52 protein-coding genes (1 of these 52 only partly in view) are annotated in these 57446 nt (G+C 67.2%); 39 read left to right on the top strand and 13 right to left on the bottom strand.

The window, feature by feature from the left end:
* Positions 1–460, top strand: partial view of a pyridoxal 5'-phosphate synthase lyase subunit PdxS gene (gene pdxS, locus ACIQCN_RS05370; protein WP_377216101.1) — the end only. It extends 467 nt beyond the left edge of the window; 460 of the gene's 927 nt are visible here — the last part of the coding sequence; its start codon lies off the left edge, out of view; it ends in the stop codon at positions 458–460.
* Positions 461–736: 276 nt separating this feature from the next.
* Here the strand turns inward: pdxS and ACIQCN_RS05365 are convergent, their stop codons facing one another.
* From ACIQCN_RS05365 to ACIQCN_RS05355, 3 genes are all read right to left on the bottom strand, one after another.
* A complete protein-coding gene (locus tag ACIQCN_RS05365; protein WP_400609754.1) occupies positions 737–2749 on the bottom strand; it encodes a M3 family metallopeptidase in 2013 nt (670 codons plus the stop codon).
* 63 nt (positions 2750–2812) lie between these two features.
* Positions 2813–3565, bottom strand: coding sequence for a type 1 glutamine amidotransferase (locus ACIQCN_RS05360; protein ID WP_400603581.1), 753 nt, complete (start codon positions 3563–3565; stop codon positions 2813–2815).
* Positions 3562–4854, bottom strand: a complete 1293-nt coding sequence (locus ACIQCN_RS05355) for a MurT ligase domain-containing protein (protein ID WP_400609752.1) — start codon at positions 4852–4854, stop codon at positions 3562–3564. The genes ACIQCN_RS05360 and ACIQCN_RS05355 overlap by 4 nt, the downstream gene beginning before the upstream one ends.
* Before the next feature lie 91 nt (positions 4855–4945).
* Between ACIQCN_RS05355 and pdxT the strand changes: the two genes are divergently transcribed.
* The 9 genes from pdxT to ACIQCN_RS05310 all read left to right on the top strand — a co-directional run bounded on the left by pdxT (position 4946) and on the right by ACIQCN_RS05310 (position 14793).
* Positions 4946–5656 (top strand): pyridoxal 5'-phosphate synthase glutaminase subunit PdxT, encoded by a 711-nt coding sequence (gene pdxT, locus ACIQCN_RS05350; protein WP_400603585.1) that lies wholly within the window; start codon positions 4946–4948, stop codon positions 5654–5656.
* A 3-nt stretch (positions 5657–5659) separates the two neighbouring features.
* Positions 5660–6415 (top strand): YebC/PmpR family DNA-binding transcriptional regulator, encoded by a 756-nt coding sequence (locus ACIQCN_RS05345; protein WP_400603586.1) that lies wholly within the window; start codon positions 5660–5662, stop codon positions 6413–6415.
* A 10-nt stretch (positions 6416–6425) separates the two neighbouring features.
* On the top strand, positions 6426–7004 hold the full coding sequence (gene ruvC / locus ACIQCN_RS05340; RefSeq protein ID WP_400609750.1) for a crossover junction endodeoxyribonuclease RuvC: 579 nt from the start codon (positions 6426–6428) through the stop codon (positions 7002–7004).
* 88 nt (positions 7005–7092) lie between these two features.
* Positions 7093–7737, top strand: a complete 645-nt coding sequence (ruvA, locus tag ACIQCN_RS05335) for a Holliday junction branch migration protein RuvA (protein ID WP_400609748.1) — start codon at positions 7093–7095, stop codon at positions 7735–7737.
* Positions 7730–8815, top strand: coding sequence for a Holliday junction branch migration DNA helicase RuvB (ruvB, locus tag ACIQCN_RS05330; protein WP_400603592.1), 1086 nt, complete (start codon positions 7730–7732; stop codon positions 8813–8815). The genes ruvA and ruvB overlap by 8 nt, the downstream gene beginning before the upstream one ends.
* A gap of 138 nt (positions 8816–8953) precedes the next feature.
* Positions 8954–9403 (top strand): preprotein translocase subunit YajC, encoded by a 450-nt coding sequence (gene yajC, locus ACIQCN_RS05325; protein WP_400603594.1) that lies wholly within the window; start codon positions 8954–8956, stop codon positions 9401–9403.
* Positions 9404–9500: 97 nt separating this feature from the next.
* Complete coding sequence (gene secD / locus ACIQCN_RS05320; RefSeq protein WP_400603596.1) at positions 9501–11258, top strand: protein translocase subunit SecD; 1758 nt, start codon at positions 9501–9503, stop codon at positions 11256–11258.
* Positions 11258–12274, top strand: coding sequence for a protein translocase subunit SecF (gene secF / locus ACIQCN_RS05315; RefSeq protein WP_400603598.1), 1017 nt, complete (start codon positions 11258–11260; stop codon positions 12272–12274). The genes secD and secF overlap by 1 nt, the downstream gene beginning before the upstream one ends.
* Positions 12275–12402: 128 nt before the next feature.
* Positions 12403–14793 carry a RelA/SpoT family protein gene (locus tag ACIQCN_RS05310; RefSeq protein ID WP_400609746.1) on the top strand — a complete coding sequence of 797 codons (2391 nt, stop codon included), beginning with the start codon at positions 12403–12405 and terminating at the stop codon, positions 14791–14793.
* Here ACIQCN_RS05310 and ACIQCN_RS05305 read toward each other — a convergent pair.
* From ACIQCN_RS05305 to ACIQCN_RS05295, 3 genes are all read right to left on the bottom strand, one after another.
* Positions 14674–15414, bottom strand: a complete 741-nt coding sequence (locus tag ACIQCN_RS05305) for a type IV toxin-antitoxin system AbiEi family antitoxin (RefSeq protein ID WP_400609744.1) — start codon at positions 15412–15414, stop codon at positions 14674–14676. The two genes, ACIQCN_RS05310 and ACIQCN_RS05305, sit on opposite strands and share 120 nt — an antisense overlap.
* 102 nt (positions 15415–15516) lie before the next feature.
* Positions 15517–16959 carry a DUF349 domain-containing protein gene (locus tag ACIQCN_RS05300; RefSeq protein WP_400609742.1) on the bottom strand — a complete coding sequence of 481 codons (1443 nt, stop codon included), beginning with the start codon at positions 16957–16959 and terminating at the stop codon, positions 15517–15519.
* A gap of 66 nt (positions 16960–17025) precedes the next feature.
* On the bottom strand, positions 17026–17832 hold the full coding sequence (locus ACIQCN_RS05295) for a peptidylprolyl isomerase (protein WP_400604282.1): 807 nt from the start codon (positions 17830–17832) through the stop codon (positions 17026–17028).
* Between the two features lie 220 nt (positions 17833–18052).
* On the opposite strand from ACIQCN_RS05295, the gene hisS reads away from it, so the two are divergent.
* On the top strand, positions 18053–19411 hold the full coding sequence (hisS, locus tag ACIQCN_RS05290) for a histidine--tRNA ligase (RefSeq protein WP_400603605.1): 1359 nt from the start codon (positions 18053–18055) through the stop codon (positions 19409–19411).
* A 1-nt stretch (position 19412) separates the two neighbouring features.
* Here hisS and ACIQCN_RS05285 read toward each other — a convergent pair whose 3' ends face one another.
* Complete coding sequence (locus ACIQCN_RS05285) at positions 19413–20672, bottom strand: APC family permease (RefSeq protein ID WP_400609741.1); 1260 nt, start codon at positions 20670–20672, stop codon at positions 19413–19415.
* A 105-nt stretch (positions 20673–20777) separates the two neighbouring features.
* Between ACIQCN_RS05285 and aspS the strand changes: the two genes are divergently transcribed.
* Positions 20778–22568, top strand: coding sequence for an aspartate--tRNA ligase (aspS, locus tag ACIQCN_RS05280; protein WP_400603608.1), 1791 nt, complete (start codon positions 20778–20780; stop codon positions 22566–22568).
* A gap of 132 nt (positions 22569–22700) precedes the next feature.
* Here aspS and ACIQCN_RS05275 read toward each other — a convergent pair whose 3' ends face one another.
* Complete coding sequence (locus tag ACIQCN_RS05275) at positions 22701–23378, bottom strand: acVLRF1 family peptidyl-tRNA hydrolase (RefSeq protein WP_400603610.1); 678 nt, start codon at positions 23376–23378, stop codon at positions 22701–22703.
* 138 nt (positions 23379–23516) lie between these two features.
* Between ACIQCN_RS05275 and ACIQCN_RS05270 the strand changes: the two genes are divergently transcribed.
* The 14 genes from ACIQCN_RS05270 (at position 23517) to nusB (ending at position 37069) form a co-directional block, all read left to right on the top strand.
* On the top strand, positions 23517–24929 hold the full coding sequence (locus tag ACIQCN_RS05270; protein ID WP_400603612.1) for a replication-associated recombination protein A: 1413 nt from the start codon (positions 23517–23519) through the stop codon (positions 24927–24929).
* 170 nt (positions 24930–25099) lie between these two features.
* Entirely contained in the window at positions 25100–25726 is a 627-nt protein-coding gene (gene rpsD, locus ACIQCN_RS05265) for a 30S ribosomal protein S4 (protein WP_009357431.1), read from the top strand.
* Positions 25727–25871: 145 nt separating this feature from the next.
* Complete coding sequence (locus ACIQCN_RS05260; RefSeq protein WP_400609739.1) at positions 25872–26246, top strand: DUF948 domain-containing protein; 375 nt, start codon at positions 25872–25874, stop codon at positions 26244–26246.
* Positions 26247–26265: 19 nt separating this feature from the next.
* Complete coding sequence (locus ACIQCN_RS05255; protein ID WP_400603616.1) at positions 26266–26517, top strand: DUF6167 family protein; 252 nt, start codon at positions 26266–26268, stop codon at positions 26515–26517.
* 130 nt (positions 26518–26647) lie between these two features.
* Positions 26648–29326: an alanine--tRNA ligase gene (gene alaS, locus ACIQCN_RS05250; protein ID WP_400603618.1), complete on the top strand. Its 2679-nt coding sequence runs from the start codon at positions 26648–26650 to the stop codon at positions 29324–29326.
* 8 nt (positions 29327–29334) lie between these two features.
* A complete protein-coding gene (gene ruvX, locus ACIQCN_RS05245; RefSeq protein WP_400609737.1) occupies positions 29335–29934 on the top strand; it encodes a Holliday junction resolvase RuvX in 600 nt (199 codons plus the stop codon).
* Entirely contained in the window at positions 29931–31634 is a 1704-nt protein-coding gene (gene mltG, locus ACIQCN_RS05240) for an endolytic transglycosylase MltG (RefSeq protein ID WP_400609735.1), read from the top strand. The genes ruvX and mltG overlap by 4 nt, the downstream gene beginning before the upstream one ends.
* Entirely contained in the window at positions 31631–32491 is an 861-nt protein-coding gene (locus ACIQCN_RS05235; RefSeq protein ID WP_400609734.1) for a shikimate dehydrogenase, read from the top strand. Before mltG ends, ACIQCN_RS05235 begins: the two co-directional genes overlap by 4 nt.
* 26 nt (positions 32492–32517) lie before the next feature.
* Positions 32518–33717 carry a chorismate synthase gene (gene aroC, locus ACIQCN_RS05230; RefSeq protein WP_400603627.1) on the top strand — a complete coding sequence of 400 codons (1200 nt, stop codon included), beginning with the start codon at positions 32518–32520 and terminating at the stop codon, positions 33715–33717.
* Between the two features lie 68 nt (positions 33718–33785).
* Complete coding sequence (locus tag ACIQCN_RS05225; protein ID WP_400609853.1) at positions 33786–34295, top strand: shikimate kinase; 510 nt, start codon at positions 33786–33788, stop codon at positions 34293–34295.
* Positions 34292–35383, top strand: coding sequence for a 3-dehydroquinate synthase (gene aroB / locus ACIQCN_RS05220; protein WP_400609733.1), 1092 nt, complete (start codon positions 34292–34294; stop codon positions 35381–35383). Before ACIQCN_RS05225 ends, aroB begins: the two co-directional genes overlap by 4 nt.
* On the top strand, positions 35383–35901 hold the full coding sequence (locus ACIQCN_RS05215; protein WP_400609732.1) for a tetratricopeptide repeat protein: 519 nt from the start codon (positions 35383–35385) through the stop codon (positions 35899–35901). The genes aroB and ACIQCN_RS05215 overlap by 1 nt, the downstream gene beginning before the upstream one ends.
* A 194-nt stretch (positions 35902–36095) precedes the next feature.
* A complete protein-coding gene (efp, locus tag ACIQCN_RS05210) occupies positions 36096–36659 on the top strand; it encodes an elongation factor P (RefSeq protein WP_377216132.1) in 564 nt (187 codons plus the stop codon).
* Entirely contained in the window at positions 36659–37069 is a 411-nt protein-coding gene (nusB, locus tag ACIQCN_RS05205; RefSeq protein ID WP_400603633.1) for a transcription antitermination factor NusB, read from the top strand. Before efp ends, nusB begins: the two co-directional genes overlap by 1 nt.
* 79 nt (positions 37070–37148) lie before the next feature.
* Here the strand turns inward: nusB and ACIQCN_RS05200 are convergent, their stop codons facing one another.
* The gene (locus ACIQCN_RS05200) at positions 37149–38387 is read right to left on the bottom strand and encodes a PrsW family intramembrane metalloprotease (RefSeq protein ID WP_400603635.1); all 1239 of its coding nucleotides are present in this window, start codon (positions 38385–38387) and stop codon (positions 37149–37151) included.
* 160 nt (positions 38388–38547) lie between these two features.
* Here ACIQCN_RS05200 and pyrR point away from each other — a divergent pair, with 160 nt between their 5' ends.
* The 13 genes from pyrR (at position 38548) to ACIQCN_RS05135 (ending at position 53574) form a co-directional block, all read left to right on the top strand.
* Positions 38548–39135 carry a bifunctional pyr operon transcriptional regulator/uracil phosphoribosyltransferase PyrR gene (pyrR, locus tag ACIQCN_RS05195; RefSeq protein WP_400603637.1) on the top strand — a complete coding sequence of 196 codons (588 nt, stop codon included), beginning with the start codon at positions 38548–38550 and terminating at the stop codon, positions 39133–39135.
* Positions 39132–40154: an aspartate carbamoyltransferase catalytic subunit gene (locus ACIQCN_RS05190; RefSeq protein WP_400603639.1), complete on the top strand. Its 1023-nt coding sequence runs from the start codon at positions 39132–39134 to the stop codon at positions 40152–40154. The genes pyrR and ACIQCN_RS05190 overlap by 4 nt, the downstream gene beginning before the upstream one ends.
* Positions 40154–41494 (top strand): dihydroorotase, encoded by a 1341-nt coding sequence (locus ACIQCN_RS05185; protein ID WP_400609730.1) that lies wholly within the window; start codon positions 40154–40156, stop codon positions 41492–41494. The genes ACIQCN_RS05190 and ACIQCN_RS05185 overlap by 1 nt, the downstream gene beginning before the upstream one ends.
* Positions 41494–42015 carry a hypothetical protein gene (locus ACIQCN_RS05180; protein ID WP_400609729.1) on the top strand — a complete coding sequence of 174 codons (522 nt, stop codon included), beginning with the start codon at positions 41494–41496 and terminating at the stop codon, positions 42013–42015. The genes ACIQCN_RS05185 and ACIQCN_RS05180 overlap by 1 nt, the downstream gene beginning before the upstream one ends.
* A gap of 4 nt (positions 42016–42019) precedes the next feature.
* The gene (gene carA / locus ACIQCN_RS05175) at positions 42020–43297 is read left to right on the top strand and encodes a glutamine-hydrolyzing carbamoyl-phosphate synthase small subunit (protein WP_400609728.1); all 1278 of its coding nucleotides are present in this window, start codon (positions 42020–42022) and stop codon (positions 43295–43297) included.
* The gene (carB, locus tag ACIQCN_RS05170; protein ID WP_400603646.1) at positions 43297–46611 is read left to right on the top strand and encodes a carbamoyl-phosphate synthase large subunit; all 3315 of its coding nucleotides are present in this window, start codon (positions 43297–43299) and stop codon (positions 46609–46611) included. The genes carA and carB overlap by 1 nt, the downstream gene beginning before the upstream one ends.
* Positions 46604–47473 carry an orotidine-5'-phosphate decarboxylase gene (gene pyrF / locus ACIQCN_RS05165; protein ID WP_400609726.1) on the top strand — a complete coding sequence of 290 codons (870 nt, stop codon included), beginning with the start codon at positions 46604–46606 and terminating at the stop codon, positions 47471–47473. The genes carB and pyrF overlap by 8 nt, the downstream gene beginning before the upstream one ends.
* A gap of 113 nt (positions 47474–47586) precedes the next feature.
* Positions 47587–47904 carry an integration host factor, actinobacterial type gene (gene mihF, locus ACIQCN_RS05160; protein ID WP_400603650.1) on the top strand — a complete coding sequence of 106 codons (318 nt, stop codon included), beginning with the start codon at positions 47587–47589 and terminating at the stop codon, positions 47902–47904.
* 61 nt (positions 47905–47965) lie between these two features.
* Positions 47966–48538: a guanylate kinase gene (gene gmk / locus ACIQCN_RS05155; RefSeq protein WP_400603652.1), complete on the top strand. Its 573-nt coding sequence runs from the start codon at positions 47966–47968 to the stop codon at positions 48536–48538.
* 40 nt (positions 48539–48578) lie between these two features.
* Positions 48579–48839 (top strand): DNA-directed RNA polymerase subunit omega, encoded by a 261-nt coding sequence (gene rpoZ / locus ACIQCN_RS05150; RefSeq protein ID WP_003800778.1) that lies wholly within the window; start codon positions 48579–48581, stop codon positions 48837–48839.
* A gap of 35 nt (positions 48840–48874) precedes the next feature.
* Complete coding sequence (coaBC, locus tag ACIQCN_RS05145) at positions 48875–50113, top strand: bifunctional phosphopantothenoylcysteine decarboxylase/phosphopantothenate--cysteine ligase CoaBC (RefSeq protein WP_400609725.1); 1239 nt, start codon at positions 48875–48877, stop codon at positions 50111–50113.
* 86 nt (positions 50114–50199) lie between these two features.
* On the top strand, positions 50200–51435 hold the full coding sequence (metK, locus tag ACIQCN_RS05140) for a methionine adenosyltransferase (RefSeq protein WP_400609724.1): 1236 nt from the start codon (positions 50200–50202) through the stop codon (positions 51433–51435).
* Between the two features lie 114 nt (positions 51436–51549).
* Positions 51550–53574 carry a primosomal protein N' gene (locus tag ACIQCN_RS05135; RefSeq protein ID WP_400609851.1) on the top strand — a complete coding sequence of 675 codons (2025 nt, stop codon included), beginning with the start codon at positions 51550–51552 and terminating at the stop codon, positions 53572–53574.
* On the opposite strand, the gene ACIQCN_RS05130 is transcribed toward ACIQCN_RS05135, so the two are convergent.
* From ACIQCN_RS05130 to ACIQCN_RS05115, 4 genes are read right to left on the bottom strand one after another with little or no spacing between them, the layout of a single operon-like run.
* Positions 53571–54647, bottom strand: coding sequence for a glycosyltransferase family 4 protein (locus ACIQCN_RS05130; RefSeq protein WP_400603658.1), 1077 nt, complete (start codon positions 54645–54647; stop codon positions 53571–53573). The genes ACIQCN_RS05135 and ACIQCN_RS05130 overlap by 4 nt on opposite strands.
* The gene (locus tag ACIQCN_RS05125; RefSeq protein WP_400609722.1) at positions 54644–55573 is read right to left on the bottom strand and encodes an alpha/beta fold hydrolase; all 930 of its coding nucleotides are present in this window, start codon (positions 55571–55573) and stop codon (positions 54644–54646) included. Before ACIQCN_RS05125 ends, ACIQCN_RS05130 begins: the two co-directional genes overlap by 4 nt.
* A 9-nt stretch (positions 55574–55582) precedes the next feature.
* Positions 55583–56452: an aldo/keto reductase gene (locus tag ACIQCN_RS05120; RefSeq protein ID WP_400609720.1), complete on the bottom strand. Its 870-nt coding sequence runs from the start codon at positions 56450–56452 to the stop codon at positions 55583–55585.
* A 19-nt stretch (positions 56453–56471) separates the two neighbouring features.
* On the bottom strand, positions 56472–57437 hold the full coding sequence (locus ACIQCN_RS05115; protein ID WP_400603664.1) for a sugar-binding transcriptional regulator: 966 nt from the start codon (positions 57435–57437) through the stop codon (positions 56472–56474).
* Positions 57438–57446: the final 9 nt, after the last annotated feature.

Genomic DNA, 57446 nt, shown 5'->3' with positions numbered 1-57446 from the left:
CGCGGCCATGATCCGTTCCAAGGGCGAGGCCGGCACCGGCGACGTCTCCAACGCCACGGGCCACATGCGCCAGATCCGTGCAGAGATCGCCAAACTGTCCGCGCTGCCCGAGGACGAGCTCTACGTCGCGGCCAAGGAACTCCAGGCTCCGTACGAACTGGTCAAGGAAGTTGCCGCCGCAGGCAAGCTCCCCGTGGTTCTCTTCACCGCAGGCGGCATCGCCACCCCGGCGGACGCCGCAATGATGATGCAGCTCGGGGCTGACGGCGTGTTCGTCGGTTCCGGCATCTTCAAGTCCGGCAACCCGGCACAGCGGGCCGCCGCCGTCGTCAAGGCCACCACCTTCTACGACGACCCCGATGTCATCGCCAAGGCCTCACGCGGCCTGGGCGAAGCCATGGTGGGCATCAACGTCGACGAGATCCCCCAGCCCCACCGCCTCGCCGAGCGCGGCTGGTAATTCTCTCTTAGCGCCTTGGGGGCGCCGGACGGCGCGATCCTCTGCGTGCTATTCCCCGCCTCCCGCTGCCGCCAGACAGGCGATGGCTGGGGGCGGGGCCCCTTTTACGCACGCTGCCGGATCAGCCCCGCCGGTCGCTGGTCGCTTCGCCTAAGTCATGACGACGCCGGTTCCTCACCCTTTGCGGTGGGGGACCGGCGTCGTACTTCTTTAAGTGGTGTGGTGTGGTGTGGTGTGGTGTGGTGTGGTGTGGTGTGGGGCGGGTGGGGTGCCTGGCTATTCCAGGCCGCGGCGCTTGAGCAGCGGTTCCAGCCTTGCTTCGCGGCCCCGGAGGATCCGGAATGATTCCAGCGGGTCGCGGCTGTTGCCCCGCGACAGGAGTTCCCGGCGGAAGCGTTCGCCGTTGGCACGGGTCAGGCCACCCTGTTCCGTGAACCAATCCACCGTCTCCGCGTCCAGGACCTCGCTCCAGATGTAGGAGTAGTAGCCGGCCGCGTAGCCCGCGCCCGCGAAAATGTGCTGGAAGTAGCCGGTGCGGTAACGGGGCGGAATCAGCGGGTGCGCAAGTCCGGCCGCGGCGAGGGCCTTCGCTTCGAAGGCTATGGCATCCTGCGGAACATCGTCCGGTCCGAGGACATGCCAGGCCAGGTCCAGCAGCGCCGCGCCAAGGTACTCCGTGGTGGCGAAGCCTTCGCCCCAGAGCCGGGAGGATTCCAACCCGTCCACGATCCCGGCCGGAAGCGGTTCCCCGGTTTCGTGGTGGCGGGCGTAGTTGGCCAGGACCTCGGGCCACATGATCCACATCTCGTTGACCTGGGACGGGTACTCCACGAAGTCGCGGGGCACTGCCGTGCCGGAGAGCTTCGGGTAGGTGACGTCGGAGAACAGGCCGTGCAGCGCGTGGCCGAACTCATGGAACACTGTCCGCACCTCGTCGAGCGTCAGCAGAGCGGGTTCACCGGCCGGCGGCTTGGAGATGTTCAGCGTGTTGATGACCACGGGCCGGGCGTCCAGCAGCGCCGACTGGTCCACGAGGCTGTTCATCCAGGCGCCGCCGCGCTTGGATTCGCGCTGATAGTAGTCACCCAGGAACAGGCCCAGGCCGCTCCCATCCGCGTTCCGCACCTCCCAGACGCGGACATCCGGATGGTAGCCGGCGAGGTCGGTGCGCTCATGGAACGTGATTCCGTAGAGGGAAGTGGCGGCGAAGAAGACGCCGTCCGCCAGGACCCGTTCCAGCTCGAAGTACGGGCGGATCGCGTGCTCATCCACCTGGTGCCGTTCCCGGCGGACCTTTGCGGAGTAGTAGGCCCAGTCCCAAGGTTCCAGAGGGTGCCCGGCCGCTTCTGCCAGGACGCGCGCCTCGGCATCCGCGTTCCGCACCGCCGCAGGCGCGAGCCGGTCCAGCATGGCCTGCACGGAGTCGAAGGAGGGTGCCGTCTGCAGATCCACCACCAGTTCGGCGTAATTGGCGAAACCGAGCAGGGCCGCTTTTTCCGCGCGCAGGCCGGCCATGGTCCGGGCAAGTCCGGTGACGTCCAGTGCGCCGCCGCCGCTGCCGCGCCCCACGGACGCTTCGAACAGCCGACGGCGGACGTCCCGGTTCCCCAGCGCGGCGAGGGCCGGCTGGTTTCCCGGCTGGAGGAGGGTGAGCAGGAACTTGCCATCGTGCCCTGCGGCGCGCGCGGCTTCGGCAGCGGCTGCCACCTCGTCATCCGGCAGGCCGGCCAGTTCCGCCCGGTCTTCAATGAGCAGGGCGCCCGACTTCATTCCTTCCTTGACCCTCTGGCCAAAGTCGGTTCCCAGCCGTGCCAGTTCGGCGTTGATGGCGCGGAGACGCTCCTGCCCCGCCGCGTCCAACTGGATACCGGCCTGGCGGAACTCCTTGAGATACTCCTCCACCAGCCGCGCCCCCTCGGCGTCGCACCCGGAGGTGTCGATGGCCGCGAAACGCCCGTATAGGTCCCGGTTGAGAAATATCTCGTCCTGGTGGGCGGAGAACCGCGGCGCCAGCTTGGTCTCGAGTGCCCGGATTTCCTCCGACGCGTCCGCGGAAACCAGCGTGAAGAACGACGCCGATGCCCGCCCCAGGAGCCGGCCGGAGCGTTCCATTTCCACGGCGGTGTTTTGGAAAGTCGGGGCAGCAGGGTTGCCGGCGACCGCCCGGATCTCCGCCAGCTGCTCACTGAGGCCGGCTTCGATGGCTTCTTCGAAGTGCGCGGGAGTGACCGTGCTGAACGGCGGAAGCCCGTACTCCAGCGGGCTGGGCGTGAGAAGGGGGTTTGTCATGAGGCAAACCTTTCACAACGGCCCCGGCGGCTCAACGCGACAGACCGCCCGCCGTCCAACCGGCTACCGGGGTCGGCGCGCCGCGTGCTGCCGGGCGAGCTCAGCGAAGTGGTCGTCCGGCTCGCCGGGTTCAAACGTGCCGAACTTCCGCTCAGCCGCGGTGCGGATCAGGAAGTCGGCGATCGCGGGATTCTTCGGCAGCAGCGACCCGTGCAGGTAGCTGGCGACGATGTTCCGGTAGCGGGCGCCCTCGTGGCCGGAGCTGCTGTTGTTGCCGGTCCCCTTGGCAACGGTCCCCAGCGGCCGTACCGCAGGACCGAGCGTGGTCTGGCCGCTGTGGTTCTCGTAACCCAGGACCTCGCCAAACTCAAGAGTGTCCACTTTGACGTTGCCGATCAGGCGCTCGTCCGTGCCGTGGGTTTCCACGTCCAGGATGCCGATGCCGGGGATCACGGTGCCGGTCCGCGTCTTGAAGAAGCGCCCAAAGAGCTGGTAGAGGCCGCAGATCACCAACATGGGCAGGCCGTCCTCGGCGAGGGCCTTCAGTACCGGCGCGCGGGACTGCAGGTCGTCCTGGATGATCAGCTGGCCGCTGTCCTGTCCGCCGCCGCCCACCAGGATGTCCGCCTCCTCCGGCCAGGCGTCGCCCACGTTGTATTCGATGAGTTCCGGGGTGTAGCCGTGCCACGAGATGCGGCGCTGGAGCACCAGGGCGTTGCCCCAGTCGCCGTAAATATTCATGTCCCGCGGGTACAGCTGCACCACCCGGAGTGTCCCTTTGCTCCCGCCGCCGGTAGTTGCTGCTTCTGGGTTCACGAGACAACCTCCACGGTGGTGATCTTGGACAGCTCACGCCGGATGGCCAGCATGGCGGTGTAAGTGCAGAATATCCGCTTGGGCTTGCCCTTCCCTTCCCTGATGAACGACGCCAGGGCCGGGGCGATTTCCGGCTCCACGGAGCCAACCGGCACCTCGTCGTACTGCAGGCGCAGCGCCATGTCGTAGGCACGTGAACCGGTCAGCTGGTCCACGCCGCCTTCCCGGAGGGATTCGAACTCCACGTCCCACAGCCAGGACATGTCGCGGCCGTCGGCGTAGTTGTCATTGATGGCCACCATGGTGGCATAGCCCGCTGCCGGGAAGGACTTCAGTCCCAGCCGGAAGCCGCTGGGGTTCTTCACCAGCACCAGATCCAGCGGCTGGCCGTCCACGGTCAGGCTCTCGCCGCGGCCGAACGCCGGCGCAACCCGGGACAGTGCGGCCAGCAGCGCATCGTTGTCAGCGGCGGCCGCGCCGCTGCCGCAGATGCTTCGCGCCAGGGTGAGCGCGGCTGCGGCATTGAAGATGTTGTAGACGCCGCGAAGCTTCATCCCTGTGGTGGCCGTACCGCCGTCGTACTCAAAGCTGGCGCTGGCGGCGCCCACCGAGCGGAGTACGACGTCGGCTGCGGGCTTTTCGGGCAGGCGCGCCGGAGCGGGGCTGCCGGGAGCGGCGCGCATGTCGTCGTCGTTGGGGAATGTCCCGAGCAGCGAGTCGTCCAGGCCGAAATACTTCACTTCCTGGCCGGTGAGGGTGTCTGCGATCCGCGCCACACGTGGGTCTTCCCGGTTGAGGACGACGGTTCCGGTGGTCTTGGCCGCGATGTGCTGAAGCAGCTGGGCTGTCTTGTCGATTTCGCCGAACCGGTCCAACTGGTCCCGCAGGACGTTCAGCAGCAGGCAGTACCGCGGCGGGACGCTGTTGACGAAGTGCACGGCATGGGCCTCGTCCAGCTCAAGGACGGCGATGTCCGCGTCCAGCCGCCCCCGCCAGTCCACCTCGCCGAGCAGCGCCGCCGCCACGCCGCGGGTGAAGTTGCTGCCGGTGCGGTTGGTGAACACCTTCAGCCCCTGGCTTTCGAGCAGTTCAACCACCATCTTCGTGGTGGTGGTTTTGCCGTTGGTGCCGCTGACCACCGCCACGCCGTGGGGGAGGTCTGCCAGCGTCCGCCGCATGAAGCCGGGGTCGATTTTCTCGACGACCAGGCCGGGCAGGGCCGAGCCGCCGCCCCGAAGCCGGGACACCCGGCGGACCAGCTTGCCGAGCGGAACACTGAAGTAGAACATAGTTCGAATATATCCCAGCAGGGGCATGCATCCCGGCCGGCCCGGCATGACCCGCGACCGGGGGAATGGCCCCGGCCCGTATGCTGGATGGATGACAACTTCCCTTTCCGCCGCTCCCGCACGTCCTGGAACCGGGCTGCGGATCGGTGTACTGGCGCTCCAGGGCGACTTCCGCGAGCACCTCCGCGCTGCTGCAGACAGTGGCGCGGAGGCGGTGGCCGTACGCCGGCCACAGGAGCTGGAAGGCCTGGACGGCCTGATCATTCCCGGCGGGGAATCCACCGCCATCGACAAGCTGGCCCGCGCGTTTGAGCTTGCAGTGCCGCTGCGCGAACGCATCGCCGCCGGCCTGCCGGTCTACGGGTCCTGCGCAGGCATGATTCTGCTGGCCTCCGATATTGCAGACCCTGCGACCGACCTTTCCGGCGCGCCGCAGCAGACCTTCGGCGGCCTGGACATTACGGTGCGCCGCAACGCCTTCGGCCGGCAGCGGGAGTCCTTCGAAACTGACCTGGACTTCAAGGGATTGGAGTTCAGTGCCACCGGCTCCGGCGTGGCGCCGGTCCATGCCGTGTTCATCCGAGGGCCCTGGGTGGAGCGCGTTGGGCAGGACGTGGAAGTGCTGGCACAGGTGGAGCCGGCCGACCCGGAACATGCCTCCCACGCGGCGCCCCTGCCCGGGACGGCTAGAATTGTGGCAGTGCGTTCGGGCCAGCTCCTGGCCACCTCCTTCCACCCGGAAGTGACCGGGGAAAAACGCATCCACGAACTTTTTATCCGCATGATCAGAGGAGAAGCGTAAAGCATGTCAGGCCACTCCAAATGGGCAACGACCAAGCACAAAAAGGCGATCATTGACAGCCGCCGCGCCAAGTCGTTCGCCAAGCTGATCAAGAACATCGAAGTCGCGGCCCGCATGGGCGGTCCGGACCTCGCGGGCAACCCTGGCCTGGAACTGGCCGTCACCAAGGCCAAGAAGACCTCGGTTCCCAACGACAATATCGACCGTGCCATTAAGCGCGGCGCCGGCCTCACCGGCGAAGTGGTGGACTACACCGAGATCATGTACGAAGCCCGCGGCCCGCAGGGGTCCGCCCTCCTGATCGAGTGCCTCACCGACAACAAGAACCGGGCCGCGTCCGAGGTACGCCTGGCGATCTCCCGCAACGGCGGCACCATCGCCGACCCCGGGTCCGTCAGCTACCTCTTCACCCGCAAGGGAGTAGTCAACCTGCCCAAGAACGGCCTCACCGAAGATGACGTCCTGATGGCCGTGCTCGATGCAGGGGCTGAAGAAGTCAAGGACAACGGCGAGACCTTCGAGATCCACTCCGAGCCCGGAGACCTCCCCGCGATCCGCGGGGCGCTCAAGGAAGCCGGCATCGAATACGACACCGATGAAGTGGAATTCGTTCCCTCCATGCAGGTGGAACTGGACGTGGACGGCGCGCGGAAGTTCCTCAAGCTCGCGGACGCCCTGGAAGAGCTCGACGACGTGCAGAACGTCTACAGCAACGCCGACCTCAGCGACGAAGTCCAGGCCGCCCTGGAATCCGAGTGACGGAACGCCCGTGACGCTCCGCGTCCTGGGCGTTGACCCGGGCCTGACCCGCTGCGGCATCGGCGTAGTGGACGTGGAACGGAACCGGCGCGCCACCATGGTGGCTGTCGGCGTCGTGGGCACCGCCCCGGATGAAACGCTGGATCAGCGGCTATTGGTCATTGACACTGCCATTGACGAATGGCTGGACCGCTACGAACCGCAGGTTCTCGCCGTCGAACGCGTTTTCTCCCAGCTCAACGTCAGCACCGTCATGGGGGTGGCGCAGGCGTCCGGCGTGGTGATCGCCGCGGCCGCGCGCCGCGGCATCCCGGTGGCGCTGCACACGCCGTCGGAAGTCAAGGCAGCTGTTACCGGCAGCGGATCCTCCAACAAGGATGCCGTAACCAAGCTCGTCACCAAGATCCTCCGGCTGGACGCGCCGCCCCGGCCCGCCGACGCAGCAGACGCCCTGGCCCTGGCCATCACCCACGCGTGGCGGGCAGGCAGTGGTGCCGCCGTCGCGATCACCGGCCCCGGAAGCTCTTCCCTGACCCCGGCGCAGCGCGCATGGGCCGATGCTGAGGCCAAGGCGCGCCGCTCGCGCTGAATGTCGGGTGCCTTGCTAGGGTATTCGTAGATATGTTCGGATAGCCGGTCCTCCGTGATGGAACCGGCCGTACACCAGGAGCCAGGCCTTGATCAGTTTCCTCCGCGGAACCGTGGCGCACGTAGGCCTGTCCACGGCCGTCATCGACCTCAACGGGGCCGGCATGAGCGTGAACGCCACGCCCCAGACGTTGAGCGGACTGCGCCTCGGTGAAGAGGGGCAGCTGTTCACGTCGCTGATCGTTCGCGAGGATTCCCTCACCCTCTTCGGTTTTGCGTCCGACGACGAACGGGAAGTTTTCGACGTGCTGCTCAGCGTGAGCGGCGTGGGCCCGCGGCTGGCGCTGGCAGTACTTGCCGTCCACGAACCGGAGGCCATCCGGGTTGCAGCGCACAGCGGTGACAGCAAGACCTTCACCAAGGTGCCCGGCATCGGGCCCAAGGTGGCGGGCCGGATCGTACTGGAACTGGCAGGAAAGCTGGTGCCGCACGGCACATCCGGCGCAGCCGCGGCGCCGACAGCCGCCGAAGCGTCCTGGAAGCCCCAGGTGGTGGCCGCCATGACCAGCCTGGGATGGTCCGAGAAAGACGCCTCCGGCAGCATCGACAAGGCGCTGGCCGACGAGCCAGAGGTTTCGTTCCGCGGCAACGTCCCGGAAATCCTGCGTACTACCCTCCGGTGGCTGGGCCAGGACGGAGCGCGTGCCGGCAACCGCGTAGGCAGCCGTGGCTGAACCATCCCTGGTGGCTGCGGGGGAGGAGCCGGAAGAGCGGGCCATCGAGGCCGCGCTCAGGCCGAAGAACCTGGACGACTTCGTGGGCCAGCACCGCGTGCGGAAACAGCTCTCGCTGGTGCTGCAGGCCTCCCGGATGCGCGGACGCAGCGCAGACCACGTGCTTTTCTCCGGTCCGCCCGGCCTCGGCAAGACCACCCTCGCCATGATTGTGGCCGCGGAAATGAATGCTCCCCTGCGCATCAGCAGCGGCCCGGCCATCCAGCACGCCGGGGACCTCGCGGCCATCCTGTCGTCCCTGTCCGAGGGCGAGGTGTTGTTCCTTGACGAAGTCCACCGGATGTCCCGGCCGGCCGAGGAAATGCTCTACATGGCCATGGAGGACTTCCGGGTGGACATCGTGGTGGGCAAGGGTGCCGGCGCCACGGCTATCCCGCTGGAGCTTCCCCCGTTCACCCTCGTGGGAGCCACCACCCGCGCCGGACTGCTGCCTGGTCCGTTGCGCGACAGGTTCGGGTTCACTGGGCACCTCGAGTTCTACTCAGTGCCGGAGCTGGAACTCGTGTTGCGCCGCTCCGCGGGACTGCTGGACCTGAAGGTCAACTCCGCCGGCTTCAGTGAAATAGCCGGGCGTTCGCGCGGTACGCCCCGTATCGCCAACCGGCTGCTGCGGCGCGTGCGGGACTGGGCCCTGGTGCACGGTGTGGAGCAAATCGATGCCCGTTCGGCATCGGCGGCGCTGGACATGTACGAGGTGGACAAGAAGGGCCTGGACCGCCTGGACCGGGCCGTCCTGGACGCCCTGATCACCAAGTTCGGCGGAGGGCCGGTAGGGCTGTCCACCCTGGCGATCGCCGTCGGCGAAGAAACCGAAACGGTGGAAACAGTGGCCGAACCGTTCCTGGTCCGCGAGGGGCTCCTGGGCCGGACGCCCCGCGGCCGCATCGCCATGGCTGCGGCATGGACCCATATGGGCTACGCCGTCCCGCCGGGACTCTTCGGCCAGGAACAGCTGGAGCTCTTCGAGCCGGAAGAAGGCGGAACCCCGGCGGGAGACTGGGCCACGGAAGGCCAATAGGGCTTACCTCCAGCTTTTCCCTTTAGACTTGGTATGACGCTCGGCACGTTCGGGTCTCGTCCGGCGGCCGCCGTCAACCGCGGCCCGCGCCGGACTCATCATCAGGCTAGTTAAAGAATGGATTTTCCCTTGGACCCAATGTCAATTCTCCTGTTCGTCATGCTCGGCGTTTTCATCTTCATGATGTTCCGCCGGAACAAAAAGGCGCAGCAGCAGCAGGCGGAACTCCAGTCGAAGTTCGGCCCAGGCGTTGAGGTCATGACCAGCTTTGGCCTGTTCGGACACATCGTGGCCATCGATGACGCGGAGAACAAGGTCACCCTGGAGCTCTCTCCCGGAAACCTGGCCACCGTGCACCGCCAGGCCGTCACCAAGATCGTGGAACCGACCACCGTTGCAGAGCCTGCGGTCGCCGATGAGCCCACCGTGGCTGCCGGGCCGTCCGTGCCGGCAGTACCTAACGACGCCTCCTCCCTCACTGCTCCCCAGCCCGGCACGACGGCGGAGCCGCTGGACGCGCCGGCCCCCGTTGAGACCCCCGAGGAAACCCTGAAGCGCTTGAACGGCGAGGGCAGGAAGGACAGCTAGTCCGCTGCCCCGCACCACCTCTACCGCTGCGGTTCACCGCCGGTGCACGCCACGGCAGGCACCGGCGGTTCTTCCGTGAATAAGAGAAAGATCGACAATGCCACGAACTGGCCCTAAGAAACCAGGACTCAGGGTCCTGGTCTGGCTCGGCGTAATCATCGCCGCGCTGACCGCTGTCCTGGCCGGCGGCACCATGTCCGGACAGGCCGGCTGGGCGCCCAAGCTGGCCCTTGACCTGGAAGGCGGCACCCAGATGATCCTTGCGCCCCGGGTAGAGGGCGGTTCGGACATCAACGAGGAACAGCTGAACCAGGCCGTGGCCATCATCCGCCAGCGCGTGGACGGCTCCGGCGTGGCCGAAGCCGAGATCAGCACGCAGTCCGGCCGCAACGTTGTGGTCAGCCTGCCGGGCACGCCCTCCACGGAGACCCGTGAACTGATTCAGGCCTCCGCCGACATGAACTTCCGCCCCGTGCTCCTCAACGGGGACGGCACCGCAGTGCCTAAAGAGTCCCGGACGCCCGCGGACAAGCTTCCCAAGCCCTCCGCTGAGCCGGCGAACAGCAGCGATACCAACTGGATCACTCCGGACGTGTACCAGGAGTTCGAGGCGCTGGACTGCAACAGCCCGGAAGCAGAGAAGGCCGAGCGGTCCGACCCCGCCAAGCCCCTGGTGACCTGTGAACCCGGCACCGGGACCACACCGGCGATCAAGTACATCCTGGGCCCGGTTGAGGTCAAAGGCAGCAACATCGTTACCTCGTCCTTCCAGCTGCAGGCCGGCGCCCAGGGCGCCGTTACCAACCAGTGGGCCGTCAACATCCAGTTCGACGGCGAAGGCACGGAAAAGTTCAAGGCCGTCACCGAACGCCTGAACCAGTTCTATGTGGCAGCCGGCGGCGACTCCGGCACCGACCCGAAGGCGCAGTTCGCCATTGTCCTCGATGACCAGGTGATTTCCGCACCCCGGGCGCAGGCCGTAATCACCGACGGCCGGCCGCAGATCACCGGCGGTTTCACCGAGCAGACCGCCAAGGCCCTCTCCGACCAGCTGCGCTTCGGCGCGCTGCCCATCAGCTTCGAGATCCAGAGCGAGCAGCAGATCTCGGCGACCCTCGGCGGCGAGCAACTTCGCATGGGCCTGCTGGCAGGCCTGATCGGGCTGCTGCTGGTGGTGGTTTACTCCCTGTTCCAGTACCGTGCCCTGGGTTTCGTCACCATCGCGTCCCTGGCCGTGGCGGGCGTGCTGACCTACCTGGCGATCGCAATCCTGGGCTGGACGGAAAACTACCGCCTGTCCCTCGCCGGCGTGGCGGGCATCATCGTCGCCATCGGCCAGACGGCCGACTCGTTCATTGTGTACTTCGAACGAATCCGCGACGAGCTGCGCGACGGGCGTGGACTGGTCTCCGCCGTCGAGAACGGCTGGAAGCGTGCCAAGCGGACCGTGCTCGCATCCAAGGCCGTCAACCTCCTGGCCGCGCTGGTTCTCTACTTCGTGGCGGTGGGCAATGTCCGTGGCTTCGCTTTCACCCTGGGTCTTACGGCGATTGCCGACCTCATCGTCGTGTTCATGTTCACCCACCCGACGCTGCAGTTGCTGGCCCGCACCAAGTTCTTCGGTGAAGGCCACAAGCTGTCCGGCCTGGACCCCGAGCGGCTGGGTGCTGTTCCGCTGTACCGGGGCGCGGGCCGTCTCCGCACGCCGGAGGCCCGCCCCGTGGCGGCGCGGGCCAAGAACACCGGCGCCGCCGCTGAGGCGGAGCGCCGGATGACCATCGCCGAGCGCCGCATGGCCGAAAAGCAGGAGCAGCTCGCAGGCTCTGCGAAGTCCGCCGCGAAGGAGAACAAATAATGCCCAGCTTCGCCAACTTCGGCAATGAGCTTTACACCGGTAAGCGCTCCTACAACTTCGTTGACGCCAAGAAAATATGGTTCATCATCGCGGCCGTGGCCGTAGCCCTGTCCATCCTCATCCCGGTGGCCAAGGGCGGGTTCAACCTCGGCATTGAATTCCGTGGCGGCTCTGAGTTCACCGTCTCGAACGTGCAGACCAAGGACGCCGCGCTGGGCGAGAAGGCAGTCACGGACGTGGTTCCTGGCAGCGTCCCCCGCGTGGCCAACGTGGCCGGAACCACCATGCGGATCCAGACAGACAAACTGACGGACGACGAGACCCTGCGCATCAAGGAAGGCCTCACCACCGCTTACGGCGTGACGGACAACGAGGTGACCTCCACGTTCGTGGGTCCCACGTGGGGCGCCGATGTCACCAAGCAGGCACTGATCGGCCTGGTTATCTTCGTGATCCTGGCAGCAGTGCTCATGGCGCTGTACTTCCGGACCTGGAAGATGTCCCTGTCGGCGATCGCGGGCATGGCAGTGACCATGTTCATCACCGCGGGGGTGTATGCGCTCAGCGACTTTGAGGTAACGCCCTCGGCCATCATCGGCTTCCTGACCGTGCTTAGCTACTCCTTGTATGACACCGTGGTGGTCTTCGACAAGATCCGCGAAAACACCGCGGAAATAGACGCTTCCACGCGCAGGACCTTCGGCGAGGAGGTCAACCTCGCCGTCAACCAAACCCTGGTGCGTTCCATCAACACCATGATGGTGGCGATCCTGCCGGTCGGTGCCATCCTGTTCATCGGTGCGGGACTCCTGGGGGCAGGAACGCTGCGCGACCTTTCGCTTGCCCTGTTCGTGGGCATCCTGATCGGTACGGCAGCCACGATCTTCGTGGCCGCCCCGATGTACGCCTGGCTGCGCGAGGGCGAACCCAACCTGGTCAAGCAGGCCAAGAGGGTTGCCCAGCGCCGCGCCGGCTCGGCGGACCGTGCCGCCACCGCGGCGCCCGCAGGGGCCTGACCAGTCCTGACGGCCCGGACGGTGTCCCAGTGACACCGCCCGGGCCGTCAGGCGCTTAACGGCCGGTTACGGATGTCTCCGCCGTGAGGAATAGACTGAAGTAATTAAACGTGGTGAGGGGTGCTTCATTGGAAGAACGTTCGTCGTCGGTGCCAACGGCCCAGGGCGGCCAGGGTCCTGCCGGTCCGCAGGCCGGTACGGCCGGACCTGCGCGCCCCGGACCGCTCGTTCCGGTGGACAACTCGGGACAGCGCCTCACTTTTCCAGGCCGCCGGGAGCGGACCCGGTCACGCCTTGCACGGCTCACCGGACGCAGCACCGCCACGTATTCGCCGATCCTGGAGCCACTGCTCCGGACCGTCAGGGCAAATAACCCCAAAGAGGATTTCGACCTCATCCAGCGTGCCTTCGAAGTCGCGGAGCGCAGCCACCGCGGGCAGAAGCGCAAGAGCGGGGACCCCTATATCACCCACCCTGTCGCCGTCGCCACGATCCTTGCCGAACTGGGGCTCTCCGGAACTACCCTGGCTGCCGCCCTTTTGCACGACACGGTTGAGGACACGTCCTATACCCTTGCCGACCTGAAGCGCGATTTCGGCCCCGAGGTCGCCATGCTGGTGGACGGCGTCACCAAACTGGACAAGGTCAGCTTCGGCGAGGCCGCACAGTCCGAAACGGTCCGCAAAATGGTCGTGGCCATGGCGAAGGACATTCGGGTGCTGATGATCAAGCTCGCGGACCGGCTGCACAATGCCCGCACGTGGCGCTTCGTCTCGGCCGAGTCCTCGGCCCGGAAGGCGCGGGAGACGCTCGAAATCTTCGCCCCGCTGGCCCACCGGCTCGGCATGAACACCATCAAGTGGGAGCTGGAGGACCTCTCCTTCGCGGCACTTTACCCCAAAGTGTACGAAGAAATTGTACGGATGGTGGGGGACCGGACCCCGGAACGGGAAAAGAGCCTGGGCGTCATCCGCGACCAGATTGCCGAAGACCTGCGCGCCGCCCGCATCAAGGCCACCATCACCGGCCGGCCCAAGCACTATTACTCCATCTACCAGAAGATGGTGGTCCGGGACAAAGACTTCGACGACATCAACGACCTCATGGGCGTGCGGGTGCTTGTTGACTCGGTCCGTGACTGCTACGCGGCGCTTGGCACCATGCATTCGCGCTGGAACCCGCTGCCCGGCAGGTTCAAGGACTACATCGCCATGCCGAAGTTCAACATGTACCAGTCCCTCCACACCACGGTAATCGGTCCCGGCGGCAAGCCCGTGGAGATCCAGATCCGCACGCATGAAATGCACCGCCGGGCCGAGTATGGCGTGGCCGCCCACTGGAAGTACAAGGACCAGCCCAACCGGACAGCAGTTGGGCCGGGCAGTCCCCGTGACGGTGACATGGGCTGGCTGCGCTCCCTGGTGGACTGGCAGCAGGAGACCTCGGACCCCGGTGAGTTCCTGGATTCGCTGCGCTTCGAAATCAACGCCCGCGAGGTCTTCGTTTTCACCCCCAAGGGCGAGGTCATGGCCCTGCCGGCCGGGTCCACCCCTGTGGACTTTGCCTACGCTGTCCACACCGAGGTGGGCCACCGAACTATCGGGGCGCGGGTCAATGGCAAACTGGTTCCGCTCAACAGCGAGCTCAACCATGGCGACTGGGTGGAGATCTTCACCTCCAAGGCCGAGGGCGCAGGTCCCAGCCAGGACTGGCAACACTTCGTCAAGAGTGCCCGTGCGCGTAACAAGATCCGCCAGTGGTTCAGCAAGGAACGCCGCGAGGAAGCGATCGACCGGGGCAAGGAGCTCCTGACCCGGGCCATGCGGAAGCAGAACCTGCCGCTGCAGCGCCTGATGACCCACGAGGCCCTGGCCGCGGTGGCCGAGGAATTCAAATACGTTGATATCTCCGGGCTGTACGCCGGCGTCGGTGACGGGCATACCTCCGCACAGTCCGTCATGGAAAAGCTCGTCGAAAGCCTGGGCGGCAACGAGAGCCCCGACGACGACATCACCGAGGTCAGTGTCCCCACCCATGTGAGCAAGGCAAAGTTCTCCGATTCGGGCGTGGTGGTCCGTGGCGTGGGCGATGTCTGGGTCAAGCTCGCACGGTGCTGCACGCCGGTGCCCCCGGACCCCATCCTGGGCTTCGTGACCAGGGGCTCGGGCGTGTCCGTGCACCGCACCGACTGCACCAACATCTCCGACCTGAAGGACCAGCCGGACCGCATCGTGGACGTGGACTGGGCACCCACGCAGTCCAGCGTGTTCCTCGTGGAGATCCAGGTGGAGGCTCTGGACCGCAAGTCCCTCCTGTCCGATGTAACCCGCGTCCTGTCCGAGAACCACGTGAACATCCTGGCCGCCAGCGTCCACACCTCCACGGACCGCGTGGCCATCTCAAGGTTTGCCTTCGAGATGGGCGACCCCAAGTACCTCAGCCACGTCCTCAGCGCCGTGCGCCGGATCGACGGGGTCTTCGACGTCTACCGCACCACCGGTAACAAGCGGAGGAGCTAACCGGGCGAGCTTGTCCAAAGCGGCCAGTTTGTGGGGTACCCGCGGGGTTGCCTCGATGGCCAGCACCAGCAGCCGCAGCCGGACGTCCTGCTGCGGCCGGGCCAGCAGATTTGCCAGTGCGGGCAGCGCCAGCCCGGCCTCCACATGGAGGGCGATGTCCAAAGCGGTCCGCAGGGGACTGGAAACCATCAGCCCGCCCAGGCTGATTACGTCCATGGGGCCCAGCCTGACCTCGTGGAGCGTGCAGCCGCGGGTATTGCGCAGCCCGGAGACCCGGCGCTTGGCGTCCACCAGGAGCGCCAGCCTGTCCGGTTCCGCAGCGCACCCGTAGATCCACGCCGCCGTCATGCGCCCGGCCACCACCCGCTGCCGCACCTGCAGCGGGACAGAAACCGCGGCGGCCCGCGCCCGGAGCTGGGCGGAATGCCGGACGTCCGGGAGCGTGAAGCCGTTCTGGTGGAGCCGCGTGAGCACACCGTCCGCTGCCAGGGACTGCAGTTCGGGCGGAGTGAAGGGCATGCCGGGTGCGTACATCTCCGGAAATCGCAGCGCCGGCGGCTCGGCGGCCTGATGAGGTTCCATGCGGGCTGCTGCAGGGGAGTGGAGCTGGGGGTGTGCCATCCACCCATCCTGCCGCGGAAGCTTTAACAGCCACAGGCCCGGTTCCGGTTATGTGGATAACCGGAACCGGGCCTGTGGCCCTCCCGCAGACGCGGGAGTGGCTTAGGCCAGTTCGCTGGCCGAGCGCTGGATCTGGTCGAGCCAGGCCTGGCGGGCTTCGAGTGCCTCACGGGCCGCTGCGATCCTGCGCTGGTCCCCGGTCTTTTCCGCCGCTGACAGATCCTCCTGAAGTCCTGCAATGGCGGACTCGAGCTGGGAGAGGGCGCTGTTGGTGCGTGCCTTACGCTCGGGGTTGGAACGCTGCCACTGCTCGTCCTCGGCCTGCTTGACGGCGTCTTCCACCTTCCGCAGTCCGGCTTCGACGCGGCCCATGTCCGCCCGGGGCACCTTGCCGGCCTCTTCCCAGCGGTCCCGCACGGACTGCAGGGCCTTCTTGGCAGCTGCCAGGTCCTTCACCGGGAGGATGGCGTTGGCCTCGGCCAGCAGCGCTTCCTTTACCGTGAGGTTCGCGGCGTACTCCTGGTCGATCTCGTCATTGGCTGCCTGGCGGGACGTGAAGAACACGTCCTGCGCAGCGCGGAACCGCGCCCACAGGGCATCATCATCCTTGCGGCTGGCGCGCGGCGAGGCCTTCCACTGGTCCATGAGCCGTCGGTACTCACCGGCTGCAAAGCCCCAGTCAGTGGAGCTGGACAGCGCCTCGGCTTCGGCGATCAGTTTCTCCTTGGCGGCCTTGGCGGCCGAATTGTTGCTGTCCAGCTGGGAGAAGTAGGCCCGGCGGTGACGGTCGAACACGGTGCGGGCGGCGCGGAACCTCTTCCACAGTGCGTCCTCGTTGCTGCGGCCGAGGCGGACGCCGCTCTTCTGTGCGGCTTTCCAGTTCTCGAAAAGTTCGTTCATGCGGGCGCTGGAGGTTTTCCACTGCGTCTGCGCCGGATCCTGCCCGGAGATCTGCTCGGCTTCGGCCACAATTGCTTCGCGCGCAGCCAGTTCCGCCGCGCGCACCGCGTCATGCTCGGCCTTTTCCGCGTGCTCCAGCTCGGAAATCTGCCCCTCGAGCTTGTCCAGGCGTGCTTCGGCGGAGCGGAGGTCGCCCACCATGTTGCGCTCCGCGAGCTGTTCGCGCAGATGGGTGACGGTCTTCTGCATGTCGGCGCTCGGAGCCTTGGAACTCACGCGCTGTTCCAGCAGTACGATCTGGGCCACGACGTCGTCGTACTTCCGGGCGAAGTAGGCCAGTGCTTCCTCGTTGCTCACGCCGGGGTACTGGCCCACAGGGTGCTCGCCGCCATCGATGGTCAGGAAGACGTGCCCGTCCCCTTCCACGCGGCCCCACTTGGCGGCTTCTTCCGGTGAGGTTGCCGGGGGTGCCTGTACCGGTGCGGCCGGAGCCGCGGCTGCGGGCTTGGGCCGGGAGGCGAAAGCCTTGGGTGAAGGTGCTGCGGGCCGCCTCGCCGGGGCAGGCGCAGGTGATGGAGCCGCGGGGGTCGCCGCTGCTTCGGCCGCGTCGGTTGCTGTTTCGTCGGATTTCTGACTGTCTGTCACCGCTAAAAGTCTTTCGCTTGGAGGGAAATACTCAGGTACTGCACCGTAGCCGCTGGGCCAGGCGTCCTACTTCAGAGAAAACGAGTCTATCGTGACTGGTTCCACAGGTGTGCCGTCTGTTGCGCCGGCACCCGGCGTAATTCCGGCCGCCGCAATATCGGACACCACATCGAGCCCGGAGGTCACCTTGCCCACCACGGTGTAACCGCCCGCGCTGTCGGCCGGAATTACCGTGTCCTTGTAGACGATGAAGAACTGCGTGCCGTTACCGTACGCGTTGTTTCCGGTACGTGCCACGGCGATGGTGCCGGCAGGGTAGGTATTGTCCTTGGGCGTGTTTTCCAGCGGACCCCAGGTGTATTCGGGATCGCCTTCACCGGTGCCGGTCGGGGAGCCGCACTGGAGGACGGCGAACGCCTCGCCGGTGGTCAGTCGGTGGCAGGTCTTGCCGGAGTAGTACCCTTCGTCGCTGAGCGATTTAAGGACGGCCGCGGCCTGCGGCGCCTTGGTTCCGTTGACTTCGACGCCAAGCGCACTTCCGTTCAGGACAAGCTTGCCCGTGAAGGTCTTGCCGGCAGCAGTGTCAGCGGCTGGGATGTTGGCCCCGTTGGTGGCCTGGGCAGAGGGACTGGCGGAGGCGGACGGTGCGGCCAGGTCGGCCTGCGCGGCGGCGAACTCCTCTTCCGTGGGGTTTCCCGCGAAGGAAGTGAGCTGGAGGACGACGGCGAGCACCACGGCGGCGGTGCCCGCACCGGCGGCGATCAGGTTGTCGCGCCTGCGACGCTTCTGCTGGTCCCGCCGGAGCTCACGCTTGGCTTCCATCTGTTGGATGCGCCGCTTTGTCTCGCGGGCGCTGCGTGGACTGGCCGCCAAGGGGTCCTCCTCGTAGTAGTGCCGCGCGCCTGCCGTCCCGGCCGCGCGCAGTTCCCTGCCCAGCCAGCGCAGGGCCCGCCGTATTAGAGATGCCGGCTGAAGGCGCATAAACTGACTGCCGCACATAGTTTATGCATGACTGCCTGGACAACTCCGCCGCGGACCGTTTTCGGAGACCGGCAGTATCCCGGCAGCCTTCACCAAGAGGAGAACTTCCACCATGGCACGCAGCGCCTCCCTGTCCGGATTCCCCGAGTGGCTTCCCGAGGAGCGGCTGGTGGAGCTGCATGTGCTGGACACGCTGCGCCGGGTGTTCGAACTGCACGGCTTCAGCTCGATCGAGACGCGCGCGGTCGAGACCGTCGGGCAGCTCCTTCGCAAGGGCGAGATCGACAAAGAGGTGTACGGCCTCAGCCGGCTGCAGGACGACGAAGGCGATGCCAGGGGAAAGACCGATCCGCACGCCCTGGCCCTGCACTTCGACCTCACGGTGCCGTTTGCACGCTATGTCGTGGAGAACGCCGGCTACCTCGCCTTCCCGTTCCGGCGCTACCAGATCCAGAAGGTGTGGCGCGGTGAGCGCCCCCAGGAGGGCCGTGCCCGCGAGTTCACGCAGGCGGACATCGATGTAGTGGGCGACGGCGACCTTCCCTTCCGCTACGACGTCGAGATCGCGCTGGTCATCGCGGAGGCGCTCAGCGCCCTGCCCATCCCGGACTTCCGCCTGCGGATCAACAACCGAAAGCTGGCCGAGGGCTTCTATCGCGGCATCGGGCTGACGGACACGGCAGGGGTGCTGCGGAGCATCGACAAGCTTGAGAAGGTGGGGCCGGCCAGGGTTGCCGAACTGCTGCAGGAAGAACTGGGCGCCACCGCGGAGCAGGCGGAGAAGGCGCTGCGGCTGGCCGGAATACGCACCGCCGACACGTCCTTCGTTGCCCAGGTGCGCGCCCTCGGTGTGAGCAACGACCTCCTCGAAGAAGGCCTGTCCGAACTGGAACAGGTCATCGCCGCCGCAGTGCAGCGCGCGCCGGGCAAGGTGCTGGCCGACCTCAGCATCGCCCGCGGACTGGACTACTACACGGGCACCGTGGTCGAAACCGTCCTGGTGGGGCACGAGCAGCTGGGCTCCATCTGCTCCGGTGGCCGGTACGATGCCCTGGCAGCAAAGGGAAACCGCAAATTCCCCGGCGTAGGCCTGTCCATCGGCGTCACGCGCCTCGTGTCGCGGATCCTCAGCCAGGAACTCGCGAAGGCGTCGCGTGCGGTGCCCACCGCGGTGTTGGTGACGCTCACGCATGACGACAGCTGGGACGCTGCCCAGGACGTTGCCGCGCTGCTGCGCAGCCGCGGTATCCCGACGGAGGTGGCTGCGAAGGCCGAAAAGTTCGGCAAGCAGATCAAGTTCGCGGACCGTCGCGGCATCCCCTTCGTCTGGTTCACGGACGACGACGGCACGCACCAGGTCAAGGACATCCGCACCGGCGAGCAGGTGGCCGCGGCCCCCGAGACCTGGATGCCGCCGTCGGAGGATCTTGCCGTGCAGGTGGCCACTACCGCCACCGCATCGGTGGTCTGAGCTAGCGCCGAAAGCGCAGGACCAGCCAGCGGCCGGCCACACCGGCAGCGAGAACCGCTGCCATGGTGGCTAAGGAGGCGGGCGGCAGCGTCAGGGCCAGCAGCAGGCAGCCCAGGAATCCTGCCGCGTTGAGCCACTTGGGCGCATAGCCCGGATGGCGGTCCAGCGTGAAAGCGGCAGCATTGGCCACGGCGTAGTACACCAGAACGCCGAAGCTCGAGAAGCCCACCACGGTCATTACGTCCACGCTGAGCAGCAGCAGGATGACGACGGCGGCCACGGCGAGTTCCGCCGCGAACGGCACCCGGTGGCGTACCCCCACGCGTGCGAGCGGCGAGGGAAGATCGCGTTCCCGGGCCATCGCCAGCGTGGTCCGGCCCACCCCGGTGATCAGCGCGAGAAGGGCTCCGAGACAGGCAGCCGCCGCACCCGCCTGGACCAGGGGCGCGCCGTCGGCCAGCCGCGAGTGCAGCACCGCATCCAGCAGCGGCGTACGGGATGCTGCCAGCAGCCCGTCCCGGAGGTGGTTCTGCAGGAGCAGCCCCAGTCCCAGGTAGATTGCGAACGCCGCTGCCAGCGCCGCGAGGATGGCGCGCGGAATGGAGCGGGCCGGGTCCTTGACCTCCTCGCCCAAGGTGGCGATCCGGGCGTATCCGGCAAACGCAAAGAACATCAGGCCCGCCGCAGTGAGGACGCCACCGGGCGCCGCCGCGCCGCCGTCGGACGCTCCCGCCGCGGCTATCCCTGCGCCCGACGGGTGCGGACCGGTCAAAGCTGCCGCCGCGACGAACGCGAGGGTGGCCAGCACCACGGCGAGAAGGATGCGGGTCACCAGCGCAGTCCGGGTGATGCCCAGCAGGTTGACGCCGGTCAGGGCAACGACGGCGGCGACGGCCACGGGGACGGCGTATCCGGGTGCCATGTAGTTGCCGAAGGTCAGCGCCATCGCGGCGCAGGAGGCCGTCTTCCCGGTGACGAAGCCCCAGCCGGCGATGAAACCGGGCCAGGGCCCCAGCCGTTCCCGGCCGTAGACGTAGGTGCCTCCGCTGGTGGGGTACCTCGCGGCCAGTGCGGCTGATGCCACGGCGTTGCAGTAGGCCACGGCTCCTGCCAGGAGCACGGAAACCGCCAGCATATTGCCGGCCAGTGCGGCTGCAGGGCCGAAAACGACGAACACACCCGCGCCGAGCATGGAGCCCAGGCCGATGATGGTGGCGTCGGTGGTGCTGAGCCTCCGCTGCAGCTGCGGATGTGCGCCCATGCGGGGACCGTGCCTTTCAAGCGGGTAAACTCAGACGGGATCGTTCCTGAACGATCCTATTTAATTTCCGCTGATTTCCTGCTGTCGTCTCTAGAAAGGCGTGCTGTGCTGCGCACACATGACCTCGGATCCCTTCGTTCCGAGAACATTGGACAAACCGTAACCCTGGCCGGCTGGGTTGGCCGACGCCGCGATCACGGTGGCGTGGCATTTGTTGATCTTCGTGACGCGTCCGGTGTGGCACAGGTTGTGGTCCGCGAGGAAGAGATCTTCCACGGCCTGCGCAACGAGTACGTCCTGCAGGTCACCGGCACCGTCTCCAAGCGGCCTGCGGGCAACGAGAACCCGGCGCTGGCCACCGGCGACATCGAAGTCATCGCCGAGGACGTCACCGTCCTGAACACTGCGGAAGCGCTGCCGTTCCAGATCGACGAACACGTCGAGGTCGGTGAGGAAGCCCGCCTGAAGCACCGTTACCTGGACCTGCGCCGGCCCGGCCCGGCCCGGAACCTGCGCCTGCGCTCGGAGGCTAACCGGGTGGCCCGTGAATTGCTCCACCAGGACGGCTTCGTGGAAATCGAAACACCCACGCTGACACGTTCGACGCCGGAAGGCGCCCGCGACTTCGTGGTTCCGGCACGTCTGGCGCCCGGATCCTGGTACGCCCTGCCGCAGTCGCCGCAGCTTTTCAAGCAGCTCCTGCAGGTTGGCGGCTTCGAGAAGTACTACCAGATCGCCCGCTGCTACCGTGACGAGGACTTCCGCGCCGACCGCCAGCCCGAGTTCACGCAGCTTGATATCGAGGCGAGCTTCGTGGACCAGGACGACATCATCAGCCTGGGCGAAAACCTGGTCAAGGCGCTGTGGAAGCTGATCGACGTGGAGATCCCCACACCCATCCAGCGGATCACGTACGCGGACGCCATGGCCCGCTACGGCTCGGACAAGCCGGACCTGCGTTTCGGCCAGGAACTGACCGAGCTGACGGAGTTCTTCAAGGACACCAACTTCGGCGTGTTCAAGGCACCGTATGTCGGTGCCGTCGTCATGCCCGGCGGCGCCTCGCAGGCCCGCCGCGCCCTGGACGCCTGGCAGGAATGGGCCAAGCAGCGCGGTGCCAAGGGCCTGGCCTACGTCCTCTACAAAGAGGACGGCGAACTGGCCGGTCCGGTGGCCAAGAACCTCACTGACACCGAACGCGCCGGCCTCGCCGACGCCGTCGGCGCCAAGCCGGGCGACTGCATCTTCTTCGCTGCGGGCGAGAAGACCCCGTCCCGCGCCCTGCTCGGAGCCGCCCGGGTGGAGATCGGCCACCGCACCGGCCTGATCAACCCGGACGACTGGGCCTTCTGCTGGGTGGTTGACGCTCCGATGTTCGAGCCTGCCGCCGCTGCGGTGGCCTCCGGTGACGTTGCGGTCGGCACCGGCAAGTGGACCGCCGTGCACCACGCGTTCACCTCACCCAAGCCTGAGTTCCTGGACACCTTCGACAAGGACCCGGAGTCTGCGCTGTCCTACGCATATGACATCGTCTGCAACGGCAACGAAATCGGCGGCGGTTCCATCCGTATCCACCAGCGCGACGTCCAGGAGCGTGTGTTCGAACTCATGGGCCTGGACCGTGCGGACGCCCAGACCAAGTTCGGGTTCCTGCTGGAGGGCTTCAAGTTCGGTGCGCCCCCGCATGGCGGCATCGCCTTCGGCTGGGACCGCGTGGTTGCGCTGCTGGCCGGTGTGGAATCGATCCGCGACGTCATAGCGTTCCCCAAGACCGGCAACGGCTACGACCCGCTGACCCAGGCTCCGGCGCCGATCACCGCGCAGCAGCGCAAGGAAGCCGGCGTGGACTTCAAACCGCAGGCCAGGCCCGAAGAGAAGAAGGCCGAGGACAAGTAGGCCCGCTAACCTTCGAAAAGCTCCCTGCTGCAGGGATGGTCCGGCGGCAGGGAGCTCTTTCTTAAGCCCAAGCCCGATACTTGAAGCTGCAAGTAAAGCCGGTCGTGGACGCTGTATCAGCGGGCCGGCCGGCTACGCCTGACCGGCGGCGTCGGTGACCTGTACACGCACGGAGCAGGCGTCGCCGGCGGCCTTGAGCACGACGGCGGCGCGCGGCTCCGGTACATCCAGCCAGGCCAGTCTCGGTGCGCCGGAGTAAGCCCGCAGGGCCGGATGCGCGAGGACCTGGTCCGCCAGTATCCTGTCGCCGCCGGGAACCAGGTATTCGAACGGCGGGGCGGAGCCGAAAACGGCCGTCGCCTGTGCGGCCACGGCATCCACCAGCGCGTCCGCCTGGTTCCCGCGGCGCCGCGCAAACCGCTGCTGGGACTGCCCGCCGGCGGAGGTGCGGCCCTGCACATACCGTGTTCCCGCCTTGCTGGCGAGCAGCCGGCCTTCCGAGGCAACGCCTATGCCGTAGCCTCCCCGGCGCACCAGCACCAGGCCGAGCCGGCGGGGTTGGGTGGCCAGCGCGGCCAGCCGCTCCACGGCGTCGGCGCCCCGCCCCGGACGGCCGTCCGGCGGCCACGGGGGCTGAAGGAGTGCAGTGGTGCCGTCGGCCGCGACAAGCCGCACGCCGTCGTCGTCATCGCTGATTTCCCAGCCGCCGTGGGCGCTGCCAAAGCGCTCCGCCCAGCCCGGCAGCCGGGCGCCGGGCACGAACGTGGTGCGTACGGACGGCTGCCGTCCGCCCCGGGTTGCTGCCGGCATGGGGCCTCCTCTGAATGCTGCCACTGCGCGAGATGGCACTTCGCGGCAGTGTTCCCCGGCAGCATTGCCGTGAAATGCCATCTCGCGGGAAGGGCCGTCGGCGCTGGCCGAATGATTGACTGCAAGTAGCCTATCTATGTGGATGATCTCTTCGGGCAGGGTGCAGGCGGCGACGATGACGGGCCGGACAACAGTGCCGGCCCCGGCGCGGGCGGCGCCAAAGCTCCGCGCAGCCCCCTCGCTGTGCGCATGCGGCCCCGCAACCTTGATGAGGTGGTGGGTCAGCAACACCTGCTGGGCCACGGCTCGCCGCTGCGGCAGCTGGCCGCCGGTGCTGACGCCGCAGGGCCCGCCGGGCCCGCCTCGCTGATCCTGTGGGGACCGCCCGGGACGGGCAAGACCACCCTTGCACACGTGATCGCCCGCGGACCGGGGCGCAAGTTCGTGGAGCTTTCGGCCATCACCGCCGGCGTGAAGGACGTTCGGCGCGTCATGGACGATGCCCTCACCGCCCGGGACCTCTACAAAACCACCACCGTCCTCTTCCTGGACGAGATCCACCGCTTCAACAAGGCACAGCAGGACGCCCTCCTGCCCGGCGTCGAGAACCGCTGGGTGGTCCTGGTCGCCGCTACCACTGAAAACCCCTCCTTCTCGGTGGTGTCGCCGCTGTTGTCCCGGTCCCTGCTGTTGACGCTGAAGCCGCTCACCGACGCCGATATCGAAGGGCTCCTGGTCCGGGCGGTGCAGGATCCGCGCGGACTCGACGGCAAGGTTGCCCTTTCCGACGAAGCCCTGGCGCACCTGGTGCGCCTTTCGGGCGGTGACGCCCGGCGCGCGCTGACCGCCCTGGAGGCGGCCGCCGGCGTCGCTTTTGGCGACGCCGATGACGCAGCTGATGGCGATGTCGGCCCGGTGAAAGTCGAACTCAAACACACCGAACGTGCCCTGGACGTGGCCGCCGTCCGCTACGACCGCGCCGGCGACCAGCACTACGACGTGGCCAGCGCGTTCATCAAGTCCATCCGCGGCTCGGACGTGGACGCGGCGCTGCACTACCTGGCCCGGATGCTCGAGGCGGGGGAGGACCCGCGCTTCGTGGCCCGGCGGATCGTGATCTCCGCTGCGGAGGACGTAGGCATGGCCGATCCCACCGCGCTGCAGACAGCCGTTGCCGCGGCGCAGGCGGTCCAGCTCATCGGCATGCCCGAAGGCAGGATCATCCTTGCGGAGGCGGTGGTCCACCTTGCCACGGCGCCGAAGTCCAACGCCGCCTACATGGGCATCAACCAGGCCATCGCCGACGTCCGGGCAGGCATGGGCAACGGCATCCCGGCGCACCTGCGCGACTCCCACTACCCCGGTTCCAAGCAGCTGGGCCACGGCCTGGGGTACAAGTACGCCCATGACGCCCCGCACGCGGTGGCCACCCAGCAATACCCGCCGGATGACCTGGTGGGGAAGGACTACTACCGGCCGACGGGTAACGGTGCCGAGCGGGACATCGCGGTGCGGCTGGAGCGCCTGCGGCGGATTGTCCGGGGGAAGTAGCCCCATGGTAGGATCGATGTTTGTCTGGCAAGGCACGGACGCACAATCCCCTTGAATTTCCTTCGAGTAGGTTATGCCCTGTGCCCAGTAGCAAAAGGCAGCGGTTGGCCGATGCTCTCCATCGTGGAGGCCAGTAACACTGACACACCGCAGATATTGGAAGGACACAAGTGGCTAACAACACTCGTGCTCGCCGTCAGGCCCGCCTCTCGCGGTCCCTCGGCATCGCTCTGACCCCCAAGGCCGCCAAGTACATGGAGCGCCGCCCGTACGGCCCCGGTGAGCATGGCCGTGCCCGCAAGAAGCAGGACTCCGACTACGCCGTACGTCTGCGCGAAAAGCAGCGCCTGCGCGCCCAGTACGGCATCCGCGAAGCACAGATGACCCGTGCCTTCGAAGAAGCCCGCCGCACCAAGGGCCTGACCGGTGAGAACCTCATCGAGCTGCTCGAAATGCGCCTTGACGCCCTGGTCCTGCGTGCCGGGTTCGCCCGCACCATCGCCCAGGCCCGCCAGCTGGTTGTGCACCGCCACATCATGGTCGACGGCGTCCGCGTGGACCGCCCGTCGTTCCGCGTCGGCGAGGGCCAGCTGGTCCACGTCCACAGCCGCAGCGAGACCATGGTTCCGCTCCAGGTTGCAGCAGCCGGCGCCCACCGCGACGTCCTGCCCGCCGTTCCGGCCTACCTGGACGTCAAGCTCGAGGCACTGCAGGCCCGCCTGGTCCGCCGCCCCAAGCGTTCCGAGATTCCCGTGACCTGCGAAGAGCAGCTCGTCGTCGAATTCTACGCACGCTAAATCCCAGCAGCGTATCCAAAGAAGCCCGTGGCAAGCGCCGCGGGCTTCTTTGTATGTAAGGTACTTGGGGGACATCTGCGGCGCAGCCCTTTGCGGGCGCCCGGGGATGGTGCCGATCCACAGGATTTTGAGGAGATGAACGTATATGTCTGGTGGCGATATTGCCGGCCTGATCGCTGCCGGGGTGTTCGCGCTCCTGGTGCTGCTGCTGGCCGTGCCCATCATGAAGCTGGGCAAGGTCTTTGATGAGGTCCGCACCGCCATCAGGTCCCTCAGCGACGGTGCCACACCCCTCATGGATGAAGTGACGGCCACGGTCTCCACCACCAACCAGCAGCTCAAAAAGGTGGACGGCATCTCCTCCAACGTCTCTGACGCATCGGCGAACCTGTCAGCACTTTCCTCGCTGGTTGCCGCCACCATGGGATCGCCGCTGATCAAGGTGGCAGCATTCAGCTATGGCGTCCGCACCGCGCTGGCCAACCGCAAGAAGCACGCTACCGGCCGCCGCAGCCGCTGAACCTGGGAAGAGACAAACCATGAAACGACTTTTCTGGATGGGAATCGGCGTGGCCATTGGAGTCATCGCCTTCAAGAAAGTGACCGAAGCCCAGTCCAACCTTGGTCCGGAGGGACTGAACCGGGCGGTGGGCCGGCTGGCGGACGGCATCTACGACTTCGCGGACGCCGTACGGGCCGGCATGCACGAGCGGGAAACCGACCTCCGCTCGGCCCTGGGCGTCGACCAGTCAGCAGGGGCTCCGCCCCAGGCGCGCGTCGGCCTCCGCTGACGGACCGGGCACCCCGCCCGCCCGCAGCAATACCAGAACCACACCGGCAGGGGCCGTTTCCAGGGACCTGCCACGCGAGACATCATCCGCACCAACCACGGGCGGACCAAGAAGGGTAAGTAGACAGCACATGAAGTCGCAGGAGATCACGAAGCGCTGGGTGGACTTTTTTGTCAGCAAGGGCCACACGGCGGTTCCGTCCGCCTCGCTGGTTTCCAGCGACCCCTCGTTGCTGTTCACGGTGGCCGGCATGGTGCCGTTCATCCCGTACCTCACCGCCCGTGAGGAAGCCCCCTACTCCCGCGCCACCAGCGTCCAGAAGTGCATCCGCACCGGCGACATCGAAGAGGTGGGCAAGACCGCCCGCCACGGAACGTTCTTCCAGATGTGCGGCAACTTCTCGTTCGGCGACTACTTCAAGGAAGACGCCATCAAATTTGCCTGGGAGCTGCTCACCAAGAGCGTTGACGACGGCGGCTATGGCCTCGCGCCGGAACGCCTCTGGGTCACGGTTTACCAGGAAGATGATGAGGCGGCCGAACTGTGGCTGAAGAACACCGGCGTCCCGGCCGAACGCATCCAGCGGATGGGCAAATCGGATAACTACTGGCACACAGGCCAGCCCGGACCGGCCGGCCCCTGCTCGGAGATCTACTATGACCGCGGCCCGGCCTACGGTGTTGAAGGCGGACCCCTCGCGGATGAGACGCGCTACATCGAGATCTGGAACCTCGTGTTCATGCAGTACCAGATCGACAACGTCCGCTCCAAGGAGGACTTCGATGTGCTGGGCGAGCTGCCCAAGCGCAACATCGACACCGGTCTCGGCATGGAACGCCTGGCCATGATCCTCCAGGGCGTCGAGAACATGTACGAGACCGATCAGGTCCGTCCCGTCATCGACAAGGCTGCAGAGCTTTCCGGCAAGGAGTACACGTCCGCGGAGTCCGACGACGACCCGCACCACACGGATGACGTCCGCATGCGCGTGGTCGCGGACCACATCCGTTCCGCCCTCATGCTGATCTCCGACGGTGTCACCCCCTCCAACGAGGGCCGCGGCTATGTGTTGCGCCGCCTGATCCGCCGCGCCGTCCGCTCCATGCGCCTCCTGGGCGTGGAGCAGGCCTGCCTGCCGGAACTGCTGCCTGCGTCCCGGGACGCCATGAAGGGCGTCTACCCCGTGGTGGAGACCGATTTCGACCGCATCAGCCGGATCGCCTACGCCGAAGAGAAGGCGTTCCTGCGCACCATCGCCTCCGGCACCGCCCGCCTGGAAGACGCGGTCCGCGAGTCCAAGGCCGCCAATAAGCCACTGTCCGGCGCCGACGCGTTCACCCTCCACGACACCTACGGCTTCCCCATTGACCTCACACTGGAAATGGCCGAGGAAGCCGGCCTGAAGGTGGACGAGGCAGCCTTCCGCAGCCTCATGCAGGAACAGCGCCAGCGTGCCCAGGCCGACGCCAAGGGCAAGAAGGGCGGCCACGCCGACCTGAGCGCTTTCCAGGAGATCCTCGCCCAGGGCGAAACCGTCTTCACCGGCTACACCGAGCTCGACGGCGAATCCCGGGTACGCGGGATCCTCACCAACGGCGTTCCGGTTCGGCAGGCGTCCACAGGCGACGAAATCGAACTGGTGCTTTCCGAGACACCGTTCTATGCCGAGGCCGGTGGCCAGGCGGCGGACACCGGCCTGATCACGGGAGACGGCTTCGTGGTCGAGGTCCTGGACGTCCAGCGTCCGCTGAAAGGCCTGAGCGTCCACAAGGCCATTGTCCGCGAGGGCGAAATTCCGGCAGACGCCCTGGTGCGTGCCGCCGTCGACCGTGAACGGCGCCATGCTGCCGAGCAGGCACACACGGGTACGCACATCGTGCACGCGGCGCTGCACCAGATCCTTGGTCCGGAAGCCACCCAGCGCGGGTCCTTCAACAAGGCCGGCTACCTGCGGTTCGACTTTGCGTGGGGCGAAGGACTGAGCACGGCCACGCGCTCCGAGATTGAGGAAGTCTCCAACCTCGCCATCCGCAATAACTTCCGGGTGGAAACCAAGGTCATGGGCCTGGCCGAGGCCAAGGCGCTGGGCGCCATGGCGCTGTTTGGCGAAAACTACGGCAGCGAGGTCCGGGTCGTTGAGATCGACGGCGCCTGGTCCCGTGAGCTCTGCGGCGGCACCCACGTGTCCAACACCTCCCTGATCGGCAGCCTCTCGCTGCTCGGCGAGCAGTCGGTAGGCTCGGGAAACCGCCGCGTCGAGGCTTTCGTGGGCATGGATGCCTTCCGCCACCTGGCTGCCGAGCGAGCGCTGGTCACGGAACTGACTGAGATGCTGAAGGTGCCCTCGGGACAGCTGGCCGACCGCATCGCAACCACCCTTGCCAAGCTCAAGGCCACGGAAAAGGAACTGGACCGGCTGCGCAAGGAGCAGCTGGCGTCCGCGGCAGCGCAGCTGGCCGGCAGCGCCAAGGACGCCGCCGGAGTCCGCGTCATCGCCCATGACGCCGGAACCGTCAGCGGTGCGGACGATCTCCGCGGCCTCGCCCTGGACCTGCGCAACCGGCTCGGTTCGGCTGCTGCCACAGTGGCTGTGGCCGGTGTGGCGAACGGCCGCCCCATGGTCCTCGTTGCCACCAATGAGGCAGCCCGGGAAGCAGGCGTCAAGGCCGGTGCGCTGGTGCGCCTCGCCGCAGGCGTCCTTGGCGGCGGCGGCGGCGGCAAGGACGACGTGGCCCAGGGCGGCGGCACCGACGCAACCAAGGTTCCGGCGGCCCTGACAGCCATCGTCGACGCCATTTCGGCCCGCTAAACCGCATCATGAACCATGCTGCAACGGCCGGCGGTTACCCCCAGGGTGTGAAACTGGGGGTGGACGTGGGCACTGTCCGGGTCGGCGTGGCGCTCTGCGACCGCGACTCGATCCTGGCCACGCCGTACAAGACCCTGGACCGCAACGCCAGGAAGAATTCGGACGTGCGCATCATTGCGGGCCTCGTCGCCGAGCTTGACGTGGTCCAGGTTTTTGTTGGACTGCCGCGGACGCTGAAGGGCGAGGAACGGGCGTCGGCCCAGATGGCCACCGAGTACGCCGGGCTGCTGGCCGCGGAACTGGCAGCACGTGGCATCGGGGTGCCCGTACACCTGGTGGACGAGCGCCTCAGCAGCGTCACCGCCCACCGCAATCTGCATCAGGCTGGCATGAGCAGCAGGGACCACCGTAAAGTAATTGACCAGGTCGCAGCGGCGGGTATCCTCCAACATGCGATCGACATGCAAAAAGCCAGGGGAGCGGACGTCGGTTCACGCGTGAACGTGCCGGCCCCTGCCGTTAAACCGGCAGCCGGCGAACAGGACAAGTCTGTCCCGGATATGCCGGTGGATACGGACCGATCTTCAGATAATGGAAGGCAACAGTGAGCCCTGCCAACATCGACGACGCTTCCGGCTCCTGGGGCGGGGGATCCGCGCGTCCGCTGACCCGGAAGGAGCTCCGCGCCCGGGAAAAAAGCCTGGAGACCGGCAAACACGGGGCCGTGCCCGAGCAGGCCTATGAAACGGGCCACGACATCCCGCCCCAGCCGGTCCAGCCACCGGTTGCCGCCCCGCAGGAGGAGGCGGCCGCCCTGCCGGCTCCGGTGGCCCCGCCCGCCGCGCAGGAGCCTTCCGCGACGGTGCCGCCGGCTCCGGCCACGCCCCCGGCAATCGACCTGCGCCAAGCGGATCAGCATGCTGAAGAGCCGCAGGTTGAAGAGCCGCACTATGCAAGTCAGCACTATGCCTCAGATCCGGGCCATGCGGACAGCTTCCACGATAATGGCCCGCACCATGACGAAGGCCACCACGGGTACCAGGAGTTCCACCAGGGCCAGGAGCCGCACCATGAAGCCGTTCTCCTTCAGGAGGATGTTCATCACGTGGAGCCCCGCCACGGGGATCCCCACCTCGACGACGTCCACCACGACGGCCTCCACCACGACGGCCTCCACCACGACGATCTCCACCACGACGATCTCCACCACGTCCTGATGCCTGCAGCTGTTTCGGCGCCGCCGCGCCCCTCGAAGAAGGTGCGGCGCCGCCGCCGTTTCCTTGCCCTCTTCCTCACGCTGGCCGTGTTCATCACCGCGGTGGCCGTGGGCGCACAGTTCCTCAAACCGCTTCTCGGCGACTCCCGGCCCAGCGACTTTCCCGGTCCCGGCACGGGGGAGGTGCAGATCACCGTGGCCAACGGCGAAGGAACCCGCTCGGTGGCCGCCGCGCTCGAGGACGAACGAGTCATCGCCAACGCTGATACCTTCCTTCAGGCCTTTAACGCCTCCGGCGGAACGCTCTCGCCGGGGGACTACACCTTCAAGATGGAGATGAAGAACGCTGATGCCGTGAACGTGCTCCTCGGTGAAGGCTCTGAAAAGGTCATCTACTTCGCGCTGAGCGCGGGCCTCCGCATCGACGAGTCGCTGCAGGCCATCTCCGAAGGATCAGGCATCTCGGTCCAGGACCTGCAGGCCTTCAGCAACAAGCCGGCCCAGTTCGGCCTGCCGGCTGGCGCCAGAAACCTCGAAGGCTACCTGGCTCCGGGCGAGTACCGCTTCCCGCTGGGTACCCCGGCCAAGGAGATCCTGCAGAAGCTCGTTGATACCACCGTGGAGGAACTGGTGGCGCAGGGGATCACCGACCCCGCCAAGCAGTACCAGGCCGTTACGGTAGCCAGCATCGTGCAGGCCGAAGGTGGCCAGGCGGACTACGGCAACGTGGCCGGTGCCATCTACAACCGGCTCAAGCCCAACGACCAGACAAACGGCTATCTCCAGGTGGACTCCGCCGTGACCTACGGGCTGGGCACGCGTAGCTTCAACTTCACGGAAGAGCAGCGGCAGGATAAGTCGAACCCGTACAACACGTACGCAAACCCCGGCCTTCCGCCGGGCCCCATCGGCTCCCCGGGCCGTACCGCCATAGATGCTGCCGCCAAGCCAACGAAGAATGACTTCCTTTACTGGGTCACCATCAACCTGGACACCGGGGAAACCAAGTTCGCCAAGACCCTGGCGGAGCACAATGTGTACGTCGAGCAGTACAACAACTGGTGCCGGGCGAATGAAGGACGCTGCACGTGAGCCTCCGGGCTGCTGTCCTGGGACATCCCATCGGCCACTCGAAGTCGCCGGTACTGCACCGGGCAGCGTACGCCCGGCTTGGCGCTGACATCGCCTACACCGCCATCGACGTGACCGAGGAGCTGCTGCCTGGGTTCATGCGGCAGGTCCGCCACCAGTCCGGGTGGCGGGGCCTCTCGGTGACCATGCCGCTGAAAACCGCAATGCTGGCCCACGTGGATGAGGTCCGCGGCATCGCCCGGACGCTGGGCGTGGTGAACACGGTGACTTTCGAGGGCGAGGGTGACGCCGCCAGGGCTGTCGGTTCCAACACCGACGTCGCCGGCATTGTCAATGCCCTCCGGCACGCCGGAACGGGCGACGCCCCCTCTGCCGTGATCCTGGGCGGCGGAGGAACCGCTGCATCGGCCGTGGCCGCGCTGAAGGAGCTGGGTGCCGGCAGCGTGCGCGTCCATGTCCGGGATCCCGCCCGGACCGGGGATGTCCGTGCAGCTGCCGACAGCTTGGGCGTTAACGTTGATATCCGCCCGCTCACTGAAGCCGCCCGCCCCGCGGCGGGTGCCGACGTCGTCATCTCCACGTTGCCGCCACGGGCGGCGGACGGACTCGCGTCGGAAATCGCCGCCCTGAAGACCCGCACACCCGGCGTCCTCCTGGACGTGGCCTACGATCCCTGGCCGAGCCTGATCGCCTCCGTATGGCAGGCCGCCGGCGGAACCGTGGTACCGGGGCTCGAGATGCTGCTCTACCAGGCCGTGGAACAGGTGCGCCTTTTCACCCGCCGCGGCGGTGATGTCAACGCGGCCGTCATAGATGTGATGTGCGCCTCAGTCGGCCTTCCCCGACGGGCTTTGTAACCGCCCCCCGTGGCAGGATGGAAGATATGTTGCGTTGGTTGACAGCCGGTGAATCCCATGGCCCGGCTCTGATGGGAATTATTGAAGGCGTCCCCGCCGGGGTGGAAATCACCAGCGGCCACATCGCCGACTCACTGGCCCGGCGCCGGCTGGGCTACGGCCGCGGCGCACGCATGAAGTTTGAGCAGGACGTGGTCACTATCCTCGGCGGCGTGCGCCACGGCGTGACCCAGGGCGGCCCCGTGGCCGTTCAGGTGGGAAACACCGAATGGCCCAAATGGGAGCAGATCATGTCTGCGGATCCCGTTGAACCCGGGGCCCTGGCAGACCAGGCCCGCAACGCGCCGCTGACCCGGCCCCGTCCGGGGCACGCGGATTTCACCGGCATGCAGAAGTACGGCTTTGACGAGGCCCGTCCCGTCCTGGAGCGGGCCAGCGCGCGCGAGACTGCCACCCGTGTAGCCATGGGCACCGTAGCGGCGCAGTTCCTCAAGCACCTTGGCATCGAATTGGTCAGCCACACGGTGTCCATCGCCAGTGTCACGGTCCCCGAAGGCCGTCCGCTTCCCGTTCCATCGGATGTCCTGGCGCTGGACGCCGACCCGCTGCGCTGCTTTGACCGCGACACCTCCAACGCCATGGTGGCCGAGGTGGATGCCGCGCACAAAGAAGGCGAAACACTGGGCGGCGTAGTGGAGGTCCTGGCATACGGACTGCCGCCTGGACTCGGAAGCTACGTCCACTGGGACCGCCGCCTGGACTCCCGGCTGGCCGCCGCCCTCATGGGTATCCAGGCCATCAAGGGCGTGGAGGTCGGCGACGGCTTCCGTACCGCTGCCCGGCGTGGCTCCGCGGCGCACGATGAAATCGTCCGTGATACGGACGGCCGGATCGTCCGCGCCAGCAACCGTGCCGGCGGCATTGAGGGCGGCATGAGTATCGGTGACGTCCTGCGGGTCCGGGCAGCCATGAAGCCCATCGCCACCGTTCCGCGCGCGCTGAAGACCATTGATGTCAGTACCGGCGAAGCGGCCAAGGCGCACCACCAGCGCTCGGACGTCTGCGCCGTCCCCGCCGCGGGCGTCGTGGCGGAGGCCATGGTTGCGCTGGTCCTTGCCGAAGCCGTCATGGAGAAGTTCGGCGGCGACTCCGTTGCGGAGACTGCACGGAACATCAAGGGCTACCTGGACAACATCCCGGCCTCCCTGGACTCGATCGGCCAGTAGTGCCCCATCGCAACAAAGACGGCGCTGTCACCGGGCCGGGCAGGCGCCCCATCGTGCTCATCGGCCCAATGGCCGTGGGGAAATCGGCTCTTGGCCAGCAACTGGCCCAACAGTTGGGTGCTCCGTTCGTGGACACGGACGCGGTGATTGTCTCCGCGCACGGGTCCATTGCCGATATCTTCGCCGGACGGGGAGAGCATGCGTTCCGTGAGATCGAGGCGCGGACTGTCGCCGCCGCGGTGGAGGCTGCGGAAGGGCAGGGCACCGTGATCTCCCTCGGTGGCGGCGCGGTGCTCGATTCGGGCACGCAGCAGACCATCAGCCGGTGTACCGTGGTGTACCTCGAATGCGATGCCGATACGGTAGCGTCGCGCATCGCCAGGAATTCCGGACGCCCCCTGCTGGCCGGCGATGCCATGGGCCGCTGGCAGGCCATGTTCGCCACCCGCAGGCCCGTTTACGAGCGGCTTGCGGACATCACCCTGGACGTCCGGCACGGCTCGGTGGCCGAACTCGGCGCCCGGCTGGAAGCAGCGCTGCGTGACTTCGCAGCTGCCAAACAGGAAGTTGAAAAGTGAGTACCGAGTCAACGGTCATCAAAGTTACGGGCGCCTCCGCCGCGGAAAATTACGACGTCGTCGTGGGACGCGGCCTGCTGGGTGACCTTCCGGCGTTGCTGGGGGAGCGTGTGCGGCGCGTGCTGGTCATCCATCCCAGGGCACTGCGGCTCACCGGGGACACCGTGCGGGACGAGCTGGCAGCAGCCGGCTTCACCTCCCTCACCGCCGAGATCCCGGACGCCGAGGAAGGCAAACACATCCAGGTAGCCGCATTCTGCTGGCAGGTCCTGGGACAGAACGATTTCACCCGCTCCGACGCCATCGTGGCCGTCGGCGGCGGCGCCGTCACGGATCTCGCCGGATTCGTCGCGGCAACGTGGCTGCGCGGCGTCAAGGTCATCCACATGCCCACCAGCCTCCTGGGCATGGTGGACGCAGCCGTGGGGGGAAAAACGGGAATCAATACCGCGGAGGGCAAGAACCTGGTGGGTGCCTTCCACCCGCCGGCCGCCGTCCTGGCGGACCTGGACACCCTCCAGACCCTGCCACGGAACGAGATCGTGTCCGGAATGGCAGAGGTCATCAAATGCGGTTTCATCTCCGATCCGGCCATCCTGGACCTGGTCGAGAAGGACGCTGCAGCCGTCGTCGATCCGCAGTCTCCGGCCATCCGCGAGCTCATCGAGCGGGCCATCGCCGTCAAGGCCGCGGTGGTATCGCAGGACCTCAAGGAATCCGGGCTGCGGGAAATCCTGAACTACGGACACACGCTGGGCCATGCCATCGAACTGGTGGAACGGTACTCCTGGCGCCACGGCGCGGCGGTTTCCGTCGGAATGATGTTCGCTGCCGAACTGGCCCGCAGCGTGGGCCGGCTCAGCGATGCCGACGCAGACCGGCACCGGAGCATCCTCGAAGGGCTCGGCCTGCCGGTCACGTACCGGCGGGACCGCTGGCAGGGCCTGCTGGATGGCATGCGGCGCGACAAGAAGTCCCGCGGGGACCTCCTGCGCTTCGTGGTGCTGGACGGCATCGCAAAGCCGGGCATCCTAGACGTTCCGGACACCTCCCTGCTCTTTGCCGCCTACCAGGAAATCGCCTCCTGATGCAGGGCGATATGACCGGCACCAGCGACTGGCCGGAGACCGGCTTCCCGGGCATCCGGGTCAACCCGGAGACACTCCTGCCGCAGATCGTGAACGCCGAAGCATGCCAGGCGGCGCTGGAAGCCTCCACGGATCCTGCCGACCGGATTTTCGTGCTGCTGGTTCAGGGCCAGGCCGCTGAAGCGGCTGAGCTCCTGGCGGAAGCCCGGTTCGCCGATCCCGAGTCCTTCCGGCTCCGTGCCTTCGAAGCCGAGGTGCTCCTGGTCTCCAAGCGCCTGGACCACGCCGTGGAGCTCTTCCGGCAGTTGCTCTCCGAGGTTCAGGGCACCGCCATGGAGGCGCAGGCGCTGCAGTTCCTCGGTAAGACCCAGTACGCTGCCGGCCAGGTTTCGGCCGCCGTCGATTCGTTCACCCGGGCGCTGGACCTGCGCGTGGCACAGGCGGCGGACGCGGCACAGATTTACTCCTCCACGGTGGCGCTGCAGCGCGCCCGGGACGTGCTGGACCTGGCCTGCTGAAAACTTCCCGACGTCCGGTCCCGACGGGCTGCCCGGGCCCCGATCAGGAGGCCGGAGCGATTTACCGGTAGAATGGTTCTTGGATTTTTGCAGACCCGCGATTTTTGACAAACACGCGCTGGCAGGCCGTCGGCCCAGCCGGCCGGCATACAACGCCTGACCACGTGGCCAGGAACAGAAACCAGAGGAAACCAGTGGCAACCACTAACGACATCAAGAACGGAACGGTCCTGAAGCTCGAGGGCCAGCTCTGGAACGTCATCGAATTCCAGCACGTGAAGCCGGGCAAGGGCGGTGCATTCGTCCGTACCAAGATGCGGAACGTGATGTCCGGCAAGGTTGTGGACAAGACCTTCAACGCCGGCCTCAAGATCGAGACCGCCACGGTTGACCGCCGCGACTACCAGTACCTGTACCAGGACGGCGCCGACTTCGTGTTCATGGACACTTCGGACTACGACCAGATCACCGTCTCCGGAGCCACGGTTGGCGACGCCACCAACTTCATGCTCGAAAACCAGATGGTCAACATCGCCATCCACGAGGGCAACCCGCTCTACATCGAACTGCCGCCGAGCGTTGTCCTCGAAATCACCTACACCGAGCCGGGCCTCCAGGGCGACCGCTCGTCCGCCGGCACCAAGCCCGCAACGCTGGAGACCGGCTACGAGATCCAGGTTCCGCTGTTCATCGAGAACAACACCAAGGTCAAGGTGGACACCCGCGACGGCAGCTACCTCGGCCGGGTCTCTGAGTAGTGAGCGCCCGCGGCAAAGCCCGTAGCAGGGCTCTTGATGTCCTTTTCGAGGCCGAACAGCGTTCGGCCTCGGCCTTCGACGTCCTTCGGGCGCGGCGGGAAAAGACTGACCAGGTGGTCAACCCGTACACCGTGGACATCATCGAAGGCGTCGTCTCCCGGCAGGCCGCCATCGACGAGTTCCTCGAAACCTATTCGCAGGGCTGGAGCCTTGAACGGATGCCTTCCGTGGACAGGATCATCCTCCGGATCGGTACCTGGGAACTGCTCTACAACGACGATGTTCCGGACGGCGTGGCCGTCAGCGAAGCGGTGGCCCTGGCCAAGACGCTTTCCACCGACGAATCACCGCAGTTCATTAACGGACTGCTGGGCCGGCTCCAGCAGCTGAAGCCGTCCTTGCTCGCGTAGCTGAAGGCGCACTGACAGGACCCATCCAGCTAAAGGAGCCGGCCGCCTACCAGGCGGCCGGCTCCTTTGCTGTCTCCGTTCAACCGGCAACGGCGGCCCTCAGTGCCATCACGCGCTGCAGCTCATGCCGCTCTTCTGCCTGGTGGAGCTGCACTTCCCGCCCGCTGAGGATCCGCTGCCGGATGTTTGCCAGCCGGGTCACTGCCGCCAGGAACTCCTTCATCTGCCGCTTCCGGCCGAGGCCGCCCGCCCATTTCAGCGCCGCGCGCCGTCCGGCCGGCGTCGCAAGCAGTTCCACCTCGGCCGCGGTGAACCAACCCGCCGCGGCGTACTCCAGCAGGCGCTGCCGGGTGAGCCGTTTCTCGGCAATGCGGAGGACCACGATACCGGTTACCGCGGCCAGGAAAATCGGCACCTGCACCAGCACGTATTCGGCCAGGAAGTTCTGCCCCATGCTGTTCCACCGGTTGTGCAGGAGCATGGCCGGAAGGAGGCCCAGCAAGAAGGCGGCGAGGGAAGCGCCGGTGTGCCAGCGGCGGGCGGCGAAGCCCATGACCAGCCCGGCGGTTCCGGTGAAGATCGCGTGGGCAAAAGGCGACATGATGCCGCGGAGCACGAAGACCTGGGCCAGGTCCCCGGACCCGGCCGGATCGGCGATGGCGCGGCCAAAATAAAGAATGTTCTCGGTGAACGCGAAGCCGGCCGCAATGGTGAAGGCGAAGACAATGCCGTCCACGGGTCCGTCAAAGTGCCGGCGCGCTGCAAGCAGGAGGACCAGCAGTCCCAGGCCCTTGGCCGTCTCCTCCACGATGGGTGCCTGAACCGTGGCCAGGTAGGTGCGCATGGCGGCCTCGCTGGAAAACTCAGCCCCTGCCAGGAACAGTGGCTGCAGTAACAGCGTCACGGCGATTGCCACCGCCGCACCCCACGTGAACGCAAAATACAGGAGGCGCTTGGGTTCGGGCTCCCAGCGGTCGATCGCGCGGACGGTGAACAGCACCACGCCCAAGGGAAACAGGGAGGCGATGAACCCCCCGACGAACCCGGCCGGTCCGGTGCTGGCCACGAGGAACGGCACCACCAGGAAAAGGCTGGCGAATGCCAGGCCGGTGACGGCGAGGGTGAGGGAGCCCAGGCCGGCGCGGCGCCGCGGGGCTGCCGGTCCGGGACCGCCAGACCAAGCAGGCGGTCCGCCAAAAGGCGCCGATCCCTGCACCGACGGACCATAATGCCCGGGCGCGGGACGGTAATCCTGTGGCCGGATGTGTCCCATCCAGCTGGGATTGGCGTCTCGAGGCAGGCGGGAAGATGTCGGCATACCGAAAGCCTAGCGGGGCGTCCCGGCAGGCGGGGAGCGGAAAGTGTGACCAGCACCGCGCCCAGCCGGAACGCCGGCGGGTGGTGCCTATGGTAATTTTGGAACGCACATGATCCTTTTTTAATTCCGTCCCGTGAGGCGGGGAAAGGGGAGACGAGCGTTGACTTCTGTCACCAGCGCGCCGGGTCCGGCCAGGGTTGTCCTCAACCAGGCCGATATCGACCGGGCACTCACTCGTATCGCCCATGAGATCCTTGAAGCCAATAAAGGGTCCAAGGACCTGGTCCTGTTGGGCATCCCGCGCCGCGGCTACCCGCTGGCACTCCGGCTGGCGCACAAGATCGCAGCCGCCGATCCTTCCGTGGACGCCGCAGCAATTGTGGGGCAGCTTGACGTCACCATGTTCCGGGACGACCTGTCCCGCCAGGGTACCCGGCCCCCTTATCCCACCAAGCTGCCGCGGACGGGGATCGACAACAAAGTAGTGGTCCTCATCGACGACGTCCTGTACTCCGGCCGAACGATCCGCGCCGCCCTGGACGCCCTCGTGGACCTGGGCCGCCCCCGTATCGTGCGCCTTGCCGTCCTGATCGACCGCGGCCACCGCGAACTCCCCATCCGGGCGGACCACGTAGGCAAGAACCTGCCCACGTCCTCGGCCGAGAAAGTCCGGGTCCGGCTCGAAGAAACCGATACTCCTGCCGGTGCCGCCGCGGTCAATGAGGTTGTAATCGAGGGACGGCCATGAGGCACTTGCTGTCCACTGAGGACCTCAGCCTGGCCAACGCCGTCCGCATCCTCGACACCGCCGAAGAGATGTCCGCGGTAGGGGAGCGGGAAGTCAAGAAGCTCCCCGCGCTGCGTGGCAGGACCGTGGTAAACCTCTTCTTCGAGGACTCCACGCGCACCCGCATCTCGTTTGAGGCCGCAGCCAAGCGACTGTCCGCGGACGTCATCAACTTCGCCGCCAAAGGGTCCTCGGTGTCCAAGGGGGAATCCCTGAAGGACACCGCCCAGACACTGTCCGCCATGGGCGCGGACGCCGTCGTTATCCGGCACTGGGCCTCCGGCGCACCGCACCGTCTCGCTGCCACCGACTGGATCGACGCAGCTGTGATCAACGCCGGGGACGGCACCCACGAACACCCCACCCAAGCCCTGCTTGACGCCTTCACCATGCGCCGGCACTGGTCCCGACTGTCCGGCACCGCATCCGAGGGCGCAGACCTCAAGGGCATGCGCGTTGTCATCGCGGGGGATGTCCTGCACTCCCGCGTGGCCCGCTCCAACGTATGGCTGCTGCGGACCCTTGGCGCGGACGTCACCCTGGTGGCGCCGCCCACCCTGCTGCCCATCGGCGTCGAAAAATGGCCCTGCAAGGTCAGCTACAACCTCGACGACACCCTGGCACAGGGGGCTGACGCGGTCATGATGCTGAGGGTCCAGGGCGAACGCATGAACGCATCCTTCTTCCCCACCACCCGCGAATACTCGCGCCGCTGGGGTTTCGGCGACGGCAGGCTGCAGGCGCTGGACAATCTCGGGATGAAGGACACCATCATCATGCACCCCGGCCCTATGAACCGGGGCCTGGAGATCTGCGCAGCCGCTGCGGACTCGCCCAGGTCCACGGTCCTGGCGCAGGTCCGCAACGGCGTCTCTGTTCGGATGGCCGCACTGTACCTTCTGCTGTCCGGGGACACCCGCGCACCGGCAGCCCCCGCCCTGGCCCACGCCGGCACCCATTCCACCAAGGAGAGCAACTGATGGCCGCCAACACCGGAACGTACCTGATCCGCGGAGCCGCCATCCTGGGCGGGGAAGCCTCTGACCTGCTGGTCCGGGACGGCGTCATCGCCGCCACCGGAACCGGCCTTTCCGCCGAGGGTGCCACCGTTATCGAGGCCGACGGCCTGGTGGCGCTGCCCGGCATGGTGGACGTCCACACCCACCTCCGCGAGCCTGGCCGCGAGGACGCCGAGACCGTGGAAACCGGTTCACGGGCTGCGGCCCTGGGTGGGTTCACCGCCGTGCACGCGATGGCCAACAGCACCCCCGTGGCAGACACTGCGGGCGTGGTGGAGCAGGTCTACAGCCTGGGCCGGGCGGCAGGCTGGGTGGACGTACGCCCGGTCGGTGCCGTAACCGTGGGCCTGGCAGGCGAACAGCTCGCCGAGCTCGGCGCCATGGCAGACTCCCGCGCACGCGTCCGGATATTCTCCGATGACGGCATCTGCGTCCACGATCCCGTCCTGATGCGTCGGGCACTGGAATACGTCAAGGCATTCGACGGCGTGGTGGCCCAGCACGCGCAGGAGCCCCGGCTGACCGCCGGGGCCCAGATGAACGAAGGCGATGTTTCCGCCGTCCTGGGCCTGGCCGGGTGGCCGGCCGTGGCCGAGGAGAGCATCATTGCCCGGGACGTGCTGCTGGCCCAACACGTGGGTTCGCGCCTGCATGTCTGCCACGTGTCCACGGCCGGGTCGGTGGAGATTATCCGTTGGGCCAAGGCCCGGGGGATCAACGTCACCGCGGAAGTGACTCCCCACCACCTGCTCCTGACGGACGACCTGGTCCGCAGCTACGACCCCGTCTACAAGGTCAATCCGCCCCTGCGCACCGACGCCGACGTCCAGGCCCTGCGCGCCGGCCTCGCCGACGGCACCATCGATGTCGTGGGAACCGACCACGCGCCGCACCCCAGCGAGCACAAGGAATGCGAGTGGGCGCAGGCGGCCATGGGCATGACCGGCCTGGAAACCGCACTGTCCGTAGTGCAGCACACCATGATCGAGACCGGCCTGATGACATGGGCGGACTTCGCCCGCGTCACCTCCACCGCGCCGGCCCATATCGGCCGGCTCACGGACCAGGGCAGGCCGCTGGCTGCGGGCGAACCCGCCAACCTCATCCTCGTGGATCCGGCCGCCCGCTGGACCGTGGACCCGTCCCGGATGGCCACCAAGGGCCGGAACTCCCCGTTCAAGGGCAGGGAACTGCCCGGCAAGGTGCTGGCCACCTTCTACCGGGGCCACCCCACCGTGCTGGACGGCGAGCTGAACTCCCCCTGCGTCCTGTCGCCGGACACTCCGGCGGGTGCTGCCTGATGGACACCAAACTCCTCACGGCGGTCATCACCCTGGTGCTGATCGCCGCCGCGCTGCTGATGATCCGCGCAGGGTGGCGCAACCGCCTCAGGCGCCAGGCCGATGTCGACAGCCTCCCCCAGGTGCCCGGCGCGCCCGGGGGGCCGGTCGCCGCAGCGGAGGGCCAGTACGTCGCTACCACCACCGGCGGCGACTGGCTCGACCGGATCGCGGTCCATGGCCTGGGCATCCGCACCAATGCCACGCTGGCCATCTACCCGCACGGCGTAATTTTCGACCGCGCAGGCGCGCCCGCCCTGTACATCCCCGCAGCAGCGCTGACGGACGTTCGCCAGGAAAGCGGCATGGCCGGTAAGTTCGTGGAAACGGACGGACTGCTGGTGCTTGCCTGGCTGCACGGCCGGCACGAGCTGGATACGGGCTTCCGCACCCGCCGGGCTGCGGACAAGGACGTGCTGCTGACGGCACTCCGGAACTTGATCTCTTCAACCCCGGCGGCTGACGCCAACAGTGGAAAGTAAGACAGTGAAAGCGAACTCAGTGACAGCACCCACCTCCGCTCCCGCAGCGCTGGTCCTGGAAGACGGACGCATTTTCCGCGGAACCAGCTACGGCGCCACCGGCACCGCGCTGGGCGAAGCGGTTTTCGCCACCGGCATGACCGGCTACCAGGAAACCATCACCGACCCCTCCTACGCCCGCCAGCTGGTGGTCCAGACCGCCCCGCACATCGGCAACACCGGTGTCAACAGCGAGGACGCCGAATCCCGGCGCATCTGGGTGGCCGGCTACGTCGTCCGCGACGCCGCCCGCCGCCCGTCCAACTGGCGCTCCGAGCGTTCACTCGACGAGGAACTCGTGGCCCAGGGAGTCGTAGGTATCCAGGGCGTGGACACCCGCGCGATCACCCGCCACCTGCGGGAGCACAAGACCATGCGCGCCGGGATCTTCTCCGGGGAAGCTGCACTGGCCACGGACAAGGAGCTGGTGGAGGCCGTCCTGGCCAGCGCCCCGATGGAGGGCGCCCGGTTGGCCGAGGAAGTCAGCGTCGACGAAGCTTACGTCGTGGAACCCAAGGACCACGGCTGGGAAGGCGAACCGCGGTTCAGCATCGCCGCCATCGACCTCGGCATCAAGGCCATGACGCCCGTCCGTTTCGCCGAGCGCGGCGTCCGGGTTCACGTCCTGCCGGCAACCGCCACCCTGGATGACGTCAAAGCCGTCAACCCGGACGGTTTCTTCATGTCCAACGGACCCGGGGACCCTGCCACCGCGGACACCCAGGTCAGCCTGCTGCGCTCGGTGCTGGATGAGAAGATTCCCTACTTCGGCATCTGCTTCGGCAACCAGATCCTGGGCCGCGCGCTCGGGTTCGGCACATACAAGCTGCGCTACGGCCACCGCGGGATCAACCAGCCCGTGATGGACCGCCGTACCGGCAAGGTGGAGATCACCTCCCAGAACCATGGCTTCGCCGTGGACGCGCCGCTGGACGGTGCCACCTCTGCGCCCGAACAACGTTACGGGCGCGTCGAGGTCAGCCACGTGAGCCTCAATGACGACGTCGTTGAGGGCCTCGCGTGCCTGGACATCCCGGCCTTCTCGGTCCAGTACCACCCGGAAGCCGCCGCCGGACCCCACGACGCCGCCTACCTGTTCGACCGCTTCATCGAACTCATGGAGGGCACCCGGGACGGGCGCACCGCAAACCTTTCCAAGGAGCCCGTGGACGCGAAGCACCCCGCCGAGGCGGAAAACCCGGGCGCCGACCAGAACCACAACCAGACTGAGGACAAGAAGTAATGCCGAAACGTACAGATCTCAAGAGCGTCCTCGTCATTGGTTCCGGCCCGATCGTCATCGGCCAGGCCGCCGAGTTCGACTACTCCGGCACCCAGGCGCTGCGCGTCCTGAAGGATGAAGGCCTGCGCGTCATCCTGGTGAACTCCAACCCGGCCACCATCATGACGGACCCCGAGTTTGCCGATGCCACCTACATCGAACCCATCACCCCCGAGGTGGTGGAGAAGATCATCGCCAAGGAACGTCCCGACGCCGTCCTGCCCACCCTGGGCGGACAGACCGCGCTGAACACGGCCATCGCGCTGGACAAGAACGGTGTGCTTGAGAAGTACAACGTGGAGCTCATCGGTGCCAACATTGCAGCCATCGAGCTCGGCGAGGACCGCGAGAAGTTCAAGGGCGTGGTGGAGCGCTGCGGCGCCGAATCCGCCCGCAGCCACATCATCCACAGCATGGATGAGGCGCTGAAGGCAGCCGACGACCTCGGCTATCCGATGGTGGTCCGCCCTTCGTTCACCATGGGCGGCCTGGGCTCGGGCCTCGCCTACAACGAGGACGACCTCCGCCGCATCGTGGGCCAGGGCCTGCAGTACAGCCCCACCAGCGAGGTGCTGCTCGAAGAGAGCATCCTCGGCTGGAAGGAATACGAGCTCGAGATGATGCGCGACAAGAACGACAACGTCGTGGTGGTCTGCTCCATCGAGAACTTCGATCCCGTGGGCGTCCACACCGGTGACTCGATCACCGTGGCGCCGGCCCTCACCCTCACCGACCGCGAGTACCAGCGCCTGCGCGACATCTCCATCGCCGTCATCCGCGAAGTGGGCGTGGACACCGGCGGCTGCAACATCCAGTTCGCCATCGACCCCGCCACCGGCCGCGTGGTGGTCATCGAAATGAACCCCCGCGTGTCCCGTTCGTCGGCGCTGGCGTCGAAGGCGACAGGCTTCGCCATCGCCAAGATCGCCACCAAGCTCTCGCTGGGCTACACCCTGGATGAGATCCCCAACGACATCACGCAGAAGACCCCCGCGTCGTTCGAACCGACCCTGGACTACGTTGTGGTCAAGGTGCCGCGGTTCGCCTTCGAGAAGTTCCCCGCCGCGGACAACACCCTCACCACCACCATGAAGTCCGTGGGCGAAGCCATGGCCATGGGCCGCAACTTCACGGAGGCCCTGCAGAAAGCCCTGCGTTCCCTGGAGCAGAAGGGCTCCCAGCTGGACTTCAGCTCCGTACCCGAATGGGAAGTCGCTGAGCTCATCGAAAAGGCGAAGCGCCCGACGACGGACCGGCTGCACCAGGTCCAGCGCGCCCTCCTGGGCGGCGCCACCGTTGAACAGCTCTTCGAAGCCACCAAGATCGACCCCTGGTTCCTCGACCAGCTCCAGCTCCTCAACGAGATCTCCCGGGAAATCCGCCAGGCCGGCGCGCTGACGGCTGACATGCTCAAGCGGGCCAAGCGCCACGGCTTCTCCGACGAGCAGATCGGCTCCCTGACCCACAACTCCGAGGCCGTAGTCCGCGGAGTGCGCCAGGCCCTGGGCATCCGCCCCGTCTACAAGACCGTGGACACCTGCGCGGCTGAGTTCGCCGCGTACACCCCCTACCACTACTCGGCGTACGACGAAGAGGACGAGGTGGCGCTGCACGCCAAGCCGTCGATCCTGATTCTCGGCTCCGGGCCCAACCGCATCGGCCAGGGCATCGAGTTCGACTACTCCTGCGTCCACGCGTCCATGGCACTGCGCAAGGCCGGCTACGAGACTGTCATGGTCAACTGCAACCCGGAAACCGTCTCAACCGACTACGACATCTCCACGCGCCTGTACTTTGAGCCGCTGACGCTCGAGGACGTCCTGGAGGTCATCGCGGCCGAGGAACGCACCGGCGGCGTCATGGGTGTATTCGTCCAGCTCGGCGGCCAGACCCCGCTCAAGCTGGCCCAGCAGCTGGCCGACGCCGGAGTCCCCATCCTTGGCACCTCCCCGGAGGCCATCGACCTCGCCGAGCACCGCGGAATGTTCTCCCGGGTCCTGGACAAGGCCGGGCTGGTTTCCCCGAAGAACGGCACCGCCGTGTCCTTCGAGGACGCCAAGAAGATCGCCGACGAAATCGGCTACCCCGTCCTGGTCCGCCCGTCCTACGTCCTCGGCGGCCGCGGCATGGAAATCGTCTACGACGAACCCAACCTGTCCCGCTACATCGCCAACGCCACCGAAATCACCCCGGACCACCCGGTGCTGATCGACCGGTTCCTCGAAGACGCCGTCGAAATCGACGTCGACGCCCTCTTCGACGGCAAGGACATGTACCTGGGCGGCATCATGGAACACATCGAGGAGGCCGGCATCCACTCCGGCGACTCTGCCTGCGTCCTGCCGCCCATCACCCTGGGCGCCAACGTCCTGGAACGGGTACGCACCGCAACGCGCGCCATCGCCGAGGGCGTAGGAGTTCGCGGCCTCATCAACATCCAGTTCGCGCTGGCCTCCGACGTGCTCTACGTCCTGGAAGCCAATCCGCGCGCTTCCCGTACGGTGCCGTTCGTATCCAAGGCCACCGGCGTGCAGATGGCCAAGGCGGCGGCCCTGATCGGTACCGGTGTGACCATCGGCCAGCTTCGCAGCGCCTACAAGATGCTGCCGGAAACCGGTGACGGCTCCACGCTGCCGCTGGATTCGCCGGTTTCCGTCAAGGAAGCAGTGCTGCCGTTCAGCCGGTTCCGCACCCTCGAAGGCAAGGTGGTGGACAGCCTCCTCGGCCCCGAGATGCGCTCCACCGGCGAAGTCATGGGCATCGACAAGCACTTCGACACCGCGTTCGCCAAGAGCCAGGCGGCGGCGAACAACGCACTTCCCACCGAGGGAAAGATCTTTGTCTCCGTGGCCAACCGCGACAAGCGCTCGGTGATCATGGGCGTCAAGCGGCTCTCCGACCTCGGCTTCGAGATCGTCTCCACCGGCGGCACCGCAGACGTGCTGCGCCGCAACGGAATCCAGGCGACGCCGGTCCGAAAAGTGGCAGAAGGCAGCAGCGCCGAAGGCGAAGGCACCATCGCCGACCTCGTTGTCGCCGGCGAGATCGACATGGTGTTCAACACGCCCTCCGGCGGCGAGGCCCGCAGCGACGGCTACGAACTGCGTGCGGCAGCCACATCCATCGGCATTCCCTGCATCACCACGGTGGCCGAGTTCAACGCGGCAGTCCAGGCCATCGAGGCCATGCGCACCTACGAATGGTCCGTCACCAGCCTGCAGGAGCACGCTGCCGCGCTGGACGAGTCAAAGAAGGCGGCGCTGCAGCATGCCTGAGCAGGCAGCATTCGCCTCCGCGCCGGGCCGGGAGCCGTTTGGCACCCGGCTCGGTGCGGCCATGGCTGCCCGCGGCCCGTTGTGCGTGGGCATCGACCCGCACCCTTCGCTGCTGGCAGCCTGGGGCCTGGCGGACGACGTCGACGGGCTGCGCCGCTTCTCCCACACCGTTGTCGAGTCGGTGGCGTCCCTCGCTGCCGCGGTCAAGCCCCAGGTGGCGCTTTACGAGCGGCACGGCTCTGCCGGCATTGCCGTCCTCGAGGAGCTCCTCGCCGCCGCGGCCGAAGCGGGGGTTCTCACCATCGCCGACGCCAAACGCGGCGATATCGGCTCCACCATGGCCGCCTACGCGGATGCCTGGCTGCGCGACGGGTCCCCTCTGGCAGCAGACTCGGTCACCCTCAGCCCGTACCTGGGATTTGAATCGCTGCGTCCGGCCCTGGACCTTGCTGCAGCCACCGGCCGGGGAGTTTTCGTCCTGGCGCTGACCTCCAATCCGGAAGGAGCGTCCGTACAGCACGCCGGCGGTGCCGATTCGGTGGCACGGCGGGTCGCCACGGCAGCCGCGGACGAGAACTCCCGCTACGAGGGAGCCATGGGGTCCGTGGGCCTGGTGGTCGGCGCAACGGTGGGACAGGCCCTGGGAGACCTTGGCCTGGATCTCGCGTCCGTCCGGGGTCCCGTACTTGCCCCCGGCCTGGGCGCCCAGGGGGCCACCCCGGCCGACCTGCGGGCCACCTTTGGCAGCGCGTATCCGCTGGTGCTTGGCACGTCCAGCCGCGACATCCTCTCGGCCGGTCCGGATCCGGCTGCCCTCCGCTCGGCGGCTGCCCGCACGCTCGAGGGGCTCCTGGCCGCCTAGCCCATCGGGTTTGCATGGTGCATTGCTTCATGCTGCGGCAGGGGGTAGTTTCAGGACAGGTCCATGGGCGGCCGCCCTTGGACGAAATCCGCCAAAGTCCGGGGGTGCCTGCCATGGTCCTGAGACCGTTGTCCGCGTCGGAACGGGCTGATGCCCTCAACAAAGCGGCTGCCGCCAGGGCCGCCCGTGCAGCCGCGAAGGAAAGCCTCAAGAATGGCAAGCGGTCCGCGGCGGATATCATCAGCGCCGCATCCGGGGACGACGCCCTGGCACGGATGCGCGTCGTGGAACTCCTTGAGGCGCTGCCGGGCATCGGCAAGGTGCGCGCGGCGGCCATCATGGAGCAGCTTGGCATTGCCGCATCCCGGCGGGTCCGCGGCCTCGGCGTGCACCAGCGGCAGGCGCTGGTAGATTTTATAGACGAGAAATAGGCGGCTATCGTCTCCGTCGCAGCTTCACCCACCCCCGTAACCCCCTCCACTAAAGGAATACGTGAGCAAGAAACCCGGACTGACAGTCCTCGCTGGTCCCACGGCTGTCGGCAAAGGCACCGTTTCCACCTACATCCGGGACAACTACCCCGAAGTCTGGCTTTCCGTATCCGCCACTACGCGGGCTCCCCGGCCCGGAGAAGTGGACGGCGTGCACTACTTTTTCAAGACCCGGGAAGAGTTTGAACGCCTGGTCGCTGAAGGCGAGCTCCTGGAGTGGGCAGTGGTTCACGGCCAGAACACCTACGGCACGCTCCGAAGCACAGTGAAGCAGGCCATCGCGGACGGACGCTCGGTCCTGCTGGAGATCGACCTGCAGGGTGCCCGTCAGGTCAAGGCCGCTGTTCCGGACGCCCAGTTTGTCTTCCTGGCCCCGCCCAGCTGGGACGAAATGGTGCGCCGGCTGGTGGGCCGCGGCACGGAAACCCCCGAGGAACAGCAGCGCAGGCTGGAAACCGCTAAACTGGAACTTGCTGCTGAACCGGAGTTTGACCACACCGTCATTAATGACGATGTCCGCCGGGCAGCGGACGAGCTTGTTTCACTCATGGGGCTGACCCCGCACCCGCGCTGACCGCCGGACCGCATCAGCCCGCTAGGAATTTGGAGAATTCGTGTCCACGAACCTTGAAGGCATCATCAACCCGCCGATCGATTCGCTGCTTGAAGCAGCCGATTCCAAGTACGGCCTGGTGATCTTCGGTGCCAAGCGTGCTCGTCAGATCAACGCTTACTACGCCCAGCTGCACGAGGGCCTCTTCGAGTACGTTGGCCCGCTGGTCGACACCAAGCTCAACGAGAAGTCGCTGTCCATCGCACTGCGAGAGATTAACGAAGGCAAGCTCGTTTCCACGCCGATCGAAGCCGCAGAGTAATCTGCCCAGGCTGATCCGCTCCTGACGGAGGTCACGTGCGCATAGTCCTCGGGGTCGGGGGAGGGATTGCCGCCTACAAGGTGGCATCGCTCCTCCGGCTTTTTACTGAAGCCGGTCATGACGTTACGGTGATCCCCACCGAAGCGGCCACCCGCTTCGTCGGCACCGCTACCTGGGAGGCCCTCTCGGGGAACCCGGTCAGCAACAGCGTGTTCGACGGCGTCCACCAGGTCAACCACGTCCGGCTGGGCCAGGAGGCGGACCTGGTGGTCATTGCACCGGCCACGGCGGACCTCCTGGCCAAGGCTGCGGCCGGCCTGGCAGGCGACCTGTTGACCAACACGCTGCTCATGGCCGGCGGGCCCGTCCTGTTCGCTCCGGCCATGCACACCGAGATGTGGCAGCACCCGGCAACCCGGGCCAACGTGGAAACCCTCCGCTCGCGCGGCGCGGCCGTCCTTGAGCCCGCCACAGGAAGGCTCACGGGGGCGGACTCAGGCCCCGGCCGGCTGCCCGAACCGGAAGCCATCTTCGATGCGGCCATGGCATTGGTCCAGGGCCGCTCCGACTACCAGCTGCCGCTGGCCGGACGCACCGTTACCATCAGTGCCGGCGGCACCCGGGAGCCCCTCGACCCCGTGCGGTTCCTGGGCAACCGTTCCTCCGGCAAGCAGGGCGTCGCCCTCGCCGTGGCTGCCCGCAACGCCGGTGCCAGTGTGCGGCTGCTCGCTGCGCACATGGATGTACCGCCGCCTCCCGGCGTGGAAGTGGTCAGGGTGGATACTGCGCTGCAACTGCGTGAAGCCGCGCTGGACGCCGCGGCGGGTTCCGACGTCTTCATCATGTCCGCCGCCGTGGCGGACTTCCGTCCGGCAGAGGTGTCGGACACCAAGATCAAGAAACGCGACGGCACCGCTGACCCCGTGATCGCCCTGGTGCGGAATCCGGACATCCTCCACGAACTCGTGGAACGCCGGAATGCGTCGGGGGACGCGGGACGCCAGCTCATTGTTGGCTTCGCCGCGGAAACGGGAGACGACGAGGGCGGCGTCCTTGCCCACGCAGAGGCCAAGCTCCAGCGCAAGGGCTGCGACCTCCTGGTGGTCAACCATGTGGGCACGGACAGGGTTTTCGGCCAGGACACCAATTCCGTGGTCATCCTGGCGCGCTCCGGTGCCGAACCACAGGAGGCGGCCGGCACCAAGACCGAAGTGGCCGCCGCTGTCGTGGCCCGGATCGGCCTTGAACTGGAGCGGGTCTCACCCCGCCCCTGACGTGATCCGGCCCACGTTTGCTTCGAACTGCGACATCTGCCGACGTCTCCCGACGGGGCAGGGACCCCAACCAGTAAGGTAGTTGAGTGACTTTACCGCTGCATCTTCCCCCGTCCCGCGCGGCCATGCCCTCCGCGCTCCGGCTCTTTACGTCAGAGTCCGTGACCGAAGGCCACCCGGACAAGATCTGCGACCAGATCAGTGACGCCATCCTGGACGCCCTTCTGGCCGCGGATCCCGAGTCCCGCGTGGCGGTGGAAACCATGGCCACCACCGGTCTGGTCCATGTGGCCGGCGAGGTCACCACCGACGCCTATGTGGAGATCCCGCAGATTGTGCGCGAGACCATCCTGGGCATCGGCTACGACTCATCCGCCAACGGCTTCGACGGTGCCCGCTGCGGTGTCTCGGTCTCCATCGGCCAGCAGTCCAATGACATCGCCGGGGGAGTGTTCAACTCCCTCGAGGCGCGCGAGGGCCGCCAGGAGGACGACTACGACCTCCAGGGCGCCGGGGACCAGGGCCTCATGTTCGGCTATGCCAGCGACGAGACGCCGTCCTACATGCCCACTCCCATCTGGTTGGCGCACCGCCTGTCCGAGCGCCTCACGGAGGTCCGCAAGAGCGGGGAGCTGCCATACCTCCGCCCGGACGGCAAGACGCAGGTCACCGTCGGGTACGACGGGGACGTGCCCGTCTCGGTGGAAACGGTGGTGATCTCCAGCCAGCACGCCGAGGGCGCCAGCCTGGAACAGTTGCGCGCTGACCTTGCCGCCGTCGTCATCAACCCGGTCCTGGCCGGTGCCAACCTGGACATCTCGCGGGTCCGGAACATCCTCAACCCCGCGGGTGAGTTCGTCATCGGTGGCCCGGTTGGCGATGCCGGCCTGACCGGCCGCAAGATCATCGTGGACACCTATGGCGGCATGGCCCGCCACGGCGGCGGCGCGTTCTCCGGCAAGGACCCATCCAAGGTGGACCGCTCTGCCGCCTACGCGATGCGTTGGGTTGCCAAGAACGTCGTGGCTGCCGGCCTGGCCAAGCGCGCCGAAATCCAGATTGCCTACGCCATCGGCCAGGCGCGCCCGGTGGGCACGTATGTGGAGACATTCGGCACCGAGACGGTGGATCCGGCCCGCATCAGCGCGGCGATCGCGGAGATCTTCGACCTCCGGCCGCGCGCCATCATCGACGCCCTGGACCTGAAGCGCCCCATCTACGCCAAGACGGCGGCACACGGGCACTTCGGCCGGGACGAACCGGACTTCACCTGGGAGCGGCTGGACCGCGTGGATGAGCTGAAGGCCTACTTCAACGCCTGATTCGAGCTGCACCGCAGCACCCCAGCACTGAAGGGAGGCATCCGGGTGTCCGCTGAACAATCCCTCCAGCCGTCCCTCCTGCAGGGATTTCCGGCCCGTACCCTGCCGGCGGGCATGACTCCGGCGCCGCACCTGCCGGTGGCCCGCGTGCTGGTGGACTCTCCGCTGCCCCACCTGGACCGTCCCTTCGACTACGCCGTGCCGGTGGAGCTGGACGCCGCCGCGCAGCCGGGGGTGCGGGTGAAGGTCAAATTCAGCGGCCAGGACCTCGGCGGGTACCTCCTGGAACGCGTTGCCGAATCGGACGCGGGCCACACCCTGCTGCCGTTAGCCAAAGTGGTGTCCGCGGTTCCGGTCCTGACGCCTGCCGTGCGGGATCTTGCCCTGACTGTGGCCGCCCGCTACGCGGGCACCGTCAGCGACGTCCTGCGTGTGGCAGTGCCCCCACGGGTGGCGAGTGTGGACAAGGACTACCTGGCAGCGGCCGGGCAGGCGCCGCCTCCGCAAGAGACGCCCGGTTCGGCGGTAGCGCGCCCGGCCGCGCCTGCCGCCTGGTCCGCCTACCGCAACGGTCCCGCCTTCCTCCGGCACCTGGCCGACGGCGGGTGCCCGCGCGCCGTCGTCAACCCGCTTCAGGGGTTTGGTCCCGCGGGCTGGCCGCACCTTCTCGCCGCCGCCGTCGCCGCAGTCCATGCGTCCGGTCGCGGCGCCATCGTGGTGGTGCCGGACCAGCGCGACCTGGGAAGGCTGGAAGCGGCGCTGGCGGAGCTGGTCCCCGCCGGTGCCGTCGCCCGGCTGACGGCCGAGGACGGGCCCACCCCCCGATACAGCAACTTCCTCCGCGTCCTGGCCGGGACGGCGAGCGTCGTGATCGGTACCCGCTCCGCGGCGTACGCGCCGGTACGGAACCTGGGCATGGTGGCCTGTTGGGACGACGGCGACGACCTCCACCTTGAACAGCGCGCCCCCTATGCCCACACCCGGGAGGTCCTCCTGCTGCGGGCCGGGCAGGAAAACGCAGCATGCCTCCTGGCCGGGCACTCCCGGAGCACGGAGGTCCAGAGGCTCGTGGAGTCCGGTTGGGCACTTCCCGTCGAGGCCGACCGGCCGGAGGTGCGGCGCTCCGTGCCGCGTGTGCTGAACACCGCAGACAGCTTCGAGCAGGAACGCGACCCCCTCGCCAGGATCGCGCGGCTGCCCGGTGCCGCCTGGCGGGCAGCCCGGGAGGGCCTGCAGCGCGGCCCGGTCCTTGTCCAGGTGGCCCGTGCCGGCTACCTGCCGTCCCTGGCCTGCGAAACCTGCCGCGAACCTGCGCGCTGCCAGTCCTGCCAGGGACCGCTGGCCTTCGCCGCCGGCAGCTCGCCGGCGCCCCAATGCCGCTGGTGCTCCACCACTGCGCCCGACTGGGCCTGCCCGCACTGTGGGGGCCGCCGGCTGCGGAAAGGCGCCACCGGGGTGCTGCGCACGGCCGAGGAACTGGGCCGCGGCTTTCCCGGGAAAACGGTTATCACGTCCTCCGGGGACCAGGTGAAGGCAACCGTCGGCCCGGCGAAGGCCCTGGTGGTGGCGACCATCGGTGCAGAACCTGTGGCCGACGGCGGCTACGCCGCGGCGCTGCTGCTGGACGGGGACTCACTCCTTCGGCGGGAGAACCTGCGCGCCGGCGAGGACACCGTGCGGCGTTGGTTTAACGCTGCTGCCTTGGTCCGTCCGGCGGCGGAGGGCGGCCTCGTGGTGGTCACCGCAGCGGAAACGGCCGCAGTCGGGGCGCTGCTTCGCTGGGATCCCGCAGGCTACGCAGCGCGCGAGCTCGCCCTGCGGGCTGACCTCCAGCTGCCCCCCGCTGTCCGCGTTGCCGCAGTCACGGGACCACGGACCGCCGTCGAACATTTCACCGCCGCGGCTGCGGCCGACCTTGCGGCAGCGGACATCACGCTCCGCACCGCCGGCCCCGCCCCGCTGCTCCACGGTGCCGCCGGATCCCGGCGCCCGGCCGAGGACGTGCGGACGCTGCTCTTCTTTCCGTATGGCCAGGCAGCCGCCGTCGTCCGCGTTCTCCGGGCCGCAAAAGCCGCCGCCGCGGCGAAACGCACCGACGAACCTGTGCAGCTGCGCCTGGACGGCGTCGACGTCCTTTAGCGCCGGCGGCGCGCCACGATTTCCGCTGCCACATCCACCAGCTGCCGGGCGGATTCATCCCAGCTGAATTCGGCGGCGCGTGCCACCGAACGGCGGGAGGCGGCCTCCCAGCGGTCCGGATCCCGCAGGCGCAGCACCGCATCGCTGAACTGGCGGGGGGAGTCCGGATCCACGTAGCTGGCGGCATCGCCGCCAACTTCACGGAAGATAGGAATGTCGCTGGCGATCACCGGGGTTCCGACGGCCATGGCTTCCACCAACGGGAGCCCGTAACCCTCCGCACGGGAGAGGCTCACCAGCGCCGCGGCCCTGCGCAGCAGCCCGTCGTACTCCTCGTCCGTGACCCCGTTGTGGAACACCACCGACGCGCCCGGCGGTACCAGCGCCTCGAGTTCAGCCCGGCGCGCAGGCGTAATCCGGCTGAGCAGGTGCAGGGTGTAGTCCGGCAGGCCGGCCATGCCCGCCACCATTGCCTCGACGTTCTTGTATGGCATGAAGGAACCCATGTACAGCAGCGATTTTTCCGCTCCCGCGGCGGCGTCCCGGGGTTCTTGCCCCGGTTGCGGAGCGTTGCTGATGATCCGTACGGGGCGCCGGGTAAGGCGGTATTTCGCGATCAGAGCCTCGGTTGTGCGGCTGATCGTGGCCACCGTGTCCGCCCGGTCCAGGAGGAGCCGCTGTGGCCAGAACGCCTTGTGGTAAAGGCGCCACAGGAGCCGGACCGGAGCGGGCAGGAAGCCGGGCGGTGCCGGGTGCTCATAGTAGATGAGGTCATGAAGCGTAAGCACCAGTCCGTAGCGCCGGCCCCAGCTGCCCATCGTCTGCATGGGGCACACCACCACGTCCGCGCCCAGCTTGTTGACGGTGTGCGCCACGAAGAGTTCGCGGGGGGATAACGGGCTGTTGATCAGCGTAAAGGGAACATCGGGCAGGAGCGCCAGTTGCCGGACATCCGAGATGAGCATCGACACGTCGGCGATGCGGGCGGTTGCGGCGATCAGGCTGGCGCCGTAGCGGCTGATGCCGTCGTGGTGGCCGAGCCTGGTAAAACGTGCATCGATGATGATTTTCACGCGGGATGGTCCTTCAGGAAGCTGCGGATGAGGCGGGCCGCCGGCTCCGGCGTTTCGTAGTGGATCAAATGTCCGACGCCGGGAATCACCTTCAGTTCGGCGTCGGGCAGGAGAACTGCCAGGCGGCGCTGGTCAGGCAGGGCGGCTATCTCGTCCTTTTCGCCCGCGATGAGCAGCACGGGCAGGGCCAGGCTGCCGGCCACTTCCGCCACGTGGCTTCCCACAGATGCCCGGAACGACTCAAGCAGGCTGTCGCGGCTTGCGAAGGCGCTGAAGTAGGCACGGTGCTGGCCATGGATGAAACGGCGCAGTTCCCTGTCCCGGGTTTTCGCCATGGCCCCGCTCATCACGCGGACAATGAGCGGGCTGCGCAGCAGGGCATGGCCCGGGCCGCTGGGAAGCCGGGCCGCCAGCATGTAATAGAGGACAGCGAGCCGGGTCATGATCCCCTTGCGGCCCTCAAGCGCCGGTGCCGCAATGGGGTTGACCAGAATGAGGGGCGTCACCGCGCCCGGGTGGTTGGCCACGAAGTGTGCAGCCACGATGGAACCGAACGAGTGGCCGAGGAGTACGGTGTCCGGCCCCAGGTCGAGGGCAGCCAGAAATTCAGCGATGAACCTGCCATAGCCCGCCACGGAGTGCTCGCCCGTCCGGAACGCCGTGGAAGCCCCGAAGCCTGGCAGGTCCGGCATGATGATGCGTGTATCCGGCAGCAGGTCGGCCACCCGGAGGAGTCCGTGGTGATCCCCGCGGAAGCCGTGGATCACCAGGATTGTGCGGGTGTCCGGTGCGGCCCGTTCCGGTTCGTATCTCCAATACGCCACGGTGGCATCCTCAAGGTCCACCGTGGCTGCGGTGGTGCGCGCCGCCAGGCCGGGGCTGAAGTAACGGGACGCGGGGGACCGGCCGGTGTTTGCTGTTTCCATGCTGCGCCCTTAGTTGACGTTGTCCGGGTGGGAGCCGGTGCGCTGGCCCCGTTCCAGGCCGGCGAGCGCGGCCATGTCCCGGTCCGAAAGTTCAAACCCGAAGATGTCCAGATTTTCGCGGATGCGTGCTTCGGAGCTGGCTTTGGGGATGGCAATGTTTCCCAGCTGCATGTGCCAGCGCAGGATCACCTGCGCCGGACTCCGGTGGTGTTCGGCGGCGCAGGCGGCCACCACGGGGTCGGCAAGGACCTGGCCGCGGCCCAGGGGGCTCCACGCTTCGGTACGGATTCCCAGTCCCGCGTGGATGGCGCGGAGCTCTTCCTGTTGCAGCCAGGGGTGCAGTTCCACTTGGTTCACCGCGGGCACCACCTCTGCGGTCTGCAGGAGCCGGTCCAGGTGGCCGGGCTGGAAGTTGCTGACGCCGATGGCGCGGACCCTGCCCTCGCGGTACAGCGTTTCAAGGGCCCGGTAGGTGTCCGGGAACAGGCCGCGCCTGGCGCACGGCCAGTGGATGAGGTACATGTCCACGTAGTCCAGGCCCAGATTGACCATGGAGGTGTCGAAGGCCTTGAGCGTGGCGTCGTAGCCGTGGTCGTCATTCCAGACCTTCGTGGTGACGAAGATGTCCTCCCTTGACAGGGCAGGGGAGAACTCCCCGGATCCGCCGTTGTCCGGGTGGCCGTCCAGTTGGGAACTGATTCCGCGGGCGACGCCGGTCTCGTTGCCGTACATGGCCGCGGTGTCGAAGTGCCGGTAGCCGGCGCTGAGCGCCGTAGCCACCACGTCCGCGGCATCCGCGGGAGGCACCTTGTAGAGTCCGAATCCCAGCTGGTCGATCAGCACGCCGTTGTTCAGGCTGAGCCGCGGTGATTTCCTCATGGCTTCGACTTTACCCACTTCAGGCCGTGACGCCCTCGAACTCCACCAGGCGGCGCGCGGTCCCTTCGTCCAGGATGAGGTCGGTGGCCAGTCCGGCGGCCAGCGCCCCGCGGACGCCGTTGACCTTGGACTCACCGGAGACCACGCAGATCCGGCGGCGCACCTGGCGCAGCTGGGCCAGTGACGGGCCCGTGGAGCGCTCATTCAGGACGATGCCGTCGGAGGACCCGTCGCCCCGGAAGAAGACCGTGGCCACGTCTCCCACGACATCCGAGGCGGCCAGGGTGTTCAGGTCCGACTCGTCCAGGTAGCCGCCGGCGTAGACGTGGCTTGGGAAGTCGGCGTGCACGGAGCCGACACCGAAGATCGCTATGCTCATCTTTGCCTGGAGGGCCAGGATCCGCTGCACGCTGCGCTCATTCCACATGGCCGTTTTAGTGGCGGCATGGTCGAAGAATGCGGGAACCGGGAACTGCTCCACCCGGGCACCGTAGGCGGTGCCGAACCGGCGCATGATGTCGCTGGCGTACGTAAGGCCGGTGGTGTGCATATTGCCCGCCCCGTTCAGCTGGACGATCACGCTGTCATGGGTGATCTTGCGGGTAAGGTGCCTGCTTACGGCACTGAGCGTGGAACCCCAGGCCACGCCAATGATGGCGTTTGAATCCACCAGAGGGCCGATCGTCCGGGCAGCCTGCAGGGCCACGCGGTCCAAGGTTTCGGCTTCGTTCAGGCTCTCCAGCACCGGCACCACATGCACGTCCACGTTGTACCGCTGCCGGATCATGCCTTCGAGTTCCGGGCCGGTATCCAGCGGGTTGCGGATCTGGATCTGCACCAGGCCCGTCTCGCGCGCCGAAGACAGCAGCCGCGAAACCGTGGACCGGGACGTGCGCAGCTCGCGGGCAATCGCATCCATGGTCAGGTCCTGGAGGTAGTACATCTGTGCTGCCCGAAGAGCGTCGGCCGTGCGGGAAGGAGCCATCAGATATCC

Source organism: Pseudarthrobacter sp. NPDC092424 (genome assembly GCF_044754925.1).
In the GTDB taxonomy this organism is placed as follows: domain Bacteria; phylum Actinomycetota; class Actinomycetes; order Actinomycetales; family Micrococcaceae; genus Arthrobacter.
This window is presented reverse-complemented; position numbering and strand designations above follow the sequence as displayed.

Excerpts from the sequence above, each read along its gene's own strand:
- ACIQCN_RS05365 (WP_400609754.1), bottom strand. The coding sequence starts at position 2,749 with ATGACAAACCCCCTTCTCACGCCCAGCCCGCTGGAGTACGGGCTTCCG.
- ACIQCN_RS05120 (WP_400609720.1), bottom strand. The coding sequence starts at position 56,452 with ATGAGGAAATCACCGCGGCTCAGCCTGAACAACGGCGTGCTGATCGAC.
- yajC (WP_400603594.1), top strand. The coding sequence starts at position 8,954 with ATGTCAATTCTCCTGTTCGTCATGCTCGGCGTTTTCATCTTCATGATG.
- pdxT (WP_400603585.1), top strand. The coding sequence starts at position 4,946 with ATGACAACTTCCCTTTCCGCCGCTCCCGCACGTCCTGGAACCGGGCTG.
- ACIQCN_RS05225 (WP_400609853.1), top strand. The coding sequence starts at position 33,786 with ATGGCCGTGGGGAAATCGGCTCTTGGCCAGCAACTGGCCCAACAGTTG.
- ACIQCN_RS05200 (WP_400603635.1), bottom strand. The coding sequence starts at position 38,387 with ATGCCGACATCTTCCCGCCTGCCTCGAGACGCCAATCCCAGCTGGATG.
- mihF (WP_400603650.1), top strand. The coding sequence starts at position 47,587 with ATGGTCCTGAGACCGTTGTCCGCGTCGGAACGGGCTGATGCCCTCAAC.
- ACIQCN_RS05215 (WP_400609732.1), top strand. The coding sequence starts at position 35,383 with ATGCAGGGCGATATGACCGGCACCAGCGACTGGCCGGAGACCGGCTTC.
- secF (WP_400603598.1), top strand. The coding sequence starts at position 11,258 with ATGCCCAGCTTCGCCAACTTCGGCAATGAGCTTTACACCGGTAAGCGC.
- ACIQCN_RS05285 (WP_400609741.1), bottom strand. The coding sequence starts at position 20,672 with ATGGGCGCACATCCGCAGCTGCAGCGGAGGCTCAGCACCACCGACGCC.
- ACIQCN_RS05190 (WP_400603639.1), top strand. The coding sequence starts at position 39,132 with ATGAGGCACTTGCTGTCCACTGAGGACCTCAGCCTGGCCAACGCCGTC.
- ACIQCN_RS05275 (WP_400603610.1), bottom strand. The coding sequence starts at position 23,378 with ATGCCGGCAGCAACCCGGGGCGGACGGCAGCCGTCCGTACGCACCACG.
- carB (WP_400603646.1), top strand. The coding sequence starts at position 43,297 with ATGCCGAAACGTACAGATCTCAAGAGCGTCCTCGTCATTGGTTCCGGC.
- ACIQCN_RS05185 (WP_400609730.1), top strand. The coding sequence starts at position 40,154 with ATGGCCGCCAACACCGGAACGTACCTGATCCGCGGAGCCGCCATCCTG.
- ACIQCN_RS05345 (WP_400603586.1), top strand. The coding sequence starts at position 5,660 with ATGTCAGGCCACTCCAAATGGGCAACGACCAAGCACAAAAAGGCGATC.
- ACIQCN_RS05125 (WP_400609722.1), bottom strand. The coding sequence starts at position 55,573 with ATGGAAACAGCAAACACCGGCCGGTCCCCCGCGTCCCGTTACTTCAGC.
- pyrF (WP_400609726.1), top strand. The coding sequence starts at position 46,604 with ATGCCTGAGCAGGCAGCATTCGCCTCCGCGCCGGGCCGGGAGCCGTTT.
- ACIQCN_RS05115 (WP_400603664.1), bottom strand. The coding sequence starts at position 57,437 with ATGGCTCCTTCCCGCACGGCCGACGCTCTTCGGGCAGCACAGATGTAC.
- hisS (WP_400603605.1), top strand. The coding sequence starts at position 18,053 with ATGGCACGCAGCGCCTCCCTGTCCGGATTCCCCGAGTGGCTTCCCGAG.
- aroC (WP_400603627.1), top strand. The coding sequence starts at position 32,518 with ATGTTGCGTTGGTTGACAGCCGGTGAATCCCATGGCCCGGCTCTGATG.
- ACIQCN_RS05135 (WP_400609851.1), top strand. The coding sequence starts at position 51,550 with ATGACTCCGGCGCCGCACCTGCCGGTGGCCCGCGTGCTGGTGGACTCT.
- alaS (WP_400603618.1), top strand. The coding sequence starts at position 26,648 with ATGAAGTCGCAGGAGATCACGAAGCGCTGGGTGGACTTTTTTGTCAGC.
- ACIQCN_RS05355 (WP_400609752.1), bottom strand. The coding sequence starts at position 4,854 with ATGTTCTACTTCAGTGTTCCGCTCGGCAAGCTGGTCCGCCGGGTGTCC.
- ACIQCN_RS05305 (WP_400609744.1), bottom strand. The coding sequence starts at position 15,414 with ATGGCACACCCCCAGCTCCACTCCCCTGCAGCAGCCCGCATGGAACCT.
- ACIQCN_RS05180 (WP_400609729.1), top strand. The coding sequence starts at position 41,494 with ATGGACACCAAACTCCTCACGGCGGTCATCACCCTGGTGCTGATCGCC.
- ruvX (WP_400609737.1), top strand. The coding sequence starts at position 29,335 with ATGAACCATGCTGCAACGGCCGGCGGTTACCCCCAGGGTGTGAAACTG.
- ACIQCN_RS05260 (WP_400609739.1), top strand. The coding sequence starts at position 25,872 with ATGTCTGGTGGCGATATTGCCGGCCTGATCGCTGCCGGGGTGTTCGCG.
- secD (WP_400603596.1), top strand. The coding sequence starts at position 9,501 with ATGCCACGAACTGGCCCTAAGAAACCAGGACTCAGGGTCCTGGTCTGG.
- ACIQCN_RS05255 (WP_400603616.1), top strand. The coding sequence starts at position 26,266 with ATGAAACGACTTTTCTGGATGGGAATCGGCGTGGCCATTGGAGTCATC.